The organism is Hymenobacter gummosus (assembly GCF_003970915.1).
GTDB lineage: Bacteria > Bacteroidota > Bacteroidia > Cytophagales > Hymenobacteraceae > Solirubrum > Solirubrum gummosum.
Genome location: NZ_RXOF01000009.1, coordinates 222411 through 268033 on the forward strand (window position 1 = coordinate 222411; position 45623 = coordinate 268033).

A 45623-nucleotide genomic window follows, 5' to 3' on the forward strand; every position below is an offset into this window, starting at 1 on the left:
AGCTGGTGAACTACTTCAAGTACCAGTACCCCCAGCCCTCGGAATCGGCCCCCGCCGGGCTGCACCTGGAGCAGGCCCGCTGCCCCTGGGCGCCCGCGCACCAGCTGGTGCTGGTGGGCATGCAGGCCCGCACCGTGGCCACCGAGAAGCTGCCGCCGGCCAACCTGGTCTTCCTCATCGACGTGTCGGGCTCCATGCAAAGCCCCGACAAGCTGCCGCTGGTCAAAGCCGGCCTCAAGCAGCTGGTGCAGCAGCTGCGGCCCCAGGATCAGGTGTCCTTGGTGGTGTACGCCGGGGCCGCGGGCCTGGTGCTGCCGCCCACGCCCGGCACCAAAAAGGCCGATATTATTTCGGCTCTTGATAGACTGGAAGCCGGCGGCTCCACGGCCGGCGGGGCGGGGCTGAAGCTGGCTTACGCCACGGCCCGGCAGCACCTGCTCAAGGAGGGCAACAACCGCGTCATCCTCTGCTCCGACGGCGACTTCAACGTGGGCGAATCCTCCGACGACGCCATGGAGCACCTCATTACTCAGGAGCGGGAGTCGGGCGTGTTTCTGTCGGTGCTGGGCTTCGGCACCGGCAATCTGCAGGACAGCAAGATGGAGCGCCTGGCCGACAAGGGCAACGGCAACTACGCCTACATCGACCAGCTCGACGAGGCCCGGCGGGTGCTGGTGCAGCAGTTCGGCGGCACCCTGTTCACGCTGGCCAAGGACGTGAAGCTGCAGGTGGAGTTCAACCCCGCCAAGGTGCAGGCCTACCGCCTCATCGGCTACGAAAACCGCCTGCTGGCCGACGAGGACTTCAACAACGATAAAAAGGACGCCGGGGAGCTGGGCGCCGGCCAGCAGGTCACCGCCCTCTACGAAGTGGTGCCCGTGGGCGCCCCGCCGGTGGTCGACGGCCTGAAATACCAGCCCGCCGCGCAAGCAACCACTGGGGCCTCCGCCACCGAGTTATTGACGGTAAAGATGCGCTACAAGCAACCCCAGGGCCAGACGAGCAGCCTGCTCAGCCGCGCTCTGCCCGCTGCCGCCCCCGCCAATCTGGCCGGGGCCTCCGACAACCTGCGCTGGGCGGCCGCCGTGGCCCAGATGAGCCTCTTGCTGCGCCAGTCGGAGCGGCGGGGCGAGGCTACCTGGAAAAGCACCGTGGAGCTGGCCCGCACCGCCCGCGGCAAGGACGAGGACGGCTACCGCGCCGAGTGCATCCGCATGATGGAAGCCGCCGCCAGCCTTACGCCCGAGCCCCAGGCCTTCGGCAGCCGGTAATGGGCTGACGGAAGAAAATAAGAACGTCATCCTGAGCTTGCGAACCGAAGGTCGGCGTAGCCAAGGACCTTCCTCGCACCCTGCACCAACCGAAATGCGCAGCCATCTGCCGGACGACGGTTCCCGCAGAGGTTGGCTTCGCCTTCCTTCGGTTCGCAGAAGAAACGCGGAGGCGCGCAGAGGTAAATCCGGGACGGGGAAGGTCCTCCCAGGCACTCCGAATCAAAGAACCCCTAACGCAACCATTCTTACCCGCTTATGACTCGTGCTACTATACAAGTGCAGATACCGCGGCCCTGCTCGGAGGCGTGGGAGGCCATGACGCCGACCGGCCAGGGACGCCACTGCGCGGCTTGCCAGCTTACCGTAACCGACTTCACCCAACGCACCGATGCCGAAGTGCTGGCCCTGCTCCGGCAGGCCGCCGGCGGCCGGGTGTGCGGTCGGTTCCGGGCGGAGCAGCTGAATCGGGAGTTGGTGCATGCTCCCGCGGCTGCTCCGCGCTGGCGGGCCTGGCTGCTGGCCACCGCCACGCTGCTGGGCCTGCCGGCCGCGGCCTCGGCCCAGGCGCTGCGCGGCACCCACCCCGGCGGGCCGGTGCCGACGGGCGGCGGGGCCGCAGCTCATCCAACGCAGCAGCTGCCCGCGCCTGCCGTTGCCGGCCAGGCAGCCACCGTGCCGGACTCGGCCCAGGTAATCGTGGGTGAGCCGGTGGCAGAAACGCCGATACGCCGCATCGCGGGCCAGGTCGTCGACCAAACCAGTGGAGTAGGTATACCCGGGGTCACGGTGTTGCTCGAAGGCACCACAACCGGCGTTTCCACCGACGCGCAAGGGGCGTTTGTGCTTGCGCTGCCGCCTGGTTCCGACACCCGCACGCTGCGCCTCAGCTCCATTGGCTACGAGTCGCAGCTTGTTTTGGTAACCGATTCGGCGCGGCTGCGGACGGTGGCACTGGCCCCCGATACGCGGGTATTTGGCGACCTAGAGATTGTTGCCTGGTGGCCCTGGTACTCGCCCCGCGGCCTGTGGAACCGCGTCCGTAGCCTGCCCCGACGACTCACCGGGCGGTGGTAGGAGCCCGCCCGGCCCCGCGCCGACACTCACGCACAACACCATTCACTCACCTCCGCAACGGCCCGCTTCTGGCGGGTCGCTGCGTGTTCGGGGCCGCCGAGTCAGCGGCCTCTCAGCCCGGCGCCGGCAAAAAAAGCTTGCATTCCTCGCCGGGGCTTCCCATCTTTGGCTTACTCCGCATCGAATACCGCCATGCTGACTACCAAGGCCCAGTACTTTTTTAGCTACTACTTCTACTACGCTCACGCGTAGCAGCGAGGCCCCTTTGTAGCAGCATCAACCCCTGATCTACCAGCGCCTCCTGCCCCGGAGGCGCTTTTTTTTCGCCCTACTCCCGCCCGCTTTTCCTTCCGCTCATGCTTCGCACGGCCCGCTTTTTTTACGGCTTTTATTACTTCTTCTACCGGAAGAAGCGGGGCCCCGTTTGCGTAGTCTGACCACCAGCACACTCAGCAAAAGACCAGGGCCCCGCCGCAGCGGGGCCCTTTTTTATTTTCTCCGCGCATGACTCATTCCGTTGCCATTCAGGGCTTCGCCGGCAGCTTCCACCAGATAGCCGCCCAACGCTACTTCGGGCCGGCCCTCGGCCCCGTGCACCCCTGCGCCACCTTCGCGGAAGTGGTGCGGCAGGTGGCTACGGGCGCGGCCGGCTGCGGGCTGATGGCTATTGAAAATTCCATTGCCGGCAGCATTCTGCCCAACTACCGCCTGCTGCAGGAGGCCGAACTGCGCATCACCGGCGAGGTGTACCTGCAGATTCGCCAGCACCTGATGGCCCTACCCGGCCAGGCGCTGGCCGACATCCGGGAAGTCCGCTCGCACCCCATGGCCCTGCTGCAGTGCCCCGATTTCCTGGGCCGGCACCCGCACTGGCGCCTGGTGGAGACGGAAGACACCGCCCTGAGCGCCCAGCGCATCCGGGAGGAGCAGCTGCCGGGCGTGGCCGCCGTGGCCGGGGAGCTGGCCGCCGAGCTGTTCGGCCTCGACATCCTGGCCGCCGACATCCACTCCGCCGCCGACAACTACACCCGCTTTCTGGTGGTGGAGCCGGCCGGCGGCGCGGCGGCGGCAGAAGCTTCAAACAAAGCCTCCCTGTACTTCCACACCGCCCACCGTCGCGGTGCCCTGGCGGAGGTGCTGAGCCGCGTGGCCGATTGCGGCCTCAACCTCTCCAAGCTGCAGTCGTTTCCGCGGCCCGGCACGGCCTGGCAGTACTACTTCCACGCCGATGTGGAATTCGCCCAAGCCGCCGACCTGCACCGCGCCCTGGCCGCGCTAGACGAGGTAGCCGAAAGCCTGCGCGTGCTGGGCGTGTACCGCAAGGGCCAGACGCATTGAGGGCCTGAACGAACTGAAAAGCACGCCTTGAAATAAGAACGTCATCCTGAGCGCAGCGAAGGACCTTCCTCCCACCCCGCGCCGCCGCTGACAACAACGTGCAGACGCCAAGCTGCCAGAACGAAACACCCTCACCAAAAGCATCCGAGCTAGGACTTAACCGGCAGTGCAGGGCCCGAGCAAGGTCCTTGACTACGTCGACCTTCGGTTCGGCTGCGCCTCAGGATGACACGCCAAACCAACGACCCCAACGACCATGAACCTCCCCGTAGCCCAGCGCCTGGCGCCCATTCAGGAGTACTATTTTTCCCGCAAGCTGCGCGAAATCGAGGCGCTGAACCGGGCCGGCGCCCGCGTCATCAACCTCGGCATCGGCAGCCCCGACCTGCCCCCGCACCCCAGCGTGATAGAGGCGCTGACGGCGGCGGCCCGGCAGCCCGACGCCCACGCTTACCAGAGCTACCAGGGCGTGCCCGCTCTGCGCCAAGCCATGAGCCAGTGGTATGCGCGCAGCTACGGCGTAGCGCTGGACGCCGACACCGAGGTACTGCCGCTGCTGGGCTCCAAGGAGGGCATCGTGCACCTGTGCATGACCTTTCTGCAGCCCGGCGACGAAGCCCTGATACCCAACCCCGGCTACCCCACCTACCGCGCTGCCGTGCACCTGAGCGGGGCCACGCCCGTGGAGTACGACCTCACCGCCGAAACCAACTGGCTGCCCGACCTGTCGGCCCTGGCCCGCCGCGACCTAAGCCGGGTGAAGCTCATGTGGCTGAACTACCCCCACATGCCCACCGGCGCCCCCGCCGATGCCGCGGCCCTGGCCGAATTGGTGGATTTCGCCCGCCGGCACGACATCCTGCTGGTGCACGACAACCCCTACAGCTTCATCCTGAACGAGCACCCGCAAAGCCTGCTGGCCGTGCCCGGGGCCCGCGACGTGGCCCTGGAGCTGAATTCGCTCAGCAAGTCGCACAACCTGGCGGGCTGGCGGGTGGGCCTGCTGGCCGGCCGCGCCGACCTCTTGCAGCAGGTGCTGCGCTTCAAGAGCAACCTGGATTCGGGCATGTTCCGGCCGGTGCAGCTGGCCGCCGCCGCCGCCCTGCAGCTCGGCCCCGAGTGGTACGCGCAGCTGAACGCCACCTACCGCGCCCGCCGCGAGCAGGTATTCGGACTGCTCGACGCGCTGGGCTGCCGCTACGAGCCCGGGCAGGTGGGCCTGTTCGTGTGGGCCCGGGTGCCGCCCACGTACGCCGACGGCTACGCGCTGAGCGACGAAGTGCTGGCCGCAGCGCGGGTGTTCATCACCCCCGGCGGCATCTTCGGCTCGAATGGCAACGGGTTCGTGCGGGTGAGCCTCTGCCAGCCCGAAGAAGTGCTGCGCGAGGCGCTGGCGCGGGTAGTAGCGCGCACCGCAGATCGATGTGAGGCAAGCGCTGCTGCGCGGGCCGCAGCACAAGAAACAGTGGCTTCCTGAGCAGCAGGGTGCTAATCCACCACAACATCAGCAACGATATGCGGGCTGAAGCCCGTGCTACTACCATGATTGTAACCGTAATCGGCGTGGGGCTTATCGGCGGCTCCCTGGCCCTGAGCCTGAAGCAGCAGGGGCTGGCCAGCCGCGTCATCGGCGTCGACCAGAGTCCGGCCCACCTGCAGCAAGCCCGGGCGCTGGGCCTTATCGACGAAGCCCAGCCCGACCTGCCGGCCGCCGTAGCCGGGGCCGACCTCATCGTGGTGGCCGTGCCCATGGATGCCATGCTCACGGTGCTGCCCCGGGTGCTCGACCTGGTAACGGAGCGGCAGGTGGTCATCGACGTGGGCTCGACCAAGGCGGCCCTGCTGGCGGCCGTGGCCGGGCACCCGCGCCGGGGCCGCTTCGTGGCGGTGCACCCCATGGCTGGCACCGAATACTCCGGCCCCGCGGCGGCCGCGGCCGAGCTGTTTGCCGGCCGCACCCTGGTCATCTGCGACGCCCAGGGCAGCGACGCGGACGCGCTGCAGCGGGTGGAAACGCTGTTTCGGCAGCTGCCCATGCGGCTGGTGTACCTGGGCGGGGCCGAGCACGACGTGCACACGGCCTACGTCTCGCACATTTCGCACATCACCTCCTTTGCCCTGGCCCTCACGGTGCTGGAAAAGGAGCGGGAGGAGCAGCGCATCTTCGACCTGGCCAGCGGGGGCTTCGCCTCCACCGTGCGCCTGGCGAAAAGCTCACCCGCCATGTGGGTGCCCATCTTCCGCCAGAACCGCCTGAACGTGCTCGACGTGCTCGACGAGCACCTGCACCAGCTACAGCGCATGCGCGAGCTGCTGGCCCAAGAAGATTACGCCGCCTTCGAGGAGCTGATCCGCCAGGCCAACCACATCCGCCGCATCATCCAGTAGCCCGCGACTGGCGCCGGTTTAGCCGTCGAAGACGGCGTAACCGGTGCCCGAAATAAAGCAGGCTTTCAGCCTGCGTCGAGCACCTGTCGGCTGGCCATTCGACGTCCAGCACCTGTCAGTCGGCAATCAGCGGCCAGCATCTATCGGCCGAGAATCGACGTCCGGTCCCCCGCAACCGACAACGGCCGGGCGGCCACTCACCACCGCGTTTCACGCAGGTTGAAAACCTGCTTTATACCGGGCACCGGTTACGCCGCTTAGGCCGCTAAACCGGCGCCAGCCTCTCTCAAAACTCCCTTCTGCCATGAACCCCTCAACCCTGCTTTCGACTCAGCCAACTTCCGCCAACCCGCTCGTTGCCGAGAAACCCCTCATCATTTCCGGTCCCTGCTCGGCCGAAACCGAGCAGCAGGTACTCGACACCTGCCAGCGCCTGGCCGCCACCGGGCGGGTAAACATGCTGCGCGCCGGCATCTGGAAGCCGCGCACCAAGCCGGGCCTGTTCGAGGGCATCGGTACGCGGGGGCTGCCCTGGCTGATCAAGGCCCGGGAACTGACCGGGCTGCCGGTGGCGGTGGAAGTGGCCACGGCCAAGCACGTGGAAGACTGCCTGGCCTTCGGGGTGGACGTGCTCTGGCTCGGGGCGCGCACCACCGTCAACCCCTTCTCGGTGCAGGAAGTGGCCGATGCCCTGCGCGGCGTAGCGGTGCCGGTGCTCATCAAGAACCCGCTGAACCCCGACGTGGAGCTGTGGACCGGGGCCGTGGAGCGCCTGCACAAAGTAGGCGTGGCGCACCTGGGTCTGATTCACCGCGGCTTCAGCAGCTACGGCAACACGGAACTGCGCAACGCGCCCATGTGGCACCTGCCCATCGAGATGAAGCGCCGCTTCCCCCAGCTGCCCATCCTCTGCGACCCCAGCCACATTGCGGGCCGGCGCGAGCTGCTGGCCGGCCTGGCCCAGCAGGCCGCCGACCTCGACTTCGACGGCCTGATGATTGAAGCCCACCAGGACCCTGACCAGGCATGGAGCGACGCCGCCCAGCAGGTGACGCCCGAGCGCTTGGCCGAGCTGCTGGCCGGCCTGACGTGGCGCCGCGAAACCACCGACCAGCAGGAATTCCTCACCGCCCTGGCCCAGCTGCGGGAGCGAATCAACCAGCTCGATGACGAAATTCTGCAGCTCATCGGCAAGCGCATGACGGTGGCCGAGCAGATCGGCCGCTACAAGAAGGACAACAGCATCACCATCCTGCAGCCCGGCCGCTGGCAGCAAATCGTGGACCGCGGCGTGCAGAAGGGCGCCCGCCTGGGCCTCAGCGAGGCCTTCATCCACCGCTTCCTCGACGCCGTGCACCTGGAATCCATCCAGCACCAGGACCGGGTGATGAATGAGTAGGGGAAAATCAGCACGTCATCCTGAGGCGCAGCCGAAGGACCTTCCTCTCGCCCCGCACTGCTGCTACCTACGGAGTGCAACGCTTTTTCGGTAGGAGTAGGAATAGAAGCGCCGAAGCGCAGCCACCAACCAAAATCGGTGGTAGCTGCGCTTCTGAGGTTCTGGCTAATCAGCGTCTGAGCGTTGGTGTCAGCGGCGGTGCGGGGTGGGAGGAAGGTCTTTCACGTTGCTCAGGATGACGGTTAACAATCAGCGGGTAAAACGACGTCAGCAACGATGCGCGAAGCAAAGCTTCGCGCTACTTCTTCGGGCGGCTGGCGGCCAGGCCGCGCTTGATGATGTCGAAGGCGGGGTTGGTGGCGGGGGTGACTTTGCGCAGCAGCACGTCGGCCTGGCGGAAGTGGGGGTAGGCGGCGGCGGGGCGCTGCAGCTCCATATTGAGGCAGGCCAGGTAGAAGTGCAGCTGACCCTGCACGGCGGGCGTGGGCGGGGCGGTGGGCAGCTGGGCTTCGAAGAACGTGACCAGAGCAGCGGCCTGGCCGTGCTGCTGGTAGAGGTCCATCAGGTCGCCGTACATCGTGTCACTGGCTGGGTCGAGCCCGAACAGCTGCTTGGTGAGGGCGGGGGCGTCGGCGGCTTTGGCCTGCACGGCAGCGGCCACTTGCGCGCGTAGGGTTTGGTAGTCGGCCTGGGCTTGCTCCTTGGTGGCGGCTTCCTGGCTGCGGGTGCCGAGCAGGCCGGGGGCGGCTCCGCCCTTGAGCTGCTTTTCCAGTGAGGCCACCATGCCCACAGCGTCGGCTCGGTAGTCGGGCTCCTGGTAAAGGGCGGCGGCGCGGCGGGCGTGGGGCAGCGCGTCGGCGGGGCGGCCCAGGGCGGTGTAGGCGTAGGCTAGGTTGTAGTGGGCGTTGGGGTAGTTGGGGTTGAGCTGCAGGGAGCGTTCCAGCGCCTCCACGGCCAAGGCCATTTCCTTGCGGTACAGTCGGATGAAGCCCAAGGCGAAGTGCGACTCGTAATCCTCGCGCTGGTGGGCGTGGGCGGCGGTGAAGTACTGCTCGGCGCGGCGTAGCAGCTCCTCCTCACCCAGCTCCTGGCCGCCGCAGCCGCACTGCTGCAGGGCGTAGTAATAGTGGCCCAGGCCCAGGTCGAGGCCGTAGTCGGTGGGGCGCAGTCGCTTGAGCGAGTCCAGCAGCTCCTGCAGGGGCAGCTGCACCATGCCGTAGGTGCCGGGCCGGCCGCGCAGCTGCTTTACGTCTTGATTGGGCTTGAGGTCCTGCAGGCCGAACAGCTGGTGGTTCACGCTCATCAGGTAGTAGTTCAGCACGATGTCCTCCTTCTTGAGCAGCACCGCCGTGCGCCCGTTCCTGGGGTCGAACTTGTCCAGCGCCCGGTAAGCCGACTCGTACTTTTTCTGCTTGATAAGCTGCTCGGCCTGCTGCAGCACGGCGGCTTCGGTCTGGGCCCGGGCGGCGGGAGCCGCCAGCAGCGCCGCGGCAAGGAGGGAAAGAATAAGGCGCATAAGGAGCAGTAAAGCGGGAGCTACTAGCGGCCAGTAAGGTAGCAAAGCCGGTGCGGACTGCCCATCCGTCTCGCCACTTCGCCGAAAATCCCGTAATCTGCGCAGCCGCATTCCCCTGAGCCCGTAGCGTGAGCGTATGGCCCTGTTTTACTCCCTGATGAAGCCCCCCGTGCAGCTGGCGCTGCGCGTGTTTTTCCGCCGCCTGCAGATTCGCCGGCCCGAGCGCCTGCAGCAGCCCGGCCCGCTGCTGGTGGCCGCCAACCACCCCAACACCCTCATGGACCCGCTGCTGGTGGCCGCCAACCGCCACCGCGGGCAGCTGTTCTTCCTGGCCAAGAGCACTTTCTTCCAGAACCCGGTGCTGGGCTGGTTTCTCACCAAGTCCAACTGCATACCCGTCTACCGCCGGCAGGACGTGGAAACCGGCGCGGCCAACATCACCCCCGAGGAGCTGCAGGCGCTCAACGAAAAAGCCTTCGGCCGCAGCTACGACCACCTCGGCCGCGGCGGCACGCTGATGATATTTCCGGAGGGCACCAGCGTGTCGGAGCGCCGCCTGCGGCCCCTCAAGACCGGCGCCGCCCGCATTGCCCTGGGCGCCGAGGCCCGCCACGACTTCCAGCTGGGTTTGCGCATCCTGCCCATCGGCCTGAACTACTCCGCCGCCCACCGCTTCCGCTCCGACGTGCTGGTGTACCCGGCCAAGCCCATCGTGGTGGCCGACTACGCGGATGAGTACCGCCAGGACCCCGACGCCGCCGCCGACGCCCTCACCGAGGAGCTGCGCCGCCGCCTGGAAAGCCACCTCGTCGTCACCCGCGACGACGCCGAGGACGCGCTGGTACGCCAGGTGGAGGACACCTTTGGCCAGTACCTCGTGCCCGAGCACGACGAGGGCAGCCCCTACGAGGAATTCCGCCTGACCCGCACGCTGCTGCGGGCCGTGGCCTGGTTTGAGCGCCACCACCCCCAGCACCTCGACGAGCTGCGCCAGCACGTCACCGACTACGCCGCCAGCCTGCAGCGCCTCGGCCTCACCGACGAAGCCCTGCAGCGCAGCGGCGCAGGCCGCGGCCGCCTGGAGCGCGGCCTGCGCACCGCCCTCAAAGTCGGCCTGGGCTTTCCGGTCTACCTCTACGGCGCCGTCAACAACTACCTGCCCTACATCCTGCCCTCGATGGTAGCCAAACGCGCCACCAAGGAAATCGAGTTTGTAGCCCCGCTGATGATGGTGACGGGCATGCTCACCTTCGGCCTGCTCTACCCCCTGCAAATCGGGCTAGTGCACCGCATGTTCGGCAACGGCTGGCTCACCGCCGCCTACGCCCTTAGCCTGCCCGTTACCGGCTTCTACGCCCTGCACTACTGGAACGAGCTGACCCTGCGCCTGCAGCGCCTGCGGCTGCTCCGCCTGTTTCGCCAGCAGCCCGCCGAAGTCGAAGCCGTGCTGCACCAGCGCCAGCGCATCCTGCAGCTGCTCGACGAAGCCCGCTCCGCTTACGCCGCCGCCCAAACCGGGCAGGGCGCCGCGAACAGCCCGTCATCCTGACGAAGGAACCGCAGGTCGACGTAGTCAAGGACCTTCCTCTAATCCTGCACCGCCGCTAGTACCAACGCTCTGGGGCAAACCCAGCAGAACGAAGAAAGCGTGGCCACTGACCGAAACGGCAGTGGCGACGCTTTTTATTGCCCGCAGTAGGGCGTCTGCACTTTGTAGGTAGCAGTGGTGCAAGGACGGTACTTGGTACCGCCTTCCTCCGGTTCGCTGCGCTCAGGATAACGTTTTGGTTTGACCACGCTCTACCCCAGCAGCTTACCGCCGTCAGCAGCCTTACAAATCCATCTTTACCCCCAGGCCCAGCGTCAGAATATCGTGCACGCCCAGGCCGCCGAGGTTGGTGAAGATGCTGGACAGGTATAGGTCGTTGGTGCCCAGCTCATAGTAGGCGCCCAGGGTGCGCGGGTGTCCGTAGCGGTTGGTGCCGATAACACGGCTGACCTTGCCCCCGACGAAGCCCCCGATGCGCGTGCGCGCCGACCACCAGTAGTAGCCCTGGTAGTACTTTTCGTCGCGGGTGTCGTTGATGCCCTGGCTGGCGGTGTAGCTGACCAGGGCGCCGGCCGTGAGGGGGCGCACCTGCCAGCGCCCCGCGGCGCCGACGGGCAGCGTCCAGGGGGCGTAGGTGAGCTTGCCGGTAAAGATGCCCATGGCCGTGATGCTGTACTTGCTGGGCACGTAGCCGGCCAGCGCGTCCACATCTACGCGGCCGCGCAGGGTGGTGTAGCCCACGCCGGCCGTTACCATGCCCTGTCCGCCGGCCGTCTGCAGCACCACGTGGTGGGGCCGGTACCAGGGCTGGGCCGTGAGGCCGCTGGGGGCCACCGGGGCAGGTTTGGCGGGTTCGGCCACCGCCGGCGTGACGGCCGGCTCGGCCGCCGACGCCACCAGGGCCAGGCTCAACGAATCAATAGTGCCCGGGGCGGAAAGCTGGGCGTGGGCGGGCAGCGCGGCGGCCAGGCCCAGGAGCGGAAGCAGGAGCAGGCGGCGCATTAGTACTGCACGGTATCGAGTTTGAACTCCTTCTCGCCCCACACCGTCAGCACCACGTACTGGCGCTTCTCGAAGCTGTACGAGTTGATGAACGTCAGCCCGTTCTCGTAAGGCTGCCCGATACCGAAGTCGTGCTTGTGGCCGTTCAGCTCGAAGGCTACGGGCGGCGTGTTGGGGCCGCTCAGGGTCTGCACGTAAGAGGTTTCCAGCTGTTTGTCGAAGTCCTCGTCGTGGGGCGGCACGTGGCTCATCACCACCTGCCGGCGGATACCCGGGGCCGGGGCGGCCAGCGTCTGTTGCAGCCAGGGCACGTCGGGCACGCGGCCGTTGAAGCCGTACTCGCGCCCGTTGGTATCCACGAACACGAAGCGGGTGCTGCCATACTCGAAGCTGTAGTTGAGCGGGCCGTACACCCGCTGGTACGCCTCGCGCCCGTTGGCTACCAGGTCGTGGTTGCCCACCACGGTGAGGTAGGGCACGTCGAGGTGCTTGAGCCGGTCGTGCACCCAGCGCAGCTCCCGGATCAGGCCGAAGTCGGAAATGTCGCCGGAAATGGCCACGAAGGCAATGTTGCGCTGCCGGTTCACGCTTTGCACGAAGGCCTCGGCCTCCTCGTAGAAGCGCTGCGAGTCGCCGATGAACACGAAGCGCACGGTGTCGCCGCCGGTGGGGTTGGGGCGGGCCTGCAGGGCTTCCAGGTTTTTGCGCGTCAGGTCGCGGTACTCCTTCGGTGCGCGGGTTTCGTTAGGGCTGAATTCCAGCAGGTCGCAGCCGGCTATCAGGCCGCTAAAGAGCAGCATGACGCCGGCCAGCAGGGCCCGGCGCAGGGAAAGCAGAATATTGGCGGGTGTGGAGAGTTGCGGCATATGCAAAGTCGCCGGGCCGGGTAGTTGGATAGGTTCGGCCGCTGCGCGTCAGCAGCATATACAGGCTAAGAAAAAAAATGTTGGTCAGTAAGCTGGTTTATGTTGGTAATGATTCGAAATATTCACTTATTGCCAGGTTTTCGGCTTTCGTGCAGGAAAGCGACATAGCCGAACAATAATGCCACGGCCCGCTGCTTCAGCTGAAGCAGCGGGCCGCGGCGTTGGGATAGATGCCAAGGTGCAGAGGCAACCGCCGGGGCAGCAGCACGCTATCCAATGGGGTTGCGCCTTAGCAAATCAGCGCTGGTAGCCCCGCGGAAGTTGCGCTTCCGCGGGGCCGTTCAGGCGGGGCTTACTTGACCACCTGCAAGCTCTGGCTGCGGCCGTTGGGCAGCAGCAGGCGCAGGGTATACACGCCGGCCGCAATAGCGTCGGTGGGCATGTTTACCTGCTGGGCCGCGCCGCTGAGCTGCACCGGCTGGCGGCGCAGCTCCCGGCCCAGGGCGTCGGTGAGCAGCAGGGTGGCGGGACCGGCCTTGGCTGCCTGCAGGGCCACCGTCAGCTGCTGGCCGAAAGGCACGGGGTAGGCCGAAAACTGCATCAGCCCGGCCGAGGCGCGCTTGCTGGTGATGATGAAGCCCACGTTCACGTCGGTCAGGTACAAGTTGTTGCCGTTGTCGTTCAGGTTGGTGAAGCGTACCACCACGTTGCCGCGGAAACCGGCCGGAATGTAGGGGCGCAGGTCCACCGTTTCGCGGCGCCAGTGCGTCGGTAGCGTGGGCGACCAGGCGGTGGTGACGTAGCCCGTAACGGTGGCCAGCGAAGTGCCGCGCTTCAGGTAGGAAGTCGGCTGGAAGGTCTGGCCGCAGTCGAGGCTGAGGTCCACGCGCAGCCCGTCGCGGTACGAGGCGCTGTAGGCCGCGTGGGCCACCGAAAACTCCACGGCGGTCGGGTTGGTATCGTCGGCGGCCACGGGCGGGGCGAGCAGGTATTCTTCGGCGCCGCGGTCTTCGTAGGCGTAGTCGTTCACGTAGGGTACGCGGCGGCGCAGGTTATCCGGCGCTACCACCGTGCTCGGGCTCAGCTGCCAAGTAAAACCCCCGTTGGCATTGTCGACCTGCCACCCCGCGGGCGGGAAGGTGCTGCTGCGGAATTCTTCCACGAACGGGCCCGTGAGCGGTGCTACCACCGTCAGCAGGTTGTTTTCGGTGCGCAGGTCGGAGCCGTAGGTATTGGAGGCGCGCAGCGTCACGGAGTAGGTGCCGGGCTGGCTGAACTGCAGCTGCGGGTGCTGCGAAGTGGCCGAGGTGCCGCCCACAAAGGTCACGCCGGTGCTCGGCGTCACCGTCCACTGCCAGGCGTTGGGCTGCAGCTGGGAGTTGTCGCGCAGCTGCACCGGGGTGTTGACGCAGGCCTGGCGGCTCAGTACGCCTATCAGGGCCAGCGGCCCTTCGGCGCAGTTGGTCAGCACGGTGGGGCGGAGCAAGGCGGTGGTGCGGCGGCCGGCCATGCCATTGGCGCCGCGGGCGCGCACGGCAAACCACTGGTCACCCGTCACCATGGGCAGGGTGGCGCTGACGCCGGTAACGGTCGTCACCGAGTCCATGTACATGGTGCCGAGGCGGAACACGTCGTAGGCGGTGGCGCCGGGCACGGCATCCCAAAGCAAGGTGGTGCCGGTGCGGCACACGGCCGAGGCGCGCAGGTTAGCCGGCACGCCCACGATGCTGAAGTTGGCGTCGGACTCATCCTGCTGGGTGCCGCGGCGCACGCGCAGACGGGCCTGGCCGCTGGGCGTTATGCTGGTCGGAATGGCCCAGTTGTAGTAGCGCTGGGTGGCGCTGATGCCCGAGGCAATGCTCGTCCAGGTGGCGCCGTTGTCGAAGGTGTATTCGAGGGTGAATGGGTCGGTGCCGGGGGCCGCGTTCCAGCGCACGGCTTCCGTCTCGCCGGGCACGAAACCCTCCCCGCCCAGCGGGTAAATCATTTCCACCTGGTCGTCGAGCAGGGTGTGAAGCAGGAAATACTGCTGCATGCCCTGGGGCACGGCGGCCCCGCGCACGGTGAGGGTGTAGGTGCCGGCGGCGGGCACGTCCAGCGTTACCTGCTCGGCGTTGTTGAGCGTGTCGCGGCCGCGCACGGCCACGGCGTTCAGCTGGGCCGCGGTGGGGCGCGAATCAAGCACCCAAGGCTGGTAAGTGGTGCCGTCGGGGGCGGTCAGCGTCAGATCCAGGTTGTTCACCAGGTTCACGCTGGAGTTGGCGGCCGCTTCGTAGTCGGGCCAGTACAGCATCACGCGCAGCTGGCGCTGACCGGCGGGCACCGTCAGGGTGTGGGTGCGCGTCTGGCCCTGCGAGAGGCTGTCGTGGCGGTAGGTGCGCTGCTCCAGCACCCGCACGGCCCGCAGCGCGTCGATGCGGCCGTAGCCGAAGCGGAAGTCGGGGCCGGCGTTGCCCAGGTCTTCGGCCGTGTTCATTAGCGCGGCCTTGATGAGGGCGCCGGGCGCCTCGGCGCCGTTGTTCAGGGCCTTGTGGGCGTGCATCAGCTGGGCCACCACCCCGCTCACGGCCGGGCACGACATGGAGGTACCCGTCTGGGCCGCGTAGGTGTTGTTGGGCATGGTCGACATCACGCTGCTGCCCACGGCGCACACCTCGGGCTTGATGCGGCCGTCGGTGGCCGGGCCACGCGAGGAGGAGCTGGCCAGCGCGTCCTGGTAGGTCAGGTTGCCCACCGTAATGACGTTCTTGGCCACCTTGTGCCCGCCGGTGATGTTGCCCCAGGTGGCGCCGGCGCCGTAGTTGCAGTTGCCCGCGCCCTCGTTGCCGGAGGAGAAGACGTGCAGCATCAGCGGCATCTGCCGGCTCATCTGGTCCATCTGCCGGGCAAAGGCGGTGTAGCCCGCGTTGCAGCCGTTGCTGTACGAGTTGCTGGTGATGCGGATGCGCCGCGTGGTGTAGTGCGTCGGCGCGTTGTTGATGTTGTTGGGGTAAGTGTAGTAGTAGTTGAAGGCCCCAACGGCCTGCCCGCGGTAGCGCGGGTCCATGTTGCCGGCGCCCATGATGATGCCGGCCACGTGGTCCCCGTGGGTACCGCCGTCGGGGCCGGCGCTGCTCTGGTCGAGGCGGCCCTGGAAGTCGATGTGCGGGCCGATGAGGCCGTCGTCGCCGTGGGCCACGTTGATGCCGCGGCCGTCGTAGTGGCGGCCGGCGCCGTAGTCGGCGGCCAGCACGTTGGCGCGGTGGTCGGTGCGGCCGCGGTTGTTGTCGTGCACCGGGTCGGGGGCCACGTACTCCACGCTGGCCACCCAGGCGCGGGCAGCCAGGGCGGGCAAATCGGCGGCGGGCACGGTCACGGTCAGCTGCCGCGAGAAGTCCAGCCGCTCAGTCACCGCGTAGCCGGCGCTGGTCAGGGCCGCAGCGGCTTCGCCCGGCTGAATGGTAGGGTGATACCCGACTACCACCGCTACCCGGCCGCTGCCGCGCAGGGCGTAGGCCGGGGTGCTGTGCTGGGCCAGCAGGCCGGTGTATTTCCACTCGGGCTGCACCGGCACCACGCTGCGGATGCCGAAGCCGCGCAGGCGGCTGCGGTCGAGGCCGGTGGGCAGGGCGGCGGAATAGGCGTTTTTGGGCAGGTAGTCGAGCAGCTGCACGCCCAGAGCCGCGAGGGCGCGGCGCTCTTCGGCGGTAGGCAGCTGCTCAAACTGGATGACGCGGTAAACTTTGCTCTGCCAGATGTCAGCAGCGGCCAGCGGCTCGGTGCGGCCGGCGGCCTGCCAGGTAGCGAAATTGGCCGGCAGCGTGGGCGTGCCACTGGCCAGCAGGAGCTTGGGGGCGGGCGCCTGGGCGTGCAGCGCGGGGCTGCCCAGGGCCAGCGCCGCCAGCAGCAGCGCGTCGAGGTGTTTCATGTTGTGGGGATAAGGGAATTGGCGAGTGAGTGACTGGCAGCAATTTAGCCAAAACCCTTCACGGTTTCTTCATTATTCCTAGATGTCGGGTAGGAGGGTATGGGGGTGAGAGGGTAGGAGTTTGAGGAAAAGAACGTCATCCTGAGCTTTAGCGAAGGACCTTCCTCCAACCCCGCACCAACTGAAAAGCGCAGCCACCAACGCCCTGACGTTAATGGCTGCGCTTTATCGTTCCTGTTGATTAGTGTCTGCACGTTGGCATTGGCGGCAGTGCAGGGCTGGAGGAAGGTCCTTCGCTGCGCTCAGGATGACGTTCTTTCCCCCCGTCCTCTCCTACCCTCACACCCTCCTACCCTCACACCATAACCTACTCGTCCAGGTACTGGTGCACGAACTTGATGGCCATGGCGCCTTCGCCCACGGCCGAGGCCACCCGGGCCATGGCGCCGGAGCGACTGTCGCCGGCCGAGAAGATGCCGGGCACGCAGGTTTCGAGGGCGTACGGTTCGCGCTGCTTTTTCCAGCGCTGGGCAAAGCGCGGGTCGGCCACCAGGTCGCGGCCGGTGAGGACGTAGCCGCGGCCGTCGCAGAGCACCGCGTCGCACACCCACTCGGTGCTGGGCTTGGCGCCGATGAACACGAACACGGCCCGGGCCGGGCACTCCTGGGTCTGGCCGGTCTGGTTCTGGCGCAGCACCACCGATTCGAGGTGGTCCTGGCCCTTCACTTCCTGGATTTCGGTGAAGGGCAGCAGCTCGATGTTCTCGGTGCGGCCGATCTGCTCGATGAGGTAAGCCGACATGGACGCGGCCAGCGAGGCCCCGCGGATGACGATGTACACCCGGCGGGCGTAGCCGGCCAGGTACATAGCTGCCTGCCCGGCCGAGTTGCCACCGCCCACCACGTACACGTCCTGCTGGGAGCAGGAGCGGGCCTCGGTGCGGGCCGCCCCGTAGTACACGCCCGCCCCCGTCAGCTGCTGAATGCCCGGAATGTCGAGCTGCCGGTAGCTCACGCCGGTGGTCAGCACCACGGCGCGGGTGCGCACTTCGCTGCCGTCGGCCAGGGTCAGCACCTTGTACTCGTCCTGCACGCAGAGCTTGGTGACTTCCTGGGCGCTGAGGATTTCGGCCCCCAGGCGCGTGGCCTGCGCCCAGGCCCGGTGGGCCAGCTCGGCCCCGCTCAGGCCCGTGGGGAAGCCCAGGTAGTTTTCGATGCGGGAGGAGGTGCCGGCCTGTCCGCCCGGGTTCTGCCGCTCGATGAGCAGCGTCTTCAGCCCCTCCGAAGCGCCGTATACCGCCGCGCCCAGCCCCGAGGGCCCGGCGCCGACCACCACCACGTCGTACAGATCCTGCGAAGCCTGCCGGGCCAGGCCCAGCTGAGCGGCCACCTCGTTGCGGCTGGGATGGGCCAGCACGCTGCCGTCCTCGGTCACCACCACGGGCAGGTCCTGCGCCGTCAGGCCCAGGCTTTCCAGCAGCAGCGGCGCCTCGGGATTGGTCTCGAAATCCAGCCACTGAAACGCCACCATGTAGCCAGCCAGAAAGTCCTTGAGGTCGTGCGAGAGCGGCGACCATTGAAAACCGATGAGCCGTACCCCGCGGAAGGCCGGCTGGTGCTGGGCCTGCCACACGGCCAGCAGGTCGTGCAGGGTGGGGTAGAGCAGCTCCTGGGGCGGGTCCCAGGGCTTCATCAGGTAGTAGTCGAGGCGGGCGTCGTTGATGGCGCGGATGGCGGCCTCGGTGTCGGCGTAGGCGGTAAGCAGCACGCGCTTGGCCTCCGGAAACAAGGTGCGGGCCTGCTCCAGCAGCTGCACGCCTTCCATGTCGGGCATGCGCTGGTCCGACAGCACCAGGGCCAGCGGCTCGGCGCGGGCCTTGAGCTGGCGAATCACCTCCAGGCCCTCGGTGCCCGAGCCGGCCCGCACGATGCGGTAGTCGGGCCGGAACTCCTGGCGCAGGTCCCGGTCGATGGCGGATAGCACCTGGGGGTCGTCGTCGACCACGAGCAGCACGGGTTTCTTTTCCATCGGAGCGGCAATTGTGTTGGTACGGGCCGACAAGTTAGGGCGCCAGCCGGCGGGAAGAAAACCACCCCGTCATCCTGACGAAGGAAGGACCTTGCTCGAGCCCTGCACAACTAAAAAGCGCAGCCACCAACGCGCTGTCGTTTGGGCTGCGCCTTCTTGCTCTGGCTGATTGGCGTCTGTACGTTGGCGTCTGTACGTTGGCACAAGCGGCGGTGCAGGGTGGGAGGAAGGCCCTTGACTACGTCGACCTTCGGTTCGGCTGCGCCGTACGCCAGATGAAGGATGACGTTCTTTTATCCGCTCATCTACTCAGCCATTCATCCGCTCAGCGGCCAGCGCGTAGAGCACCGGCCGGCTGGGGCTGGCGTCGAGCTGGAGCATGGTTACCTGCAGGTTCAGCAGGTACAGGCCGTCGGGCACGGCGTCGGGCACGAAAATCAACTCGGTGATGGTGGCCGCGCGGCGGATGTGGTCGGGGTACTGCCAGAAGATGTGATGGGCGGCCAGCACGCCCGCGTCCAGCTCCCGGTCCACGCTAGGCAAGTCGAGCAGCAGGTGCTCCACGCCCATATCGACCAGGTGCTGGGCCAGCTCGGCGCTGATGTAGGGCGGGTTATGACCGGAATACTGGCGCTGGCGCTTGGCCTCGTCGTTGGGCAGGGTGCGCAGAACCACGGCCTCGGGCGGCACCGGGGCGGCCTGCAGCAGCGGCAGCACGTCGGCCAGCTCCACCACCAGGTCGCCGTCGGGCCGGGGGCGCGGCGCCACCGACATCAGCCAGGCCACGAAGTGAAAGCGCGGGAGGCAGCCCGGCAGGGTGGCGGCCGGATCGGGGCTGATGTGGCCGTAGCACTCGGTGTGGGTGCCGTTGCCGTGGGGCGTCAGGTGCACGCGCTTGTAGTTGGTGCTGCCGCCCTCAGCCACCGAGCCCACGAAGCTGCCCACGCGAATCACGTCGATTTCCACCGGCTCGGCCCAGAAGCAGTTGACCTGCTCCGGCCCCGGCGCCAGCGGCAGGGCAATGTCGAGCGGCGCGGCGGCATCGAAGCGGAACGTGCGGCCGTGGTATTGAACGGTGGAGAGCATAAGCGGGAGGCTGGCGCCGGTTTGGCCGTCGAAGACGGCGTAACCGGTGCCTCAAATAAAGCAGGTTTTCAACCTGCGTGGAACGTTGCTTTATCAAACCAGCCTACTCGTCCGGGGGCCGCACGCAGGCTGAAAGCCTGCCTGATGTTGGGCACCGGTTACACTCGCTTCGCTCGCTAAACCGGCGCCAGTTCGCTCACGGCACGACGGGCGGCTCGGCGGTGAAGTCGGCGGCCAGCTGGTTGAGGATGCGGGCAATTTCGTCGGCGCGGCTGTAAACCATGAAGTGGGTGCCGCCCTGGATGAGGTATTCTACCTTGGCTGGGCCGGGAGGGAAGACCCTATCGTGGGTACCGCGAATCTGCACCGATGGGCCGATGTCGCGGCTGTCCCAGCGAAACAGGCTGCGGATGGCCCAGCGGGTGTAGCGCGGCTCCTGGTCGAGCAGAATCTGGCGGAACAGCTCGTACTCCGGCCCGTTGCTCACACCGAAATACCACTGGCCCACCCGGGGCATCAGGCGCAGAATCTGCGGGGGCAACCAGTGCTGCACGCCGGTGGCCCGCACCAGTTTCAGCAGCCAGGGCAGCTGGTCGGCCCCGGGGATGCTCGACACCAGTGCCACTAGGGCCAGGGGCCGCAGGCGGGCCATTTCCAGCGCCACCGTGCCCCCGAACGACACGCCCACCAGCCAGCAGCGCTGCTCCAGCGGAATACTTTCGGCCATGCGGGCGGCGTAGGCCGTGATGGGCTCGTCGGCATCGGCGGGCGGCAGCCAGGGCAGGTAGTGCACGGTGCCGCGCAGCTGCGGAATGAGGCGCTGAAACACCCGCTCGTCGGCGCCCAGGCCGGAAATCAGGTAGAACACGGGCTGGGGCTCCGGCCGGGCGGCGTCAGGCATCGAGGCGGCGGTAAATGGCTTCGAGGTAGAACACGTTGTCGGCCGCGGCCCGCTCCGCGCTGGCTTCCTCGTCGTCCTCGTCGGGGAATTCGTCTTCGTCGGCGGGGTAGGTGAAGGAGAGCTTGAGGGCAATGCCGGGCAGGGCAAACGGCTCCAGCTCCTCGGTGGCGTACTCCATCAGGCAGGGCCGGGGGGCGTTGGCCAAGGCATCGGCTACTTCTTCCTGCAGCTCCCCGGCCCGGGCCCCCGTCTGGCGCAGCAGCAAATCGAGCTGGGCAAAGGGCAGGCCGAGGTGGAAAAAGTAGGTCTGGTCGTCCAGCACGGTGGTGGCCCACAGGGTCACGTCGTCGGAGTTGTCGAACACGATGGCGCGCACGCGGACGTCCTCCACAAAAAAGTCGGCCCCGTATTCAACGGCATCAATCAGGCGTAGCATGCGGACAAGGTAAGCGGGGATGGGCAACAGGGCAAGCTACGCAGTACAGCAGCTCCGGGATGAGCCAGGGCCTGAGAAATGAGTTTGGGACCGGGCTGCTACCTTGCCGCCGAGCCATATTGCCCCCGATGCGTCTGCCCGTACGCCGTTTTGTATACCTGAGCCTGCTGGGGCTGACCGCAGCGGCCTGCCAGCGCCAGGGCTACCCCTCGCCACCCGTGGCGGCCACCTGGCGTCTGCCGGAAGCCCCATCCTCAGCCGCCCCGCCCGATTCGGCGCGGCCCGTCCGGCCAGCGGCTCCGGCCAGCCTGGTTCGGCTGGCGCCGCATCAGCGCATGGCGGCGGTGCCCCGTAAGTTGTCCGCGCCCAGCCGGTTTAACTCTGTCAAACCCGTCGTTATGAGTCGCAACAGCCAGGCCCGTCCGCCCGCACCGGCCGCTCCCCGCCGCCGGCCGCTGCTCAGTGAAAACCAAGTGGTAGCCCTGGCGCTGCTGGGTGGGGGCGCCGTGTTCACGGCCGCCGGCCTGCTGCTGATGTTGGCCGTGGGCGGCACCGGGGCCGTGGTGGCCGGTATTCTGCTCGCGGTGGTCGGACTGAGCTTGTTCTGCGGCTGGTTTTACCTGCGGGCCCTGGGCAAGGCCTACCAGCACTGAAATTGACCGCGCTACGTAAAACAACAAGCACCCAGGCGGCGCGGCCGGATTCAGGGCGCAGCCCCTCAGGCGTAGACCTCACTCGGCGCAGCCGAGCGAGTGCGCAAGAGGGCGGTCCGTCGAAATCAACTATCCGGCGCCTCCAAAAACAGCTCCAGCGTAATCTGGTCGGCCAGCAGCTTGCCGCGGTCGGTGAGGCGTAGCAGGTCGGGCGTCACTTCGGCCCAGCCGTCGTGCTGCAGCTGCCGCAGGTAGGCGGCGCGGGAGGCGGCCAGGTCGACGCCGAGCTGGCGCAGGTGGGCCAGGCTGCAGCCCTGGGCGGTGCGCAGGCTGGTCATCAGGTACTCGTTGGCGCGGTCGGTCGGGCTGAGCTCCTCGCGGGTGGCGGGCAGCTCGTGGCGTTCCAGCAGGCCCTGCACGTACTGGGCGTTGCTGGCCACGGTGTACTGCCGGCTCCGGCCGTCGAAGGAGTGGGCGCTGGGGCCCAGGCCCAGGTAGGGCGTGCCCTGCCAGTAGCTGCTGTTGTGGCGGGAGTAGTGGCCGGGCCGGGCGAAGTTGCTGATTTCGTACTGCTCGTAGCCGGCGGCGCGGCTGGCTTCCAGCAGCATTTCAAACTCCCGGGCCACAAACTCCTCCGGTGCCGGCCGGAACTGCCCTTTGCGCAGCTGCCGGCCAAACACCGTCTGCGGCTCCACGGTGAGGGCGTAGCACGACAGATGTGGCACCTGCAAAGCCAAGGCCTGCTCCAGGTCGTACTGCCAGATGCCGTGGCCGTTTTCCGCATTCGGCACTCCGTAGATGAGGTCGATGCTGATGTTATCGAGGCCCGCGTCCTGGGCCGCCAGCACCGAGCGCCGCGACTCTTCGGCCGAGTGCGCCCGGTTCATCAGGCGCAGGTGCGGCTCGTGGAAGCTCTGCAGCCCGATGCTCAGCCGATTTACCGGCGAGGCGGCCAGCTCCCGCAGCTTGGCGGGCGTGAGGTCGTCGGGGTTGGCTTCCAGGGTGATTTCCGCATCCGGAGCCACTTCGAAGCGCCGGTAGATTTCCTCGAACAGGCGCAGCAGCTCGGTTTCCGTGAGCAGGGAAGGCGTGCCGCCGCCGAAGTAGATGGTGCTCAGGCCGGCGCCGCCGAGGTAGTCCTGGCGCAGCTCCATTTCGCGCAGCAAGGCTTCAATAACCTGCGGCTTGCGCCCCAGCGAGGTGCTGAAGTGAAAGTCGCAGTAGTGGCAGGCCTGCTTGCAGAAGGGAATGTGGAGGTAGAGTCCGGCCATAGCAGCGCGAAGTGGTACTTCGCGTATTGTTGAACGATTGCCGCCCGGGCGGCAGCCCCCGACAAACGGGGCTGCGCTAAACCGTGGTTTGGTGTGCAAACCACGGGCTCGGTGCCAAATCAGCAGTAAGATTGTGAAACCGTAAGGCGCGGCGTCTGGTTCGTTTGGAGCAGTGGCCGGGTCAGCCGGTCGAAAAAATCGGCCGCCGGCCTGCCGCCGGGCGAAATGAAAAACCGCCGCGCCGCGTTGTGGCTCCCATGCAAAGGTATACCCGCGTTCTGCGTCTGCTCGTCGTGCTGCTCGGCCTGCGCCTGCTCGCAGGCGCGGCCGATACCGCCGCGCAGGTCACCACCTCGCCGGTAACCACGCCCAACCTGCCCGGCACCCAGGCCCCGCCGCTGCCCCCGCGCCCCCGCCTGGAAACCAAGCCCCCAAGCCCCCAAGCTCCCAGGAACCCACTCGCCATCCGCTTCGACGTGGAAGCCGCCGACCAGGCCTTGCTGCGCCGCTACCGCCCGCGGCTGGTGGCCCCCGACACGCTGGAAGCCCTGCGCTCCGTGCGCGAGCTGCTGCTCGCCCTGCAAACCGACTCCTACCTCACCGCCTCGGCCGACGAGCTGCACTGGCGCCGTGATACTTTGGTCGTGCGTCTGTACGTGGGCGAGCAGTTTCGCTGGGCCCAGCTGCAGCGCGGCAACGTGACCGAGGACGTGCTCAGCCGCTCGGGCTTTCGGGAGCGGCTCTACGCCGGCCAGCCCCTGCGCCCCGCCGAACTGGCCCGCCTGCAGCAAACCGTGCTCGACAACGCCGAAAACGAGGGCTACCCCTTCGCCCAGGTGCGCCTCGACTCGGTGCAGCTGCGCGGGGCCGATATTTCGGCCCGCCTGCACCTGGAGCGTGGCCCCGTGGTCATCTTCGACTCCCTGCAGATTATCGGCAAGAGCAAGACGCGCAAGCGTTTCCTGATGAAGTACCTGCAGATTGTGCCCGGCCAGCCCTACAGCCAGCAGCGCGTCGACGACGCGGCCCGGCTGCTGCGCCTGCTGCCCTACCTGCAGCTGCGCGAGGAGCCGCAGGTGCTTTTTTCCCGCGGCCTGGCCCGGGTGTACCTGCCCATCGACGACCGTAACGCCAACCAGTTCGACGCCATCGTGGGGGTGCTGCCCAATACCAACGTTGCGCCCGGCCAGAAGCGCGTGCAGATTACCGGCGACGTGACGCTGAACCTGCGCAACATCGGCGGCGGGGGCAAGCAGCTGGGCGTGCAGTGGCGCAAGGTCGACGCCGCTTCCCAGGTGCTCGACGCGGGCTACCAGCACCCTAACTTCTTCGGTACGCCCATCGACGTGGCCGGCACCTTCAACCTATTCAAGCAGAACGACGAGTTTCTGACCCTGCGCCCGCGCCTGCAGCTCAGCCACGTAAGCCCGCGCGCCGGCCGCCTGAGCGTATTTGTGGAGCAGCGCAACTCCCGCCTGCTGGCCAACGCCTCCTTCCCCACGCTCACGGTACTGCCCGCCAACGTCGACTCGCGCTACACCGCCTACGGCCTCGACCTGAACCGCTCCTCCCTCGACGACCCGCTGTTTCCGCGCCGCGGCACCCTGTTGCTGGCCACCGGCGCCATCGGCACCAAAATCATCAGCCGCAACGCCGACCTGCGGCCCGAGCTGTACGACGGCCTGCCCCTGCGCACCACCCAGACCAGCCTGAGCGCCCGGGCCGAGCACTACTTCCGCATCGGGCAGGGCGGCGTGCTGATGACGCGTCTGCGCGGTGAAGCCCTGCTCAACCAGCGCCTGTTTCTGAACGACTTGTTCCGCCTGGGCGGCCTTTCTACCCTGCGCGGCTTCAACGAGCTGCAGTTCTACGCCGCCCAGTACGGCATCGGCACCGTGGAGCTGCGGCAGTTTACCGGCCCCGAGGCCTACGTATTCGTCTTTGCCGACCAGGCCTACCTGCGCCAGGGCCTGCCCGGGGCCCCCGGCGAGGATGCGCCCACCGGCCTGGGCGCGGGCCTGAGCTTCCGCACCGGCGCGGGCGTGTTTCAGTTCGTGTACTCCCTGGGCCGCACCAACAGCCAGCCCTTCTCCTTCAGCGCCTCCAAAGTGCACTTCGGCATCACCAGCCGGTTCTGATAGGGTGTGAGGGTATGGGGGTAGGCGTTTATGAGTTGTCAGAACGATAACTCATGAACGCCTACCCCCATACCCTCCTACCCTAAACTATTCCACTACCGTCGTGGAGTTGTCCACGGCGTAGCCACTGCTGTCGGGCTCGGGGTGGGTGCTGTGCCGCGTCGTCGGCGACTCGGTGCTGATTTGGTCGGTGTCGTGGTTGTTGTTGCAGGCGGCGCTGCAGCTGAGCAGCAGGCCCGCCGCGGCAAAACGCAGCAAACGAATCATGGCAAGGGGGGCATAGATGGTTTCTTGCGATACGCAGGAGCGGGAATCGGGGTGCGGGGCCGGCTGGCCGAAGTAAGTGTTAAGAAATTATTGCCGCTGATAATCAGGCGGTAATGCTGGTGTTGCCGGCAAATACAAACCAAGAGCTGGCTTTTTCGAAAAAGCATACTACTTTTGCATCACCAAACAGTGCGGGGTGGAGCAGTTGGTAGCTCGTTGGGCTCATAACCCAAAGGTCACTGGTTCGAGTCCAGTCCCCGCTACCTCAGAAAAACGACCCGGTTGCCATTACGGCGGCCGGGTCGTTTGCTTTTGGCCCGAGCCACTGCCGGGCTCCGAGTCGGGCGGGTCGGTTTTCTTTGCATTCCCGTTGGGCTGGGCTGCCAGACCGACCAAGCTCCTCCATTCCCGTACAACCCCCATTCCCACCCCATGATTGCCACCGAATCCATGACTGCCGCATCCCGGATTGAACACGATTTCCTGGGCGAGCGGGCCATTCCGGCCGAAGCCTACTATGGCATTCAGACGCTGCGCGCCCTCGAAAACTTCCACATCACCGGTATTCCGCTCAAGGCCGAGCCGCTGTTCGTGCAGGCGCTGGCTTTCGTGAAGAAAGGTGCCGCCCTGGCCAACCGCGACCTGGGCGTGCTCGACCCCAAGCTGGCCGGCTACATCGCCCAGGCCTGCGACCGGGTGATGACCGGCGAGCTGGACGACCAGTTTCTGACCGATATGATTCAGGGCGGGGCCGGCACCTCGGTCAACATGAACGCCAACGAGGTCATTGCCAACGTGGCCCTGGAACTGATGGGCAAGCAGAAAGGCCAGTACGAGTTCTGCCACCCCAACAACCACGTCAACTGCTCGCAGAGCACCAACGACGCCTACCCCACGGCCTTCCGCATCGCGCTGAACAACAAGCTGCAGAGCTACCGCGACGCCCTGGCCCTGCTGGCCGACGCCTTTGCCGCCAAGGGCGAGGAATTTCGCAACGTGCTGAAAATGGGCCGCACCCAGCTGCAGGACGCGGTGCCCATGAGCATGGGCGATGAGTTCAAGGCCTTTGCCACCAACCTGCGCGAGGAGCTGCTGCGCATCGACGACTCGCGCCGCCTCATCAGCGAAATCAACATGGGCGCCACCGCCATCGGCACGCGGGTGAATGCGCCGGAGGGTTACGCCGAGCTAGTAACCGAGCACCTGCGCGACATCACCGGCCTGGAGCTGGTGCTGGCCGGCGACCTGATCGAGGCTACCTACGACACCGGGGCCTACGTGCAGCTCTCGGGCGTGCTGAAGCGCACGGCGGTGAAGCTGTCCAAGATCTGCAACGACCTGCGCCTGCTCTCCTCGGGCCCGCGCACCGGCATCAACGAAATCAACCTGCCGCCGCTGCAGCCCGGCTCCAGCATCATGCCCGGCAAGGTGAATCCGGTCATTCCGGAGGTGGTCAACCAGACGGCTTTCTACGTCATTGGCGCCGACCTGACGGTGACCATGGCCGCCGAGGCCGGGCAGCTGCAGCTGAACGTGATGGAGCCGGTTATCAGCTTCGCCTTGTTTACCAGCATCAGCTACATGACCAACGCCTGCCACACCCTGCGCGAAAAGTGCGTGGTGGGCATCACCGCCAATGCCCGGCACGCCGAAGACCTGGTGCGCAACAGCGTGGGCATCGTCACCCAGCTCAACCCGGTGCTGGGCTACGAAACCTCGGCCGAAATTGCCAGGGAGGCGCTGAAAACCGGCAAATCGGTGTACCAGATTGCAGTGGTGGAGCGGCAGCTGCTGAGCCAGGCCAAGTGGGACGAAATCTTCACTTTCGAAAACCTCATCCGCCCGCACTTCATCCAGTAAGCATTCAGGCAACGGTCGTTCTGCGCTACGCTCTGAATGACCTGCTTTCCCGACAAGCCCGGCGGATTATATCCGTCGGGCTTTTTGGTGGGCTGGCGGTAGCCAAACGGCGCAAATAATGCCCGGGTAATAGAGCCGGCTCAAAGAGGGGCCGATGATTCCCAATAAGAAACTGTTAAAAGTTAATTCTGAACGGTTTAGGACGTAACTTTGCACTCGGTTTAGAATGGCGAATCAGTCTACTGGCCGATTACCCGGTTCGGGCGCTTCTTTCGCCGCGGCCGACGACGGGTATTGGTCGGGGCCGCCGCCTTTTCAACCCCCTAAGCAACCAATGGGCGGGCTACCGTCTCGTTGGACATATCACCGCCCTGCTTCCCCGCCCGCCCAAGCCATTCCCGGTTTGCCTGAAAGAAATGACTTCAAATTATATGGCTGTTAATCAGGGCGTTGTTGCTAGGCAGGGCGGTGGTGGTGACTTCTGGTCAAAGTATTTGTTGCTCAGCATCGTCGTCCCGAATGGTGTCGACCGTGAGAAGCGTGTTATGAAGTACGCATATGCGTGGCTGGGGCTATTGTTGCTGCTCGTGGGGCAGCCGGCGCTGGCGCAGAAAATTGTATTTTCCGGGCAAGTAACTGAAGCCGCCAACGGGCAGCCGGTGCCGTTTGCCTCCATCTACGTGAAGGGCACCACGCTCGGCACCACCGCCGACGACGAGGGCCGCTACCAGCTGACGCTCAATCAGCCGGTAGACTCGCTCACGGCTTCGGCCGTGGGCTTCCGGCCCAAAAGCCGCAAGGTGAGCCGGACGTTGGAAAAGCAGACGGTAAACTTCCCGCTGCCTTCGGCGGCCCAGCAGCTGGGCGAGGTGGTGATTCGCTCCACCGAAAACCCGGCCTACGCCATTCTGCGCAAGGTGCAGCAGCACAAAAAGCAGAACGACAAGGGCCGGCTCGACGCCTTCGAGTTCGACAGCTACAACCGCATCGAGGTGTCGTTGTCGGACATTACCGACCGGCTGGCCCGGCGCAAGGTGATTCGCGACATGGCTTCGGTGGCTTCGTCGGTGGGGGAGATGGAGCGTAATGCTTCGGGCAAACCCACCGTGCCGCTGTTTGCCTCGGAAGTCATTTCGCGCTACTACGTGCGGCACCGGCCCAACCGCGAGCGGGAGGAAATCAAGCACAGCAAGCTGCACGGCGTGACGCCGCGCGACGGTACGCTGCTTTCGCAGGTGCTGGGCTCGTCGTTTCAGGACTACGACTTCTACCCCAACTGGCAGGTGGTGATGGGCAAGGACTTCATCTCGCCCATTGCCGACGGCTGGCGCATTACCTACGACTACGACCTGGAGGACACGGTGCAGATCGGCGCCAACAAGTGTTACCAGCTGAAGGTGTTTCCGCGCCGGGCCCAGGATCTGGCCTTTACCGGCCGCATCTGGATTACCACCGACTCCTACGCCCTGCGCCGCGTGGACCTGGAAGTGGACCCCAAGGCCAACATCAACTTCGTGGACCAGATTCGGGTGTACCAGGACCTGACGCCGTCGTCGGCTGGGCCCTGGCTGCCGCAGCGCACCCGCGTGGTGGTGGGCATGAAGCCGACCAAGAACCAGACCGGCCTGCTGGTGCGCTTCAACACCATCAACTCGGGCTTCCAGGCCGGACAGCCGCGGGAGCTGCCGTTCTACGACCAGCCCTTTGCCTCGGCCCCGAACGCGCTGAAAACGCCCGCCGGCTTCTGGGAGCAGAACCGCCCCGACACGCTCACGGCCCAGGAAGCCCGCACCCTCACCGTGCTCGACTCGGTGGGCAAGCTGCCCTCGGTGCGCACCTTCTTGGAAGTGGCCGACCTGGTGGTGAACGGCTACGAGGAGCTGGGGCCGCGCGGCCGCTTCGAGCTGGGGCCGATTCTGAGCACCTACACCTGGAACAACGTGGAGGGCCACCGCCTGCGCCTGGGCTTCCGCAGCACCCCGGAGCTGAGCCCCGACTGGCTGCTGAAGGGCTACGCCGCCTACGGCACCCGCGACGGGGAATTCAAGTACGGCTTGTCGGTGGACCGCATTCTGAACCGGCCTAACTGGACGGTGTTCAGCGCCAAGTACAGCCACGACATCGATCTGGTGGCTTTGCTCGACAACGACCTGGCCCTGGAAAGCCCGCTGTTTGAGGCCGCCGCCCGCTTCGGCAACGTGAAGCCCGGCCTGCCCCTGTGGCGCGACCTGACCGCGGTGACGGCGCAGTCGGACCTGTTCCACAACTTCACCCAGAAGCTCACGCTGCGCCACCAGCGCTTCGACCCGCTCTACAACTTCGCCTATTACACCACCGCCAACCACGAGCCCGGCGCCCCCACGGCCCAGAACTTCAACCTCTCGGAGGTGATTCTGGAGTCGCGCTACGCCCCGGGCGAGGTGCTGATTCAGAACCAGAACCGGCGCTACGCGGTGGGCACCATGAAATGGCCGGTGTTTACGCTCAAGTACACCCTGGGCCTGCCGGGCGTGCTGGGCAGCGACTTTAAGTACCAGAAGTTCAACTTCTCGATGGAGCAGAGCGTGCAGCTGGGCCAGCTCGGCCGCACCGAGTACATCCTGGAGGCGGGCTACATTCCGAGCACGGTGCCCTACCCGGTGCTGAAAAACCACCTCGGCAACGAGTCGCCCATCTACACCTCCAGCGCCTACAACCTGATGCGCTACTCCGAGTTTGTGAGCGACCGGTACGCTTCGCTGCACGCCGAGCACTACTTCGAAGGCCTGTTTATCAACGCGGTGCCGCTGCTCAAGAAGCTCGACTGGCGCCTGCTGGCCTCGGGCAACGTGCTGTACGGCGGCGTGAGCCAGGCCAATCGGGACGCCACTCCAGCTTTCGAGCCCGACGGCACCCCGCGCCCCACGTTCCGCTCGCTCACGCCGAGCACGCCCTACGTGGAGCTGGGCTACGGAGTAGAGAACATCTTCAAGTTTATCCGCGTCGACTTCCTGCACCGGCTCACCTACCGCGACCTGCCAAACGTGAAGACCTTCGGGGTGAAAGTCTGCGCCCAGTTTAAGCTGTAAGCACGGACTGCCGGCCACCTTTTCAGCGGCCAGGCTCAACCCGAGCGGCGGCTGAACGTTAACAGAAGCCGCAACTACCTACCGCGCCGCGGCCGCCTCATCGGGTGCCGCGGCGCGCTACTGTTTGGGCGTATGGCAGTTCTGGCATCCTTGTGGTCGGCGCTGCGGCGGCACTGGTCGTACTACCTCACCGAAGCCGCCGGCGTGGCCGCTTTCCTGGCGTTTATCAGCGTGAGCAGCGTGCTCATTCACCACCCCGACCTGCCACTGCGGGGCTGGCTGGGCGAAACCGAGTGGCTGCGCCGGGCGGTGCTGGCCGGAGTGGTCGTTCTGGTCGTGGCGGCCATCACCTACAGCCCCTGGGGCCAACGCTCCGGCGCCCACATCAACCCGGCCGTGACGCTGGCTTTCTGGCACCTGGGCAGCCTGCGCACCGCCGATGCCTTCTGGTACGTGCTGGCCCAGTGCACCGGGGGCGTGGCCGCCGGGCTGGGTCTGAGCTGGGTTCTGCGCCGCTGGTACGCCCACCCCGACGTGAACTTCAACCTCACCGAGCCCGGCCCGGCCGGCGTGGCCGTGGCCCTGCTGGCCGAGGTGGTCATTTCGGGCCTGCTGATGTGGCTGCTGCTTTACGCCCTGCACTCCGAGCGGCTGCGCAGCCGCTCGGGGTGGCTGGTGGCGGCGCTGCTGGCCGTGTACGTGGTAGTGGAAGCCCCGCTGTCGGGCATGAGCCTGAACCCGGCGCGCAGCCTGGGCGCGGCCGTGGGCGCCGGCCGCTTCGAGCACCTGTGGATATACTGGCTGGCCCCGATTCCGGCCATGTGGCTGGCGGCGGTGCTGTTTCAGCGCCTGCACCAGGGCGCCCCGCTCGAATGCGCCGTGCTGGCCGGCTGCGCCACCCGCTCCGAGCACGGGCCCTACGCCACCGAGCCACCGCAGTTTCCCAACCCCGAGGGTGACCAGGAGTAGCGGCGGAGTAACTGGCATGCTACCCAGCTGCGGCTCATCTGCGCCGTAGCGCGAAGCTCTGCTTCGCGTATCCTGAACGACCATCGTTGTTTATCAGTCAACGACAAACGTGTGGGATACGCGAAGCGGAGCTTCGCGCTACGTACAGCCGCAATAGACGCGCAGTAACTGGCATGCTACCAACCTTTTTTGGCGGCAGTGGGTATGGTTTAGTACTTGTTCTGCCCGGGCTATTTGACGAACCCGGTGCTTTCCACTACCACAACCATCACCCCAATGTCCATTACCAACGAACTATTAAACACCGTGCTGCGCCACGCCGGGCAGGAGGTGTCGCGCAAGGAATTTCTGAGCCTGGCCGGGCGCGGCCTGGCCGTGGGCGTAGCCGCCGGCACGCTGGCCGGCTGCAACTCCGGCGGCTCCGGCAAGGCCGAGGCCAGCAGCGCTACGCCTACCACCGGCACGCCCGCCGCGGAAGTCGACGCGGCCACCACTTACACCTCGCCGGGTGGCGCCCAGGTGCCTTCGTCGGAAGCGGTGTCGCCGCCGGCCAAGGTGCCGGCCGACGTGAGCAAACCCATCGAGCTGGAGGCGTGGAAGTCGGACGTGGACCCGCAGTCGGGGCCGGTGCCCACGCCGCTGCCGCCCGACCAGCGCGTGGGCTACGCCCTGGTGGGCCTGGGCCACCTGACGCTGGAGGAGCTGCTGCCCGCGTTTGGGGAGTGCAAGAAGTCGAAGCCGGTGGCGCTGGTCAGCGGCTCGCCCAAGAAGCTCAAAAAGGTGGCCGCGCAGTACGGCATCAAGCCCACCAGTTGCTACTCCTACCAGGACTATGACAAGCTCAAGGACAACCCCGAGGTGCAGGTTATCTACATCGTGCTGCCCAACTCCATGCACGCCGAGTACGTCATCCGCGGGGCCCGGGCCGGCAAGCACATCCTCTGCGAAAAGCCCATGGCCAACTCGGTGCGGGAGTGTGAGCTGATGATTGCGGCCTGCAAAGAGGCCAAAGTGAAGCTGATGATTGCCTACCGCGTTCAGTACGAGCCCAACAACCGCCTGGTGCGCGACATGGTGCGCGACAATAAGTTCGGCCCGCCCAAGTACATCGAGGCCCAGAACAGCCAAAGCTCGGCCAACCCCGACCACTGGCGCCACAAGAAAGACCTGGCCGGCGGCGGCGCCCTGCCCGATATCGGCCTGTACTGCCTGAACACGAGCCGCTTCGTGCTCGGCACCGAGCCCACGGAGGTATTCGGCTACATGCACAGCACGCCCGGCAACCCGCTGTTCAAGGAGGTGGAGGAAATGATGTCCTGGCAGATGCGCTTTCCCGGGGGCGTCGTCGTCAACTGCGTGACGCACTACAACACCCACGACTCGCGCTTCTACCGCGTCAACGCGGAGCGGGGCTGGATTCACGTCGACAACGCCTACGCCTACCACGGGCAGAAGCTGCAAACCTCGCACGCCGAGGGCCCGGCCAAGATGCAGAACCAGATTGTCATTCCGGAGAAAAACCAGTTTGCGGCCGAAATGGACCACTTTTCGGAGTGCATCCTGGAAAGTAAAGACCCGCACACGCCCGGCGAGGAAGGCCTGCAGGACCAGCGCATCATGGAGGCCATCTACCAGTCGGCGCGCGAGGGCCGGCCGGTGAAGCTGCCCGCCGTGCAGGGCACCGACGTATTCCGCGGACCGGAGCCGAAGCGGGCGTGAACGGTGGTTGAGGGGATGAGTGAATAATTAGAACGTCATCCTGAGCGCAACGAAGGACCTTTCTCGCACCCTGCACCAACTGAAAAGCGCAGCCACCAACGCCCAATCGTCTGGGCCGCAGGGGCTGCGCTTCTGCATTGCGGCTATTACCGAAAAAGCGTCAGCACTTCGTCGGTAGCGGCTGTGCGGGCTCTGAGGAAGGTCCTTCGGCTACGCCTCAGGATGACGTTCTTATTTCTCCGCTCATGCCTGCTTACGCCGCAAACATTGTGGCGTGGCTGGCTTTGAGGCTGGCTTCGGCGGCTTTGTGCATGGCCGGGCTGCGGCGCACCTGCGAGGGCGCCACGCCGAATTTCTTGCGGAAGGCCGTGGCAAAGTGCGCTGCGTTGGTAAAGCCCACCGACTCGGCAATGTCCTGCACGGGCTGGTCGGTGAGGGTGAGCAGCTGCTGGGCCACGGTGAGGCGCTTCTCGGCCACGTAGCCGAACACGGTGGTGTCGAACAGCTGCCGGAAGCCCTTCTTGAGCTTGAAGTCGTTGGTACCAAACAAGCGGGCCAGCTCCAGCAGGCAGCGAAGCATCTCGCGTGCTGACGCCTGCAACGAATCACGCAAGATGCTTGACTACGTCTACCTTCGGTTCGCTGCGCTCTGCCTGACGTTCTGTTAGCGTGCAATATTTCCCCGCCGCTATACAACCAACCCCACGCCGCTGCGCACTTTGAGGTGAGTTTCTGGTTTTTCGTTGTCCTCTTGCCATGACTGCTGCCTGCCAACCGCACTACCTCGTTCTGGAAAAGAAGCTGCGCCGCAACACTACCCTGCTGCGCATCTGGCTGACTACCGGCGCCGCCGCCACCTCCCTGGCCGCCGCGCTGCTGTAGCCGCCCAGCGCCGCGAAAATCAACTGTGGAGTAACCCCGCGGCCGGGTTCGGGGTACATCCGGGCTAAGCCCCGCCCAAGCGCGGCTGCCCGTGCCCATGACCACCCGCCACACCTACGACCTCGGCGTAATCGGCAACTGCGCCTACCTGGCCCTGATTCGGCAAGACACCCGCCTGCAGTGGCTGTGCTGGCCCCGCTTCGACAGTGGCTTCGTCTTCGGCGCTTTGCTCGACGAGGAGCAGGGCGGCGAGTTCAGCCTCTTGCCGCCCGAGGGCGAGTTTCGCACCCGGCAGTACTACCGCGACAACACCAACGTGCTCTGCACCGAGGTGGAAACGGCCCAGGGCCGCTACCGCGTCACCGACTTTGCCCCGCGCTTCCAGCAGTACGAGCGGTACTACAAGCCGCTGATGATTATCCGCAAGCTGGAGCCCCTGGCCGGTACGCCCCGGGTGCGCGCCGTGTGCCGCCCCACCGGCGACTACGGCCGCCAGCCGCTCACGCCGCGCCGCTCCTCCAATCACATTGCCTTTCTGGGCCTGCCCGAGGAAATCCGGCTGACCACCAACGTGCCGCTCAGCTACATCCTCGACGGGGAGGACTTTGCCCTGTCGGAGACGAAATACCTGGTGCTGACCTACGGCGCCCCGCTGGAAGCCCCGCTGGAAAGCACCTGCGAGCAGTTCCTGAGCCGCACCGAGTCGTACTGGCGGCAGTGGGTGAAGAGTACCAGCATCGGCAGCGTGTTCCAGACGGAGGTGATTCGCTCGGCCCTGGCGTTGAAGGTGCACCAGTACGAGGACACCGGCGCCATCATTGCGGCCAGCACCACTTCCTTGCCCGAGGCGCCCGGCAGCACCCGCAACTGGGACTACCGCTTCTGCTGGATGCGCGACACCTACTACATCCTCACGGCCTTTAATAACATCGGCCACTTCGAGGAGATGGAGCAGTACTTCCACTTCATTGCCAACATTTCCACCAAGGTGCGCGACAAGTACCAGCCGCTGTACTCCATCAGCGGGGCCTCGGAGCTGATTGAGGAGGAGCTGCACCACCTCAAGGGCTACCTCGGCAACCAGCCGGTGCGCATCGGCAACGACGCCTACACCCACATCCAGAACGACGTGTACGGGCAGGTGCTGGTGGCCCTGCTGCCGCTGTACGTGGATAAGCGCTTCACCGACCCCGAACGGGCCCACTCCGAGCAGATGATGTACGAGGCCCTGCATTTCATTGAGCGGACTATGGAGCAGCCCGACGCGGGCCTGTGGGAATTCCGCAACCTGGCCCAGTACCACTGTTACACTTACCTCTTCCACTGGGCCGGGGCCAAGGCCGCCTGCAAGGTGGCCGCGCGCCTGGGCAACACCGACATGGGCGAGCTGGCCAGCCGCCTCACCCGCGAAGCCCGCGAGAAAATCGAAGCCTGCTACGATGCGGAGCGCGGCTGCTACACCAACGCCATCGGCTCGCCTCACCTCGACGCCAGCGGCCTGCAGCTTATCCTGATGGGCTACCTCGACCCCAACTCCGAGCGGGCCCGCACCCACCTGGCCGCCCTCGAAGCCGAGCTGATGACGCCCGAGGGCCTGTTTTACCGCTACCGCCACGCCGACGACTTCGGCACGCCCGAAACCACCTTTCTCATCTGCACCTTCTGGTACATCGAAGCCCTGGCCTGCGTGGGCCGCCTCGACGACGCCCGCCAGGCCCTGCAGAACATCCTGCGCTACACCAACCACCTGGGCCTGCTCTCCGAGGACGTGGACGCCCGCACCGGCTCGCAGTGGGGCAACTTCCCCCAGGCCTACAGCCACGTCGGCCTGGTCAACGCCGCCTACCGCCTGGCCAAAAAGCTCGACCGGCCGGTATTCTGGTAAGCGGTTCACCCGCTGTCATTGCGAGGAGGCACGACATTCCGCGCATCAAGCGGCGTCAACCGTAGGAAGGCGTAGCCAATCTCTCCTCCCGAGGCACCACGGCCCAGCCAGCACCAACCGAAAACCGGCCCCGTGCGAAACTGCAGATGCCAGTTTCGTACGGGGCCGGTTGGCACAGTGGCTGCCGAGTACTCAGCACAGGCATTTCCTAGTGACAAAGGGCCTACCGAGTACTCGGCAAACACATTTCGAGTTGATGCAGCCAGTCCCGGCTACTCAGCACGCGCATTTCCAGTTGGTGTAGCCTACTCTGACAAGTCCGTTTTCAACGCGTGAAGCCCCCGCCGCCTAGGCGACAAGGGCTTCCTCGTATCAAACAAAATCTTCTACTCCTCCGCCGCAATCAGCCCGCGCAGCAGGCGGCGCACGTCGGCGGTGTTGCGCACTGAGTACTGGGCAAAGGAACGGGCCTCCGTGCCGACTTTGATGGTGTACGCCTCCGCCGGGAGGGCGCGGAAGGTGTCCTCGTCGGTGCGGTCGTCGCCCAGGGCCAGGATAAAATCGGGCTGTAGCTCCTGCACCCAGCGGGCGGCGGCGGTGCCCTTGTCCACGCCGGCGTTTTTCACTTCCACCACCTTGTTACCGTCGAGCACCAGCAGCCCGCTGCCCTGCCCGATAAAGGTGAGGTGGGTGAGCATATCCTGGGCCCGTTCGCGGCCCAGATCGGGGTCGGAGCGGCGGTAGTGCCACACCAGAGCGTAGTCCTTCTCCTCGATAAAGGAGCCGGCCGTGCGGCTCACGTACTGCTCCATCACCGGCCGGATATCCACTTTCCAGTCGTTGCGCAGGGGCTGAATCATCTGCCAGTCCTCGCCGCGGCGGCGCAGCCAGATGCCGTGCTCGGCAATAAAATCCACCGGCAACTCGCCCAGCCACTCGGCCAAAGTGTGCCGGTCGCGCCCCGAAATGATGACCACGTGGTTGCGGGCGTCGGCGCAGAGCTCAGCCAGCAGCTGGCGCAAGGTCTCGTCGGGCCGCACCTGCTTGGGGTTGGCGTGGAAGGGCATCAGCGTGCCGTCGTAGTCGAGCAGGAGCAGGCGGCGGCCGGCGGCGGCGAACTGCGCGTGCAGCTGCTGCCGGGTGGCGTCGTCGAGCAAGTCGGTGTTCAGCGCGCCCTGCTTGATTTTGCTGTAGGCCAGGCGGTCCATGAACAGCTCTACCCAGGCGTGGATGTTGTAGCGCTTCACCAGGGCCTGCAGGCCCTGCATGCGCTGCTGCTGCTCGTCCTCGGGCATGGCCAGGGCCTGGTATAGCGTGTCGGCCACCTGCTCGGTGTCGGTGGGGTTGATGATGAGGGCGTCGGACAGCTCCCGGGCGGCGCCGGCCCGCTCGCTGAGCACCAGCACCCCGCGCTGGTCCAGCTTGCTGGCAATAAATTCCTTGGCCACCAGGTTCATCCCGTCGCGCATGGGCGTCACCAGGGCCACGTCGGCCAGCCGGTACAGCGCCGACAGCTCCTCGATGGGGTAGGAGCGGTAGAAGTACTGAATCGGCGACCAGTTGATGGTGCGGTACTGCCCGTTGATGCGGCCCACCAGCTCGTCGATTTCCTCCTTCAGCGCCTGGTACTGGGCCACCTGGTCGCGCGAGGGCACCACCAGCATCAGCAGGGTCACGCGGTTGTGCAGGTCGGGGTAGCGCTTGAGCAGTAGCTCGAAAGCCCGCAGGCGCTGGGCAATGCCCTTGGTGTAGTCGAGCCGGTCGATGCTGAGCACCACCTGCTGGCCCTGCAGCGCCTCGCGGTACTCGTGCTCCAGGCGGCGGGCTTCTTCGGAAGCGGCTATTTCGGCGTACTTGTCGTAGTCGATGCCCATGGGGAAGGCGTCGACCAGCACGGCGCGGCTGCCGGTTTCCACCAGCCCGTCGCGGCGGCTCAGGTTCAGCAGCCGCTCGGTGGCGCTGAGGAAGTGGCGCACGTAGCCGTAGGTGTGGAAGCCGATGAGGTCGGCCCCGAGCATGCCCCGTAGCAGCTGCTCGCGCCAGGGCACGGCCCGAAACAGCTCGTAGGACGGGAACGGAATGTGCAGGAAGAAGCCGATGGTGGCCTCGGGCAGCCGCTCGCGCAGCATCCCGGGCAGCGGCAGCAGCTGGTAGTCGTGCACCCAAATGGTGTCTTCGGGCCCGGCCAGCGCGGCCACCACCTCGCAGAACTTGCGGTTGACGGCCTCGTAGGCCTCCCAGGTGTGGGGCTCGAACTGCGCGTACTGGGCGAAGTAGTGGAAGGTGGGCCAGAGGGTTTCGTTGCTGAAACCCTCGTAGAAATCCTTGATTTCCTGCTCGGTGAGGAACACCGGCTGCATGTGGTCGGCCGTCAGCTGCTCGGTTACGCGCTGTTCGTCTTCGGGCGTGTCGAGGTACTGTCCGGGCCAGCCCACCCACACGTTTTCCCCGCGCCGGTAAATGGACCCCAGGCCGGTAGCCAAGCCCCCTTCGCTGGGGCTAAACTGCAGCTCACCTTCGGCGTTGCGGGATACTTTCGTCGGCAGGCGGTTGGAAACGATAATGGTGCGAGACATAGGCACGTCAGGGGATGGTTCGGCCTCTTACTACGGCTTTTCGGCCGGTTCGGCCACCCCCACCGTGCACTGCGCGCCGTTCCGGTCGGGCTTAATGCCTACCGTTTCACCCCGAAGCGGTACTCCGTCACCGAGCTGAACAGCTCCCCCGGCCGCAGCACCGTCGACGGGAAATCCGGCTGGTTGGGGGAGTCGGGAAAGTGCTGGGTTTCGAGGCAGAAACCCGCGTGCTTACCGTATACAAGGCCGTTTTTGCCGGTGAGGGAGCCGTCGAGGAAGTTGCCGGAGTAGCACTGCACGCCGGGCTGGTCGGTGTACACGTCCAGGGTGCGGCCAGTGGTCGGCTCGGCGGCCGTGGCTACCAGCCGGAATCCGTTTCCGCCCAGCACCCAGTTGTGGTCGTAGCCGCCGGGCACCTGGGCTATCCGCTCCCCGATAAGGTGCGGCGCCGTGAAGTCGAAGGGCGTGCCCGCTACCGGGCGCAGCTCCCCGGTCGGAACCAGCGTGTCGTCGACCACCGTGTAGCGCGCCGCCCGCAGCTGCAGCTCGTGGCCGAGCACGTCGGGCCGGGCGCCGCCGCTGAGGTTGAAGTAGCAGTGGTTGGTGAGGTTGACGATGGTCGTCTTGTCAGTGGTAGCCCCGTAGCTGATGCGCAGCCCGTTGTCGGGCGTGAGCATGTACACCACCGACACCGTGAGCGTGCCCGGGTAGCCTTCCTCGCCGTCGGGGCTGATGTAGCTCAGGCGCAGGGCCGGCGCCGGATCTACCAGCACCTCGACCTGCCACAGCACCTTGTCGAAGCCCCGCAGGCCGCCGTGCAGGTGGTTGGAACCGTTGTTGGTGGCCAGCTCGTACGTCTGCCCGTCCAGCTCGAAGCGGCCCCGGGCAATGCGGTTGCCGAAGCGCCCAATCAGCGCCCCGAAGTAAGGGCCAGCCTGCTGGTACTCCGGGCTGAAGTAGCCGTCGAGCGAGTCGAAGCCCAGCACCACGTCGCCGGGCTGCCCGTCCTTGTCGGGCGCCAGCAGGTGCGTCACTGTGCCGCCGTAGTTCGTGATGCGCACTTCCAGCCCGCGGCCGTTGCGGAGGGTGAAAAGCTGGGCGGTCTGCCCGTCGGGCAGCTGGCCGAAGTCGGCCGCGGTGATGGAAGGCTGGGACATAAAAGCAGGGGCTAGGCTGGTTTTTGGCTGCATTCTACGCACGAAAACGCACTCCGGCCGCCCCAAACGCCAACCGCCCCGACCGGAAAACCCGGCCGGGGCGGCTTACTGCTACGTTGGCGCGAAGTTTCTACCGCTGGTTGCGCAGCGTAAACCGCTCGAACGCCACCGTGCTGGCTTCGTTGCCCTGCGCCAGCAAGCCCACGCGCACGCCCCGGTCCCAGGGCGGCAGGTAGGTGCCGTTGATGGCGAAGCCCTCGGTGCGCAGCGGCTCCCAGTTGCGGCCGCCATCGGGGCTGTAGGCAAAGCGGTAACGGCTGCCGCCCCAGCACTCCAGGCGCAGGCCCAGCGCGGCCGTGGACTCCAGCAGCACGTCGGCCAGCACGTTCTTCTGCCCCGATTTCACGTGCCAGAACTGCAGGCGCTGGTTGCCGTAGGCCACCACCAGCGCGTTGTACGGGTCGCCCACGGCCCCGATACCGGCGAACGTGTCGCCCGCCAGCTCCTCGGCGCGCACCACCACGCTGGCGGTGTAGGTGGCGGCGGTGGTGCGGCGCACCAGCAGGCTGCCCAGGCGCGTCGGGTTGGCGCCGAGCCGCAGCTGGTTGTCGGCCACGCGCAGGCGCGGCAGCTGCCCCACCGGCCACTGCCAGTTCAGATTCAGGGCGTCGCCGCCGAAACGGTCCGTTACGTCCAGTCGGCTCACGTCGGCCAGCGGCTCGGCCTGCGGACTGTTGTTCACGAATTCGGGCCAGCCCTGCGCGTTCCAGGTGAATTCGCTCAGCAGGCCCTGCCGGCCCACAAACTCGTGGCTGTTGGCCGCGTAAGCGTGGTGCATCAGAAACCAGCGGCCGTCCTTCTCGGCCACGGTGCCGTGGCCGGGGCATTTCCAGTGGCGGTTGTCGGTCAGGATGGGATTCTGCGGGCACTTTTCCCACGGCCCGAGCAAGGTGCGCGAGCGGGCCACGCCCTCGGCATAGGTGCAATACTTGCCGCAGCAGGCGTTGCCAGCGTAGAACATGTAGAAGTAGCCGTTGTGGTGCACCATGGCCGAGCCTTCCACCAGCGGCCCTTCCCAGGGCGCATCGTTGCGGAACAGCTCGTGGCGCTTGCCCACCAGCTTCATCTTGTGCTCGTTGAGACGCTGAGCCCAGATGGGCGTGGCCCGGTTACGGCTGTTGCCGTCGTTTTTCCACACCAGGTGCAGCACGCCGTTTTCGTCGCGGATGGGGAAGCCGTCGATGGAGCCGGCCGCCTCGCCCACCAGCGGGCCGTGGTCGGTGTAAGGGCCTTCGGGCCGCTCGGCGCTGGCTACGGCTACGCTCAGCACGCCGCCCTTGCGGCGGGCCGTGTAGTAGAGGTACACCCGGCCGCCCTCGTAGAACAGCTCCGGCGCCCAGAAATTCGAGTCGCACCACTCGGGCAGGCGGCCGGGAAACACGTGGCTCACCAGCTCCCAATGCACGAGGTCGGTGCTCTTAAACAGCGGAAACACCGCACCCCACTCGGCCGTGGTAGCCGAAGCCCAGTACGTGTCACCGATTTTGCAGATGGTCGGGTCGGGAAAGTCGCCGGGCAGCACCAGCCCATCGTAGCTGGTACGCGCGGGCGCCGCCGGAGCTACTTCGGTGGCATAAGTTTCATGATGGCCGAGCAGCCAGCTTGCGTCTGCGGAAGAAACAGAGGCGCCCGATTCAAAGTCGAAAAACACGGCAGGAGAAGTTGAAATGGGAAATGGAGCCAACCTAGCAAGCCTGACTACTACCCAGCTGCCGCGCCTGCCCGATTGTCCGGTAATCGGTCAAATAGCGCGCCAAATAAGCGTTAGATTTTGGACTTGTCTATGAAAGTTTGTACCTGCTATACAACTCGTGGCGGGCCCGGAAAACGATTCTGAGGCAACGAAAAACGCCGAACGTGGTAGGGTATCCAGTAGTTCGGCGTTTTCGACTTTTCGAAGTTAGCGAAACTTCAGCTATTCCGCAGTCGTAGCCACTGTTTTTTGCCGAACGCGGCTTATCCGTCGGCGAAACCAACCAACTACTGGACCAAACTGCGCGAGTCATCGACCAGCGTATAGCCATTACCGGGCGAAGTTGTCGGGCGCGGGCCGCGCTGTCGTCCGCCAGGGCAGTTTCTGCGTACTTCTAGCCGAAGTGCCGCCAACGTTTACCTTCGCTGCTATGTCTGCCCAAACCGTTGCTACTGCTTTTCAGCGCCACTTTGGCTACGCCGCTCCCCTGCTGGTGCGCGCCCCTGGCCGCGTAAACCTTATCGGGGAGCATACCGATTACAACCTGGGCTACGTGCTGCCCGCGGCCATTGATAAGGAAATCTACTTCGCCGTGGGCCTCAACGGCGGCCATGAAATCCGCCTCGTCTCGCACGACCTCAACGACTGCTGCACCGTGGCCGTCGACCAGCTGCACCGCACCGATACGCAGTGGGCTAACTACTTGCTCGGCGTGGCGGCCCAACTGCAGCAGCGCGGCATCGTCCTCACGGGCTTCGACTGCGTGTTCGGCGGCAACGTGCCGGTAGGCGCCGGGTTGTCGTCGTCGGCGGCCGTGGAGTGCGGGCTGGCTTTTGCGCTCGACCAGCTCTTGGCCACCCATATCGATAAGATGACCCTGGCCCACGTGGCCCAAAAGGCCGAGCACGAGTACGCCGGCGTCATGTGCGGGCTGATGGACCAGTTTGCCAGCCTGTTTGGCCGCGACGGGCACGTCGTCCGCCTCGACTGCCGCTCCCTCGACTACGAATATTTCCCCTTCGATACCCAGGCCTGCCGCATCGTGCTCTGCAATTCCGGCGTCAAGCACAGCCTGGCCGATTCGGAGTACAACAAGCGCCGCCAGGAGTGCGAGCAGGGCGTGCGCATCCTGCAGCAGCACTACCCCGAAGTACAGAGTCTGCGCGACGCCACGCTGGCCCAACTCCAGGCTCACCAAGCTGAGTTCGACGAAGTGGTGTACCGGCGCTGCCGCTACATAGTCGAGGAAAATACCCGCGTGCTGCAGGCCTGCGAAGCCTTGCAGCGCCAGGATTTGGTTGGTTTTGGCCAGTTCATGCACGCCTCCCACGCCGGCCTGCGCGACGATTACCAGGTGAGTTGCCCCGAACTGGACGCGCTGGAAGAAGCCGCCCGCGGCCTGCCCGGCGTGTACGGCGCCCGCATGATGGGTGGGGGCTTTGGCGGCTGCACCATCAACCTGGTAGCCCCCGAGCAGGTCGAGGCGTTTCTGGAGCAGGTCAGCGCTGCGTTTGAAGCCCGCTTCGGCCGCCGCCCCGACACCTACCAGACCAGCATCGTCGGCGGCGTTTCCCAGGTGGTTGGGGAGCAGGTAACGGCCGGAATCGGCCAGTAGCGCCGGTAGGGCGGGCGTTTCGCTGCGGGGCTTGGCGAATTTGCGCTTATTTGTTGCGCAATTAATTAGCCGTTCCGCATGCTCCGCTCCCGCCCTGCCATTCCCCGCCTGCTGCTGAGTGCACTCGTTGCCACTGCCTCACTGACGACCAGCGCCCAGCCTACCCTCATAGGCAATCAGCTGCCGCCTGCCTGGGCCAAGGACGTGGTCTGGTACCAGATTTTCGTGGAGCGCTTCGCCAATGGCGACCCGAAAAACGACCCTACGCCTGCCACTATGGCCCCGTCGTTTCAGGCCCCGCCCGGCTGGCGCATCACGCCCTGGGGGCACAACTGGTACGAGCCCGAGCCCTGGGCCCGGCAGGCCAAGCTCAGCTGGGGCGACGAGCTGGGCCTGCGTCGCTACGGCGGCGACCTGCAGGGCGTCATCGACAAGCTCGACTATCTTAAAGAGCTGGGCGTGTCGGCGCTGTACCTCAACCCCATCAACGACGCCCCTTCGCTGCATAAATACGACCCGCGCAGCTACCACCACGTCGACATCACCTTCGGCCCCGACCCCGCCGGCGACCAGAAAATCATTGCCGGCGAAACTCCCAACGACCCTGCCACTTGGCAGTGGACCAGCGCCGATAAACTATTCCTTAAGCTCATCCGCGAAGCCCACCGTCGCCAGATGAAGGTGGTGCTCGACTATTCCTGGAACCACACCGGCACCCGGTTCTGGGCCTGGCAGGATATCCTGCAGAAGCAGCAGGCCTCGCCTTTCGCCGACTGGTACCAGGTTACCAAGTTCGACGACCCCGCTACACCCCCGAACGAGTTTGCCTACCAGGGCTGGGCCAACCTCGCCAGCCTGCCCGAAATCCGCAAAGTCGACGTACCCGTGCCGCGCCAGCCCGGCGGCCACCCCTACGAGGGCAACCTTAATCCTGGCGCCAAGCAGCATATATATAGTGTCAGCAAACGGTGGTTGCTGCCCGACGGCAACGCCGCCAACGGCGTCGACGGCTACCGCCTCGACGTGGCTGACCAAATTCCCCTCGGTTTCTGGCGCGACTACCGCACTTATATAAAGAGCCTGAAGCCCGACGCCTACCTCGTCGGCGAAATCTGGTGGGAGGAGTGGCCCGATAAGCTCATGAACCCCGCACCCTATACCAGCGGCGACGTGTTCGACGCCGTCATGTTCTACCAGGCCTACCGCCCCGCCCGCCAGTTCTTCGCCAACGTCGCCGAGTCCCTCGACGCCCCGCAGTTCGTACAGGCCCTGCAAGCCGAGTGGAGCCGCCTAGCCGAGCCTACGCGTTACGCCATGATGAACGTCAACGCCACGCACGACACCCCGCGCCTGCTCACCGACTTCTACAACCCTGCTAAATACAAGTACCAAGCTACTCCTCGCGACAACCCCAGCTACAAAACTGGGAAGCCCGACGCCGATACTTATAAGAGAGTCCGCCTCTACCTCATGCACCAGTTCACCAGCGTCGGCGCCCCCCACATCTGGAACGGCGACGAACTGGGCATGTGGGGCGCCGATGACCCCGACTGCCGCAAACCCCTCATGTGGCCCGGCGTCGCCTTTGAGCCCGAAACCCGCACCAACTACCAGCCCGGCCCCACCGACCCCGTCGCCTACAACGCCGAGCACTACCGCTTCTACCAGCAGCTCGCCCGCCTCCGCCGCGAACATGCCGTTCTACGCACGGGGCAAATCGAGTTCCTGACCGCCACCGGCAAGCAGCTTGCCTACCGCCGCTTCGATCAGCAGCACCAGGTTGTCGTTCTATTCAACCTCGCGTCTACCTCTCAAACCTTCAAGCTCCCCGGCAAAGGCAAGTGGAGCACCCTTCTCGGCGACGGAACCATAGCTGCCAACAACGCCACCATCCCTACCCTCAGCGGCCTCATTATTCACCAATGAAGCAGTACCGGTAATCGGAAAAGGGCGGCCCAAACCACGCGCGCCGCCCGTGTCAATGACAGCTTGAGCAGCCGAACCGCCACTCAGGCGGAACCCTGCCGCCACCTACGTGCCTCCGATTGCTTAGCCATTCCAACGCTGCGCCCCGCTCTTCAGATTTTTTGCCGGATTTTTTTACCTCTCCAAATCCAGTCACCAGGGTTGATACAGAGCGACATACCTCCCGGCCACGTCTTGCTAGCAAGCTGCGCATTGCCGGCAAAAGTGTCACTGAGCTTGCATAGACCAGATCAGCCCACTACTTTTGCACTCCCAATCAGACGGAATGGGGCAAGCAAAACCGAAAAACAGCTTCAAAAAAAGTTGTCAGGAAGTTTGGAAGCCGAAAAACATTCTTACCTTTGCACCCCGCTTCAGAAGGAGGCGGCAAGCAACGAAAGGCAAAGAAAAAAGTTTTTCGAAAAGCTTGTATCGAAATAAAAGCTTCTTACCTTTGCACCCCGCTTCAGAAGGAGGCGAGTTGCAGGAAAAACGAAAGAAAATTTTCTTCGAAAGCTTGCAAATCGAAATAAGCTTCTTACCTTTGCAACCCCGAACGGAACGACGCTCGGCAAGCATAGAAAAAAAGAGGTTGCAACAACAACCACACGGCTGATTCAAAAGGAATTAGCATACGTTCTTTGAAAGACTGGAAAGACAAATAGGTAAGACTTGCTTGTTCTTACACGTAAGACAAGCAACGAGCAGCGTACAAGAAATAAGCTCGTCAATACGGGTCGGATCAGCACTCGACATGGATTTAGCTTCGGCTAGATCGATAAATTTTTTACAATGGAGAGTTTGATCCTGGCTCAGGATGAACGCTAGCGGCAGGCCTAATACATGCAAGTCGAACGGGGCAGCAATGCCCAGTGGCGCACGGGTGCGTAACGCGTAGGCAATCTGCCTGTCTCTGGGGGATAGCCCGCCGAAAGGTGGATTAATACCGCATGACACTGCAGGGCGGCATCGCCCAACAGTTAAAGAATTTCGGAGATAGATGAGCCTGCGTGCCATTAGCTAGTTGGTGAGGTAACGGCTCACCAAGGCGACGATGGCTAGGGGAGCTGAGAGGCCGAT

General features: G+C 65.6%; 32 protein-coding genes, 1 tRNA gene and 1 rRNA gene (1 of these 34 only partly in view). 20 read left to right on the forward strand and 14 right to left on the reverse strand.

Annotation, left to right across the window (positions count from 1 at the left end):
- The 6 genes from EJV47_RS16620 to EJV47_RS16645 form a co-directional block, all read left to right on the forward strand.
- Positions 1-1271: the 3' portion of a vWA domain-containing protein gene (locus EJV47_RS16620; RefSeq protein WP_126694300.1), read on the forward strand. The gene continues 718 nt to the left of window position 1, outside the view; the window shows 1271 of its 1989 coding nt (coding positions 719-1989); the start codon falls outside the window, past its left edge; its stop codon occupies positions 1269-1271.
- A gap of 258 nt (positions 1272-1529) precedes the next feature.
- Positions 1530-2348 (forward strand): carboxypeptidase-like regulatory domain-containing protein, encoded by an 819-nt coding sequence (locus tag EJV47_RS16625; protein ID WP_126694301.1) that lies wholly within the window; start codon positions 1530-1532, stop codon positions 2346-2348.
- Between the two features lie 504 nt (positions 2349-2852).
- The gene (locus tag EJV47_RS16630; RefSeq protein ID WP_126694302.1) at positions 2853-3686 is read left to right on the forward strand and encodes a prephenate dehydratase; all 834 of its coding nucleotides are present in this window, start codon (positions 2853-2855) and stop codon (positions 3684-3686) included.
- Positions 3687-3942: 256 nt separating this feature from the next.
- Positions 3943-5163 (forward strand): pyridoxal phosphate-dependent aminotransferase, encoded by a 1221-nt coding sequence (locus EJV47_RS16635; protein ID WP_126694303.1) that lies wholly within the window; start codon positions 3943-3945, stop codon positions 5161-5163.
- Between the two features lie 65 nt (positions 5164-5228).
- Complete coding sequence (locus tag EJV47_RS16640) at positions 5229-6074, forward strand: prephenate dehydrogenase (RefSeq protein ID WP_126694304.1); 846 nt, start codon at positions 5229-5231, stop codon at positions 6072-6074.
- A gap of 304 nt (positions 6075-6378) precedes the next feature.
- Complete coding sequence (locus EJV47_RS16645) at positions 6379-7473, forward strand: chorismate mutase (protein ID WP_126694305.1); 1095 nt, start codon at positions 6379-6381, stop codon at positions 7471-7473.
- Between the two features lie 298 nt (positions 7474-7771).
- Here the strand turns inward: EJV47_RS16645 and EJV47_RS16650 are convergent, their stop codons facing one another.
- Entirely contained in the window at positions 7772-8989 is a 1218-nt protein-coding gene (locus EJV47_RS16650) for a tetratricopeptide repeat protein (protein ID WP_165903793.1), read from the reverse strand.
- A gap of 136 nt (positions 8990-9125) precedes the next feature.
- On the opposite strand from EJV47_RS16650, the gene EJV47_RS16655 reads away from it, so the two are divergent.
- Positions 9126-10538 carry a lysophospholipid acyltransferase family protein gene (locus EJV47_RS16655; protein ID WP_126694307.1) on the forward strand — a complete coding sequence of 471 codons (1413 nt, stop codon included), beginning with the start codon at positions 9126-9128 and terminating at the stop codon, positions 10536-10538.
- Positions 10539-10820: 282 nt separating this feature from the next.
- Here EJV47_RS16655 and EJV47_RS16660 read toward each other — a convergent pair whose 3' ends face one another.
- From EJV47_RS16660 to EJV47_RS16690, 7 genes are all read right to left on the reverse strand, one after another.
- On the reverse strand, positions 10821-11540 hold the full coding sequence (locus EJV47_RS16660; protein WP_126694308.1) for a hypothetical protein: 720 nt from the start codon (positions 11538-11540) through the stop codon (positions 10821-10823).
- Positions 11540-12406: a metallophosphoesterase family protein gene (locus EJV47_RS16665; protein ID WP_243651189.1), complete on the reverse strand. Its 867-nt coding sequence runs from the start codon at positions 12404-12406 to the stop codon at positions 11540-11542. The genes EJV47_RS16660 and EJV47_RS16665 overlap by 1 nt, the downstream gene beginning before the upstream one ends.
- 352 nt (positions 12407-12758) lie before the next feature.
- Positions 12759-16313, reverse strand: coding sequence for a S8 family serine peptidase (locus EJV47_RS16670; RefSeq protein WP_126694309.1), 3555 nt, complete (start codon positions 16311-16313; stop codon positions 12759-12761).
- A gap of 367 nt (positions 16314-16680) precedes the next feature.
- Positions 16681-18342: an NAD(P)/FAD-dependent oxidoreductase gene (locus EJV47_RS16675; protein ID WP_126694310.1), complete on the reverse strand. Its 1662-nt coding sequence runs from the start codon at positions 18340-18342 to the stop codon at positions 16681-16683.
- 309 nt (positions 18343-18651) lie between these two features.
- Positions 18652-19428 carry a cyclase family protein gene (locus tag EJV47_RS16680; RefSeq protein WP_126694311.1) on the reverse strand — a complete coding sequence of 259 codons (777 nt, stop codon included), beginning with the start codon at positions 19426-19428 and terminating at the stop codon, positions 18652-18654.
- A 196-nt stretch (positions 19429-19624) separates the two neighbouring features.
- Positions 19625-20329 (reverse strand): alpha/beta fold hydrolase, encoded by a 705-nt coding sequence (locus tag EJV47_RS16685; protein ID WP_126694312.1) that lies wholly within the window; start codon positions 20327-20329, stop codon positions 19625-19627.
- Positions 20322-20765 (reverse strand): hypothetical protein, encoded by a 444-nt coding sequence (locus EJV47_RS16690; RefSeq protein WP_126694313.1) that lies wholly within the window; start codon positions 20763-20765, stop codon positions 20322-20324. Before EJV47_RS16690 ends, EJV47_RS16685 begins: the two co-directional genes overlap by 8 nt.
- A 398-nt stretch (positions 20766-21163) precedes the next feature.
- Between EJV47_RS16690 and EJV47_RS16695 the strand changes: the two genes are divergently transcribed.
- Positions 21164-21418, forward strand: coding sequence for a hypothetical protein (locus tag EJV47_RS16695; protein ID WP_126694314.1), 255 nt, complete (start codon positions 21164-21166; stop codon positions 21416-21418).
- Positions 21419-21543: 125 nt separating this feature from the next.
- Here EJV47_RS16695 and hemW read toward each other — a convergent pair whose 3' ends face one another.
- Positions 21544-22689: a radical SAM family heme chaperone HemW gene (gene hemW / locus EJV47_RS16700; RefSeq protein ID WP_126694315.1), complete on the reverse strand. Its 1146-nt coding sequence runs from the start codon at positions 22687-22689 to the stop codon at positions 21544-21546.
- A gap of 257 nt (positions 22690-22946) precedes the next feature.
- On the opposite strand from hemW, the gene EJV47_RS16705 reads away from it, so the two are divergent.
- On the forward strand, positions 22947-24827 hold the full coding sequence (locus tag EJV47_RS16705; protein WP_126694316.1) for a BamA/TamA family outer membrane protein: 1881 nt from the start codon (positions 22947-22949) through the stop codon (positions 24825-24827).
- Positions 24828-24914: 87 nt separating this feature from the next.
- On the opposite strand, the gene EJV47_RS16710 is transcribed toward EJV47_RS16705, so the two are convergent.
- A complete protein-coding gene (locus EJV47_RS16710; protein ID WP_126694317.1) occupies positions 24915-25094 on the reverse strand; it encodes a hypothetical protein in 180 nt (59 codons plus the stop codon).
- 190 nt (positions 25095-25284) lie between these two features.
- Here EJV47_RS16710 and EJV47_RS16715 point away from each other — a divergent pair.
- The 5 genes from EJV47_RS16715 (at position 25285) to EJV47_RS16735 (ending at position 32710) form a co-directional block, all read left to right on the forward strand.
- A tRNA-Met gene (locus EJV47_RS16715) sits at positions 25285-25357 on the forward strand.
- 169 nt (positions 25358-25526) lie between these two features.
- Positions 25527-26954, forward strand: a complete 1428-nt coding sequence (aspA, locus tag EJV47_RS16720) for an aspartate ammonia-lyase (protein ID WP_243651190.1) — start codon at positions 25527-25529, stop codon at positions 26952-26954.
- A gap of 545 nt (positions 26955-27499) precedes the next feature.
- A complete protein-coding gene (locus EJV47_RS16725; RefSeq protein ID WP_165903794.1) occupies positions 27500-30022 on the forward strand; it encodes a DUF5686 and carboxypeptidase-like regulatory domain-containing protein in 2523 nt (840 codons plus the stop codon).
- 132 nt (positions 30023-30154) lie between these two features.
- The gene (locus tag EJV47_RS16730) at positions 30155-30991 is read left to right on the forward strand and encodes an MIP/aquaporin family protein (RefSeq protein ID WP_126694319.1); all 837 of its coding nucleotides are present in this window, start codon (positions 30155-30157) and stop codon (positions 30989-30991) included.
- Positions 30992-31267: 276 nt separating this feature from the next.
- Positions 31268-32710 (forward strand): Gfo/Idh/MocA family protein, encoded by a 1443-nt coding sequence (locus tag EJV47_RS16735; protein WP_126694320.1) that lies wholly within the window; start codon positions 31268-31270, stop codon positions 32708-32710.
- A gap of 253 nt (positions 32711-32963) precedes the next feature.
- Here the strand turns inward: EJV47_RS16735 and EJV47_RS16740 are convergent, their stop codons facing one another.
- Entirely contained in the window at positions 32964-33290 is a 327-nt protein-coding gene (locus tag EJV47_RS16740) for a helix-turn-helix transcriptional regulator (protein WP_126694321.1), read from the reverse strand.
- A 176-nt stretch (positions 33291-33466) separates the two neighbouring features.
- Here EJV47_RS16740 and EJV47_RS28905 point away from each other — a divergent pair, with 176 nt between their 5' ends.
- Positions 33467-33592, forward strand: a complete 126-nt coding sequence (locus EJV47_RS28905) for a hypothetical protein (protein ID WP_279389063.1) — start codon at positions 33467-33469, stop codon at positions 33590-33592.
- 97 nt (positions 33593-33689) lie between these two features.
- A complete protein-coding gene (locus tag EJV47_RS16745) occupies positions 33690-35477 on the forward strand; it encodes a glycoside hydrolase family 15 protein (protein ID WP_126694322.1) in 1788 nt (595 codons plus the stop codon).
- 386 nt (positions 35478-35863) lie between these two features.
- Here EJV47_RS16745 and EJV47_RS16750 read toward each other — a convergent pair whose 3' ends face one another.
- The 3 genes from EJV47_RS16750 to EJV47_RS16760 form a co-directional block, all read right to left on the reverse strand.
- Positions 35864-38053, reverse strand: coding sequence for a bifunctional alpha,alpha-trehalose-phosphate synthase (UDP-forming)/trehalose-phosphatase (locus tag EJV47_RS16750; protein WP_126694323.1), 2190 nt, complete (start codon positions 38051-38053; stop codon positions 35864-35866).
- 98 nt (positions 38054-38151) lie between these two features.
- Positions 38152-39210, reverse strand: a complete 1059-nt coding sequence (locus tag EJV47_RS16755; RefSeq protein WP_243651192.1) for an aldose epimerase family protein — start codon at positions 39208-39210, stop codon at positions 38152-38154.
- 130 nt (positions 39211-39340) lie between these two features.
- Positions 39341-40921: a family 43 glycosylhydrolase gene (locus tag EJV47_RS16760; RefSeq protein WP_165903795.1), complete on the reverse strand. Its 1581-nt coding sequence runs from the start codon at positions 40919-40921 to the stop codon at positions 39341-39343.
- 472 nt (positions 40922-41393) lie between these two features.
- On the opposite strand from EJV47_RS16760, the gene EJV47_RS16765 reads away from it, so the two are divergent.
- The 4 genes from EJV47_RS16765 to EJV47_RS16780 form a co-directional block, all read left to right on the forward strand.
- Positions 41394-42578: a galactokinase gene (locus tag EJV47_RS16765; RefSeq protein ID WP_126694326.1), complete on the forward strand. Its 1185-nt coding sequence runs from the start codon at positions 41394-41396 to the stop codon at positions 42576-42578.
- Positions 42579-42656: 78 nt separating this feature from the next.
- Positions 42657-44504 carry a glycoside hydrolase family 13 protein gene (locus tag EJV47_RS16770; protein WP_126694327.1) on the forward strand — a complete coding sequence of 616 codons (1848 nt, stop codon included), beginning with the start codon at positions 42657-42659 and terminating at the stop codon, positions 44502-44504.
- Positions 44505-44808: 304 nt separating this feature from the next.
- Positions 44809-45159 (forward strand): hypothetical protein, encoded by a 351-nt coding sequence (locus EJV47_RS16775; RefSeq protein WP_126694328.1) that lies wholly within the window; start codon positions 44809-44811, stop codon positions 45157-45159.
- A gap of 173 nt (positions 45160-45332) precedes the next feature.
- Positions 45333-45623: ribosomal RNA gene (locus EJV47_RS16780) — 16S ribosomal RNA — on the forward strand; the annotation flags it as partial.

Coding starts and splice junctions, on each gene's coding strand:
- EJV47_RS16655 (WP_126694307.1), top strand. CDS start 9,126: ATGGCCCTGTTTTACTCCCTGATGAAGCCCCCCGTGCAGCTGGCGCTG.
- EJV47_RS16735 (WP_126694320.1), top strand. CDS start 31,268: ATGTCCATTACCAACGAACTATTAAACACCGTGCTGCGCCACGCCGGG.
- EJV47_RS16725 (WP_165903794.1), top strand. CDS start 27,500: ATGAAGTACGCATATGCGTGGCTGGGGCTATTGTTGCTGCTCGTGGGG.
- EJV47_RS16680 (WP_126694311.1), bottom strand. CDS start 19,428: ATGCTCTCCACCGTTCAATACCACGGCCGCACGTTCCGCTTCGATGCC.
- EJV47_RS16625 (WP_126694301.1), top strand. CDS start 1,530: ATGACTCGTGCTACTATACAAGTGCAGATACCGCGGCCCTGCTCGGAG.
- EJV47_RS16645 (WP_126694305.1), top strand. CDS start 6,379: ATGAACCCCTCAACCCTGCTTTCGACTCAGCCAACTTCCGCCAACCCG.
- EJV47_RS28905 (WP_279389063.1), top strand. CDS start 33,467: ATGACTGCTGCCTGCCAACCGCACTACCTCGTTCTGGAAAAGAAGCTG.
- EJV47_RS16745 (WP_126694322.1), top strand. CDS start 33,690: ATGACCACCCGCCACACCTACGACCTCGGCGTAATCGGCAACTGCGCC.
- EJV47_RS16690 (WP_126694313.1), bottom strand. CDS start 20,765: ATGCTACGCCTGATTGATGCCGTTGAATACGGGGCCGACTTTTTTGTG.
- EJV47_RS16730 (WP_126694319.1), top strand. CDS start 30,155: ATGGCAGTTCTGGCATCCTTGTGGTCGGCGCTGCGGCGGCACTGGTCG.
- EJV47_RS16750 (WP_126694323.1), bottom strand. CDS start 38,053: ATGTCTCGCACCATTATCGTTTCCAACCGCCTGCCGACGAAAGTATCC.
- EJV47_RS16685 (WP_126694312.1), bottom strand. CDS start 20,329: ATGCCTGACGCCGCCCGGCCGGAGCCCCAGCCCGTGTTCTACCTGATT.
- hemW (WP_126694315.1), bottom strand. CDS start 22,689: ATGGCCGGACTCTACCTCCACATTCCCTTCTGCAAGCAGGCCTGCCAC.
- EJV47_RS16705 (WP_126694316.1), top strand. CDS start 22,947: ATGCAAAGGTATACCCGCGTTCTGCGTCTGCTCGTCGTGCTGCTCGGC.
- EJV47_RS16650 (WP_165903793.1), bottom strand. CDS start 8,989: ATGCGCCTTATTCTTTCCCTCCTTGCCGCGGCGCTGCTGGCGGCTCCC.
- EJV47_RS16740 (WP_126694321.1), bottom strand. CDS start 33,290: ATGCTTCGCTGCCTGCTGGAGCTGGCCCGCTTGTTTGGTACCAACGAC.
- EJV47_RS16665 (WP_243651189.1), bottom strand. CDS start 12,406: ATGCCGCAACTCTCCACACCCGCCAATATTCTGCTTTCCCTGCGCCGG.
- EJV47_RS16695 (WP_126694314.1), top strand. CDS start 21,164: ATGAGTCGCAACAGCCAGGCCCGTCCGCCCGCACCGGCCGCTCCCCGC.
- EJV47_RS16670 (WP_126694309.1), bottom strand. CDS start 16,313: ATGAAACACCTCGACGCGCTGCTGCTGGCGGCGCTGGCCCTGGGCAGC.
- EJV47_RS16635 (WP_126694303.1), top strand. CDS start 3,943: ATGAACCTCCCCGTAGCCCAGCGCCTGGCGCCCATTCAGGAGTACTAT.
- EJV47_RS16755 (WP_243651192.1), bottom strand. CDS start 39,210: ATGTCCCAGCCTTCCATCACCGCGGCCGACTTCGGCCAGCTGCCCGAC.
- EJV47_RS16765 (WP_126694326.1), top strand. CDS start 41,394: ATGTCTGCCCAAACCGTTGCTACTGCTTTTCAGCGCCACTTTGGCTAC.
- EJV47_RS16710 (WP_126694317.1), bottom strand. CDS start 25,094: ATGATTCGTTTGCTGCGTTTTGCCGCGGCGGGCCTGCTGCTCAGCTGC.
- EJV47_RS16640 (WP_126694304.1), top strand. CDS start 5,229: ATGATTGTAACCGTAATCGGCGTGGGGCTTATCGGCGGCTCCCTGGCC.
- EJV47_RS16770 (WP_126694327.1), top strand. CDS start 42,657: ATGCTCCGCTCCCGCCCTGCCATTCCCCGCCTGCTGCTGAGTGCACTC.
- aspA (WP_243651190.1), top strand. CDS start 25,527: ATGATTGCCACCGAATCCATGACTGCCGCATCCCGGATTGAACACGAT.
- EJV47_RS16630 (WP_126694302.1), top strand. CDS start 2,853: ATGACTCATTCCGTTGCCATTCAGGGCTTCGCCGGCAGCTTCCACCAG.
- EJV47_RS16675 (WP_126694310.1), bottom strand. CDS start 18,342: ATGGAAAAGAAACCCGTGCTGCTCGTGGTCGACGACGACCCCCAGGTG.
- EJV47_RS16660 (WP_126694308.1), bottom strand. CDS start 11,540: ATGCGCCGCCTGCTCCTGCTTCCGCTCCTGGGCCTGGCCGCCGCGCTG.